Annotated in this window: 46 protein-coding genes and 1 pseudogene; 23 read left to right on the forward strand and 24 right to left on the reverse strand. The window is 65.7% G+C overall.

Annotation, left to right across the window (positions count from 1 at the left end):
- Window positions 1-189: 189 nt before the first annotated feature.
- Window positions 190-720, reverse strand: coding sequence for a DUF5994 family protein (locus tag ON40_RS36840; protein WP_063713163.1), 531 nt, complete (start codon window positions 718-720; stop codon window positions 190-192).
- Window positions 717-875 (reverse strand): hypothetical protein, encoded by a 159-nt coding sequence (locus ON40_RS52670; RefSeq protein ID WP_157186662.1) that lies wholly within the window; start codon window positions 873-875, stop codon window positions 717-719. Before ON40_RS52670 ends, ON40_RS36840 begins: the two co-directional genes overlap by 4 nt.
- A gap of 835 nt (window positions 876-1,710) precedes the next feature.
- Here ON40_RS52670 and ON40_RS36845 point away from each other — a divergent pair.
- On the forward strand, window positions 1,711-2,547 hold the full coding sequence (locus tag ON40_RS36845) for a hypothetical protein (protein WP_157186663.1): 837 nt from the start codon (window positions 1,711-1,713) through the stop codon (window positions 2,545-2,547).
- Between the two features lie 1,123 nt (window positions 2,548-3,670).
- On the opposite strand, the gene argS is transcribed toward ON40_RS36845, so the two are convergent.
- The 9 genes from argS to ON40_RS56335 form a co-directional block, all read right to left on the reverse strand.
- Window positions 3,671-5,446, reverse strand: coding sequence for an arginine--tRNA ligase (gene argS, locus ON40_RS36855; RefSeq protein WP_051194144.1), 1,776 nt, complete (start codon window positions 5,444-5,446; stop codon window positions 3,671-3,673).
- A 151-nt stretch (window positions 5,447-5,597) separates the two neighbouring features.
- Window positions 5,598-6,986, reverse strand: coding sequence for a Gfo/Idh/MocA family oxidoreductase (locus ON40_RS36860; RefSeq protein WP_157186664.1), 1,389 nt, complete (start codon window positions 6,984-6,986; stop codon window positions 5,598-5,600).
- A 5-nt stretch (window positions 6,987-6,991) separates the two neighbouring features.
- The gene (locus ON40_RS36865) at window positions 6,992-8,407 is read right to left on the reverse strand and encodes a hypothetical protein (RefSeq protein WP_040829993.1); all 1,416 of its coding nucleotides are present in this window, start codon (window positions 8,405-8,407) and stop codon (window positions 6,992-6,994) included.
- Window positions 8,408-8,878, reverse strand: a complete 471-nt coding sequence (locus tag ON40_RS48750; protein WP_051194146.1) for a glycine-rich domain-containing protein — start codon at window positions 8,876-8,878, stop codon at window positions 8,408-8,410.
- Window positions 8,879-8,946: 68 nt separating this feature from the next.
- On the reverse strand, window positions 8,947-9,096 hold the full coding sequence (locus ON40_RS52675; protein WP_157186665.1) for a hypothetical protein: 150 nt from the start codon (window positions 9,094-9,096) through the stop codon (window positions 8,947-8,949).
- Between the two features lie 197 nt (window positions 9,097-9,293).
- The gene (locus tag ON40_RS36875) at window positions 9,294-10,082 is read right to left on the reverse strand and encodes a hypothetical protein (protein WP_040829994.1); all 789 of its coding nucleotides are present in this window, start codon (window positions 10,080-10,082) and stop codon (window positions 9,294-9,296) included.
- Window positions 10,083-10,576: 494 nt separating this feature from the next.
- The gene (locus ON40_RS36885; RefSeq protein ID WP_281033097.1) at window positions 10,577-11,986 is read right to left on the reverse strand and encodes an MFS transporter; all 1,410 of its coding nucleotides are present in this window, start codon (window positions 11,984-11,986) and stop codon (window positions 10,577-10,579) included.
- The gene (locus tag ON40_RS36890; RefSeq protein WP_040829997.1) at window positions 11,902-12,531 is read right to left on the reverse strand and encodes a hypothetical protein; all 630 of its coding nucleotides are present in this window, start codon (window positions 12,529-12,531) and stop codon (window positions 11,902-11,904) included. The genes ON40_RS36885 and ON40_RS36890 overlap by 85 nt, the downstream gene beginning before the upstream one ends.
- A gap of 161 nt (window positions 12,532-12,692) precedes the next feature.
- Entirely contained in the window at window positions 12,693-12,851 is a 159-nt protein-coding gene (locus ON40_RS56335) for a hypothetical protein (RefSeq protein WP_157186666.1), read from the reverse strand.
- Between the two features lie 236 nt (window positions 12,852-13,087).
- Between ON40_RS56335 and ON40_RS53530 the strand changes: the two are divergent.
- A pseudogene (locus tag ON40_RS53530) lies at window positions 13,088-13,258 on the forward strand (IS481 family transposase); the annotation flags it as partial.
- Here ON40_RS53530 and ON40_RS36900 read toward each other — a convergent pair.
- Window positions 13,255-13,722, reverse strand: a complete 468-nt coding sequence (locus tag ON40_RS36900; RefSeq protein WP_040830024.1) for a MarR family winged helix-turn-helix transcriptional regulator — start codon at window positions 13,720-13,722, stop codon at window positions 13,255-13,257. The pseudogene ON40_RS53530 and the gene ON40_RS36900 overlap by 4 nt on opposite strands.
- 321 nt (window positions 13,723-14,043) lie before the next feature.
- Between ON40_RS36900 and ON40_RS36905 the strand changes: the two genes are divergently transcribed.
- Both ON40_RS36905 and ON40_RS55580 read left to right on the forward strand, forming a co-directional pair.
- A complete protein-coding gene (locus tag ON40_RS36905) occupies window positions 14,044-14,487 on the forward strand; it encodes an SgcJ/EcaC family oxidoreductase (protein ID WP_040829999.1) in 444 nt (147 codons plus the stop codon).
- Window positions 14,487-14,615, forward strand: a complete 129-nt coding sequence (locus tag ON40_RS55580; protein WP_281033098.1) for a hypothetical protein — start codon at window positions 14,487-14,489, stop codon at window positions 14,613-14,615. The genes ON40_RS36905 and ON40_RS55580 overlap by 1 nt, the downstream gene beginning before the upstream one ends.
- A gap of 228 nt (window positions 14,616-14,843) precedes the next feature.
- Here the strand turns inward: ON40_RS55580 and ON40_RS36910 are convergent, their stop codons facing one another.
- Window positions 14,844-15,254 carry a MarR family winged helix-turn-helix transcriptional regulator gene (locus tag ON40_RS36910; RefSeq protein ID WP_157186667.1) on the reverse strand — a complete coding sequence of 137 codons (411 nt, stop codon included), beginning with the start codon at window positions 15,252-15,254 and terminating at the stop codon, window positions 14,844-14,846.
- Window positions 15,255-15,321: 67 nt separating this feature from the next.
- Between ON40_RS36910 and ON40_RS36915 the strand changes: the two genes are divergently transcribed.
- The 11 genes from ON40_RS36915 to ON40_RS36965 all read left to right on the forward strand — a co-directional run bounded on the left by ON40_RS36915 (window position 15,322) and on the right by ON40_RS36965 (window position 23,059).
- Entirely contained in the window at window positions 15,322-15,975 is a 654-nt protein-coding gene (locus ON40_RS36915) for a non-oxidative hydroxyarylic acid decarboxylases subunit B (RefSeq protein WP_505789674.1), read from the forward strand.
- Window positions 15,962-17,389, forward strand: a complete 1,428-nt coding sequence (locus tag ON40_RS36920) for a non-oxidative hydroxyarylic acid decarboxylases subunit C (protein ID WP_040830000.1) — start codon at window positions 15,962-15,964, stop codon at window positions 17,387-17,389. The genes ON40_RS36915 and ON40_RS36920 overlap by 14 nt, the downstream gene beginning before the upstream one ends.
- The gene (locus tag ON40_RS36925) at window positions 17,386-17,631 is read left to right on the forward strand and encodes a non-oxidative hydroxyarylic acid decarboxylases subunit D (RefSeq protein WP_040830001.1); all 246 of its coding nucleotides are present in this window, start codon (window positions 17,386-17,388) and stop codon (window positions 17,629-17,631) included. The genes ON40_RS36920 and ON40_RS36925 overlap by 4 nt, the downstream gene beginning before the upstream one ends.
- Entirely contained in the window at window positions 17,628-17,882 is a 255-nt protein-coding gene (locus tag ON40_RS36930; protein WP_040830002.1) for a hypothetical protein, read from the forward strand. Before ON40_RS36925 ends, ON40_RS36930 begins: the two co-directional genes overlap by 4 nt.
- 134 nt (window positions 17,883-18,016) lie before the next feature.
- The gene (locus tag ON40_RS36935) at window positions 18,017-18,235 is read left to right on the forward strand and encodes a hypothetical protein (RefSeq protein WP_174435105.1); all 219 of its coding nucleotides are present in this window, start codon (window positions 18,017-18,019) and stop codon (window positions 18,233-18,235) included.
- Window positions 18,232-19,047, forward strand: coding sequence for an SDR family NAD(P)-dependent oxidoreductase (locus ON40_RS36940; RefSeq protein WP_040830004.1), 816 nt, complete (start codon window positions 18,232-18,234; stop codon window positions 19,045-19,047). Before ON40_RS36935 ends, ON40_RS36940 begins: the two co-directional genes overlap by 4 nt.
- Window positions 19,048-19,114: 67 nt before the next feature.
- Window positions 19,115-19,822, forward strand: a complete 708-nt coding sequence (locus ON40_RS36945) for a hypothetical protein (RefSeq protein ID WP_040830005.1) — start codon at window positions 19,115-19,117, stop codon at window positions 19,820-19,822.
- Between the two features lie 29 nt (window positions 19,823-19,851).
- Window positions 19,852-20,553 carry an NAD(P)-dependent oxidoreductase gene (locus ON40_RS36950; protein WP_040830006.1) on the forward strand — a complete coding sequence of 234 codons (702 nt, stop codon included), beginning with the start codon at window positions 19,852-19,854 and terminating at the stop codon, window positions 20,551-20,553.
- 61 nt (window positions 20,554-20,614) lie between these two features.
- Window positions 20,615-21,577 carry a sigma-70 family RNA polymerase sigma factor gene (locus ON40_RS36955; RefSeq protein ID WP_040830007.1) on the forward strand — a complete coding sequence of 321 codons (963 nt, stop codon included), beginning with the start codon at window positions 20,615-20,617 and terminating at the stop codon, window positions 21,575-21,577.
- A 12-nt stretch (window positions 21,578-21,589) separates the two neighbouring features.
- Complete coding sequence (locus ON40_RS36960) at window positions 21,590-21,856, forward strand: hypothetical protein (protein ID WP_051194147.1); 267 nt, start codon at window positions 21,590-21,592, stop codon at window positions 21,854-21,856.
- 411 nt (window positions 21,857-22,267) lie between these two features.
- Window positions 22,268-23,059 (forward strand): SAM-dependent methyltransferase, encoded by a 792-nt coding sequence (locus ON40_RS36965; RefSeq protein WP_085997867.1) that lies wholly within the window; start codon window positions 22,268-22,270, stop codon window positions 23,057-23,059.
- A gap of 14 nt (window positions 23,060-23,073) precedes the next feature.
- Here ON40_RS36965 and ON40_RS36970 read toward each other — a convergent pair whose 3' ends face one another.
- Together ON40_RS36970 and ON40_RS36975 are read right to left on the reverse strand one after the other, a co-directional pair.
- Window positions 23,074-23,325, reverse strand: coding sequence for a Smr/MutS family protein (locus tag ON40_RS36970; RefSeq protein WP_040830008.1), 252 nt, complete (start codon window positions 23,323-23,325; stop codon window positions 23,074-23,076).
- Window positions 23,326-23,425: 100 nt separating this feature from the next.
- Window positions 23,426-27,028: a protein kinase domain-containing protein gene (locus ON40_RS36975; protein WP_051194148.1), complete on the reverse strand. Its 3,603-nt coding sequence runs from the start codon at window positions 27,026-27,028 to the stop codon at window positions 23,426-23,428.
- A gap of 475 nt (window positions 27,029-27,503) precedes the next feature.
- Between ON40_RS36975 and ON40_RS36980 the strand changes: the two genes are divergently transcribed.
- Both ON40_RS36980 and ON40_RS36985 read left to right on the forward strand, forming a co-directional pair.
- The gene (locus tag ON40_RS36980; protein ID WP_040830009.1) at window positions 27,504-27,833 is read left to right on the forward strand and encodes a hypothetical protein; all 330 of its coding nucleotides are present in this window, start codon (window positions 27,504-27,506) and stop codon (window positions 27,831-27,833) included.
- A gap of 191 nt (window positions 27,834-28,024) precedes the next feature.
- Window positions 28,025-28,624 (forward strand): TetR/AcrR family transcriptional regulator, encoded by a 600-nt coding sequence (locus ON40_RS36985; RefSeq protein WP_051194149.1) that lies wholly within the window; start codon window positions 28,025-28,027, stop codon window positions 28,622-28,624.
- 28 nt (window positions 28,625-28,652) lie between these two features.
- Here the strand turns inward: ON40_RS36985 and ON40_RS36990 are convergent, their stop codons facing one another.
- Window positions 28,653-29,309 (reverse strand): TetR/AcrR family transcriptional regulator, encoded by a 657-nt coding sequence (locus ON40_RS36990; RefSeq protein WP_040830010.1) that lies wholly within the window; start codon window positions 29,307-29,309, stop codon window positions 28,653-28,655.
- 97 nt (window positions 29,310-29,406) lie between these two features.
- Between ON40_RS36990 and ON40_RS36995 the strand changes: the two genes are divergently transcribed.
- A complete protein-coding gene (locus ON40_RS36995; RefSeq protein ID WP_040830011.1) occupies window positions 29,407-30,321 on the forward strand; it encodes an SDR family oxidoreductase in 915 nt (304 codons plus the stop codon).
- Between the two features lie 93 nt (window positions 30,322-30,414).
- On the opposite strand, the gene ON40_RS37000 is transcribed toward ON40_RS36995, so the two are convergent.
- From ON40_RS37000 to ON40_RS37030, 7 genes are all read right to left on the reverse strand, one after another.
- Window positions 30,415-30,795 (reverse strand): DUF5313 family protein, encoded by a 381-nt coding sequence (locus ON40_RS37000; protein ID WP_040830012.1) that lies wholly within the window; start codon window positions 30,793-30,795, stop codon window positions 30,415-30,417.
- A gap of 25 nt (window positions 30,796-30,820) precedes the next feature.
- Window positions 30,821-32,647 (reverse strand): phosphoenolpyruvate carboxykinase (GTP), encoded by a 1,827-nt coding sequence (locus ON40_RS37005; RefSeq protein WP_051194150.1) that lies wholly within the window; start codon window positions 32,645-32,647, stop codon window positions 30,821-30,823.
- 93 nt (window positions 32,648-32,740) lie between these two features.
- On the reverse strand, window positions 32,741-33,070 hold the full coding sequence (locus ON40_RS37010) for an ArsR/SmtB family transcription factor (RefSeq protein ID WP_040830013.1): 330 nt from the start codon (window positions 33,068-33,070) through the stop codon (window positions 32,741-32,743).
- Window positions 33,071-33,072: 2 nt separating this feature from the next.
- A complete protein-coding gene (locus ON40_RS56340; protein ID WP_040830014.1) occupies window positions 33,073-33,789 on the reverse strand; it encodes an adenylate/guanylate cyclase domain-containing protein in 717 nt (238 codons plus the stop codon).
- Window positions 33,768-34,175: a hypothetical protein gene (locus ON40_RS37020; protein WP_040830015.1), complete on the reverse strand. Its 408-nt coding sequence runs from the start codon at window positions 34,173-34,175 to the stop codon at window positions 33,768-33,770. Before ON40_RS37020 ends, ON40_RS56340 begins: the two co-directional genes overlap by 22 nt.
- 156 nt (window positions 34,176-34,331) lie before the next feature.
- Window positions 34,332-35,468, reverse strand: a complete 1,137-nt coding sequence (locus ON40_RS37025) for an FAD-dependent oxidoreductase (RefSeq protein ID WP_040830016.1) — start codon at window positions 35,466-35,468, stop codon at window positions 34,332-34,334.
- Window positions 35,469-35,712: 244 nt separating this feature from the next.
- Window positions 35,713-36,918 carry an FAD-dependent monooxygenase gene (locus tag ON40_RS37030; protein WP_051194151.1) on the reverse strand — a complete coding sequence of 402 codons (1,206 nt, stop codon included), beginning with the start codon at window positions 36,916-36,918 and terminating at the stop codon, window positions 35,713-35,715.
- 93 nt (window positions 36,919-37,011) lie between these two features.
- On the opposite strand from ON40_RS37030, the gene ON40_RS37035 reads away from it, so the two are divergent.
- Complete coding sequence (locus ON40_RS37035) at window positions 37,012-37,761, forward strand: TetR family transcriptional regulator (RefSeq protein ID WP_040830017.1); 750 nt, start codon at window positions 37,012-37,014, stop codon at window positions 37,759-37,761.
- A gap of 34 nt (window positions 37,762-37,795) precedes the next feature.
- Here the strand turns inward: ON40_RS37035 and ON40_RS37040 are convergent, their stop codons facing one another.
- On the reverse strand, window positions 37,796-38,254 hold the full coding sequence (locus ON40_RS37040; RefSeq protein WP_040830018.1) for a hypothetical protein: 459 nt from the start codon (window positions 38,252-38,254) through the stop codon (window positions 37,796-37,798).
- Between the two features lie 322 nt (window positions 38,255-38,576).
- Between ON40_RS37040 and ON40_RS37045 the strand changes: the two genes are divergently transcribed.
- The 4 genes from ON40_RS37045 (at window position 38,577) to ON40_RS37060 (ending at window position 43,286) form a co-directional block, all read left to right on the forward strand.
- Window positions 38,577-39,965, forward strand: coding sequence for a hypothetical protein (locus ON40_RS37045; protein ID WP_051194152.1), 1,389 nt, complete (start codon window positions 38,577-38,579; stop codon window positions 39,963-39,965).
- Between the two features lie 145 nt (window positions 39,966-40,110).
- The gene (locus ON40_RS37050; RefSeq protein ID WP_040830019.1) at window positions 40,111-40,854 is read left to right on the forward strand and encodes an SGNH/GDSL hydrolase family protein; all 744 of its coding nucleotides are present in this window, start codon (window positions 40,111-40,113) and stop codon (window positions 40,852-40,854) included.
- Window positions 40,855-40,933: 79 nt separating this feature from the next.
- Window positions 40,934-42,388, forward strand: coding sequence for an amidase (locus tag ON40_RS37055; RefSeq protein ID WP_040830020.1), 1,455 nt, complete (start codon window positions 40,934-40,936; stop codon window positions 42,386-42,388).
- A gap of 556 nt (window positions 42,389-42,944) precedes the next feature.
- A complete protein-coding gene (locus ON40_RS37060) occupies window positions 42,945-43,286 on the forward strand; it encodes an LGFP repeat-containing protein (protein WP_051194153.1) in 342 nt (113 codons plus the stop codon).
- Window positions 43,287-43,373: the final 87 nt, after the last annotated feature.

A 43,373-nucleotide genomic window follows, 5' to 3' on the forward strand; every position in this document is an offset into this window, starting at 1 on the left:
CGGTTAGGACAGACAATCTTGTCCGAGGAGGGGGTGAGGGCGGTCAGAGACCGACGGCTGCCGACGGGAACGGCGACGACGGTGCGGATCGCCCCGAGCAGGCGGGTTATTCGACAGGCCTCGCGGCAGCAGTCTGGCCAGCTGCCGACCCGCGTCCTTGCGATCAATGAACGGCGACACCGTCACCTCTCAGCCATGACGCACGCGGCCCGCCGCGTGCTGGGGTGGTACGGCACGGTCTGTCTGCTCACCGGAGTCCATCGTCGACCAGCGGCCCGCCGCGTGCCGCATGCGCTGAGCGGCGACGAGCGGTTCGGTGTCGGCGGGGATGATCAGCAGGGCCAAGCTGGCGCCCTCGGTTCCGAACGGTGGCATGGTGTCGAGCGGCTGGTCCAGTGCCGGGCCGTGCACGGCCACTCCGTCGTCCTCATCGATCCGGCGTTGCATGAGACTTCTTGCGTTCCAAGCGAATCCCACCCGAGCCAAGCGGCCGAGCCGAGGGGTGAGAACGTTGATCAGGTCATGCAACTCGCTGGTGAGATTAGCGGTTCGGGGCCACCAGGCTCCATCGACCAGTCCGGATCCGGCATCGGGACGGCGTAACAGGACACGTGGTGTGCACGTCGGGGACGGGAACGGCTGCCGATTACAGCGAGTCGACGCTGTTTCGCCCATGGCGATGTGGTTGGTGATCGGAAGTGTCGCGCTGTCGTCGATCATGATCGACCCGCTTCCCGTGCACCCGACGCCGCTGCCGGCGCCGCGTTCGCCACGCTGCCGCCGGTGGTGGAGGGGATGACCTGCAGCACGACGACGATGCCGTGCACACCGCAGACGTACATCGTGTTGAACAGCTCGAAACGATAGGGGTCCAAGCGGATTCGATGACTGCCGAGCTGGAGGTGCCGAGCAGACCGCCACAGGCTGATCCGCCGTCACGGAGATTCCTCGGTACAGGCGATTTTGTGCCAAATGCACCGTGGTGCAAGCCAGTTCGGGCACGCCGATGTTCGAAGTCCCCTTCACTCGCGCCCGGAAGCCGCGTGTCAACTCTGCAGGCGACTTCGATAACCGACAGCCATCGTGCGCTGATCGAAGACGATCCCCGACCGGCGGCGGTCCGCCTTGCGACCGGCAATTCTCCGTGCTGGCCGGACGGCACTTGCGTTGTGCCGCAACAGCAATGACATTCACGGGGACGTGGCATGGGCGTGTCGAAATCGGCCGGCGAGGCGGAGCCGACGCCTGCGGCAGACCCGCGTACATCGGCGGCCGGTCAGGAACTGACCGCTGAACTCCAACGGCTGTAAAGCGCATCGGGAACGAGTTTCCCACACCGGAACGTCCGCGCTCGATGTTCGTGGGAACGGAAACGCCACACTAGACCCGACGAGCGCCGGAGACGCGGCCGGACGCATCGGCCCGGCCGCTGCGAGCAATCGCGCTGTGGCCCCAGGCCGGCATCGCCGCCGCGGCCCTGCGGCAGCCGTGATACCGGTCGAGGCTGTTGGCGAACCGCTTCGAATTCGGAGCTGGACTTCATGCATCCGCCCGATAGAATCCTGACGGGAAATCATGTGGGATCTATTACACGCATGGCGTGAATGGCTCGCGGGCCGTGACGCCAGCCAACTGCGAATTTTCGGAATCACGGTGCTGTGGTGGGGACGGGCGGGCAAGACACTCGAGTTCCTGGGTGGGCTCACCGTCGTGATCGACCTGCTGGGACATGCGAGGATGGAAGTCTTCCACGCTCATCTGCGCACCAGGCGCATCCGCCTCGTCGCAGTCCTGCGGCGTCCGCGGACCTCACGCCGCCGCTCAGGCCGGCCGTCGTACTCGAGTCTCATCCGCCCACCCGGCCTCCGCGTTTTCCACTACGCAGGTGGCCTCGGCGTATTTGCGGGTTTCCTGGCGCGAATGGGATGGCACACAGTTGACGGTTCGATCGCGAAAACGCTGGTGCTGATCCTGTCGTTCGCCGTGTGCGCCCCCGTTTTCGGAATTCCTCTGGGTGAGGGCCTGTATTTCACTTCTTTGCAGCTGCTGACGGGACTGGTGAGGGCCGCGATCCGCCTGCTCGGATCCGGCAGACATCCGGCGACCACGAAACTGGCGGCACTGGTTATGGCGCTGAGAGATTGCCGCAGCCAGTTACGCGCGCGATGGCGAGGCGAACAGACTCCCGGGCCGCAACGTCCCCCGCCGCCCCCAGCGCCGGATCCGCCAGGTCTACGAGTGTTTTTCATAATTGGTGCCAGCGTGTCGGCCCTGGCCCTGTTCGCCGCCAGCCACTACCAGGACGCCAAGCCCGGCGAAGGCACGACACCATTGTTCGTTGTCCTGATCACCTGCGCCGTCGGCGCTGTCCTCGGCGGACTGTTCTTGGGTTTCGGCGGATATCTGGCGGGCGTGCTGTTGCTCGAAGGGCTGGTGGTGACCACGCTTGGGCAGTTGAAAACCCGCGAGGGGCTGGAGTCGCGGTTGAAATGGATCGGTCTGGTTCTGTTCGCCGTCGGATTCTCGGCGGACCTGCTGTCCTCATAAACAGAGGGCAATCGGACAGTCCCCCATTGACCTCTGTTCGTGTTCCTCCACAGAACGATGCGCAGGCTTTGGTGTGCGGTTGTGTGGAGGTTCGGACGTTCGCCGCTATCGGCCCGAGCGTCGGAAAGGATGGTGGGCTCGGAGAGCGCTCAACAGCGGTTGCCCGCCGTGTGCGCATCGACCGGATTGGGACACTGTGGCACCCAACCGACTCAGCCTTCGAACGAGATCAATCCGACTTCGGATGGCCGAATCCTGCTTCGATCGTCAGCGTTCCCCACAAAAACCGCTGGTCGTCGCCGGTCCCATCCTTATTGTGCCCCGCCGGGGGCACCGACCTGCGACAGGCTTTGCGCAGGTCAACGCGATTGGCCACGTCGCAGGCCCAAAACAGCTTCGGCGTTTCCCCAGGTCACATGTCGCAGGTTCGTGCCCTCCCGGGGCTCCACTGACACCTGACTGCACAACGCTCATACGGGCAGTCAGCGGCATTCGGGCGGGGTGAAGATGGGTGGGGGGGTCAGGTTGCATATGCCGTCCACCGGCCGCACGGAAATGGTATGCCCCTCGGCAGGGGCGCCGAGCAGTGCGACGAAGGATACGGCCAGAGCCCCGAGTACCACGGTGGCCCGCCGGGAACTTTTGAAATTATTCACGACATGATATTCCGAGCCCACTCACCGACCGGTCAAGACCGCTTTGTTCAATTCGCAGGTCCGGCAGGTCGATTCGATGTCCGGACCGGAAATGCCACACACGGACGGGCAGACTTCTCGAAATCCAGAGAGTTTCGAATACCATCCATCCACACTCGAATCAATTGCGCCGACCGTCGCACCGAACGTTCGCGCGGTAATCAATCACCGGCCGAAGACCAGGCTGCTACATCCCGAGCAACGGACTGTCCGGAATAGCGCTGGCGTTACCGCATGCCTGAACAACAGCCGCAGTCTCAATCCTGATCATTCCATCGGTTGTCGTATGGCGACGAAAAAAGAAGTAACCGTCCGGCAATCGAGAGTTAGCGGTTGGACCGCGGATTCCAGGAGAGAATCCGTGCTCGAGCAATCCGAGTCGTCCCGGAAACGTGGCATGAATGTCGGAAAATCGCGCGAGGCGACTGTCAAATACGTTCCGGCGCAACGATTCCCAGCAACTCGAGCCCTGCGGCGAGGGTATCTCCGGTCAGTTGGCACAGCGCGATCCGGTTGCCGCGCACGCGGGGATCGTCGGCTTTCAGTACCGGGCATGCCTCGTAGAACGCGGTGAAGGTTTGGGCGAGGGCGAACAGGTAGCCGGCCAGGCGGTGCGGTTCGAGGGAGTCGGCCGCGTCGGTGATCGCCTTGCCGAACTCGTCCAGCAGCAGGCCCAGCGCCCGTTCGGCGGATTCGAGCGTCAGTTCGGTATCCACGACCGGGTCGGTGCCGGGCGGGACGTTACGCAGGATCGACCGGATGCGTGCGTGCGCGTATTGCAGGTAGACGCCGGTGTTGCCGGTGAAGTTGACCATGCGGTCGACATCGAAGACGTAGTCCTTGATCCGCGATCCGGACAGGTCCGCGTATTTCACCGAACCGATACCGGCCGCTTCGGCGACCCGGTCGAAGGTCTGCGCGTCCAGATCGGGCGCCTTCTCGGCGAGGATCTCCCGTGCCCGTGTCACGGCCGAGTCCAGCAGTTCGGTCAGCGGAATGGTGGAGCCGGAGCGGGTCTTGAACGGTTTGCCGTCCGCGCCCTGGACCGTCCCGTACGGTACGTGGATCGCCTGCACGTCCGCGGTGAGCCAGCCCGCGCGACGGGCGGTGGCGAACACCATCTGGAAGTGCTGGGCTTGCCGCGCATCGGTCACGTACAGCAGCCTGGTCGCTGCCAGCTTGCGGATCCGGTACCGGATCGTCGCCAGATCGGTTGCGGCATAACCGTACCCGCCGTCGCTCTTGCGCACGATCAACGGTGTCGGGGTGCCGTCCGGGCCGGTGAACTCGTCGAAGAACACGCACAGCGCGCCGTCGCTCTCCACCGCGATCCCGGCGTCGGCCAGTTCCGCGGTCACCTCGTCCAGATATGCGTTGTAAGTGGACTCACCGGCCGCGTCCTGCGGGGTCAGCAACACCCCGAGCCGGTCGTAGAGGGCCTGGAACGAGTGCTGGGATTCGGTGACCAGATCGGTCCATACCCGCAACGTGGCCTCGTCGCCGCCCTGCAGTGCCACCACCCGCGCCCGCGCCCGGTTCGCGAAGCCGGGATCGGCGTCGAACTTCTCCCGCGCGGCCCGATAGAGCCGGTCCAATGCCTCGATCGGCGCGTCGGCGTTTCCGGTCAGATCGTCGCGGTGCCATTTCGCTTCGGGATGTTCATCGAGGTACTGGATCAGCATCCCGAACTGGGTACCCCAGTCGCCGTAATGGATCTGCCGGATGACCTCGGCGCCGAGGAACCCCAGCAAGCGGGCGAGCGCGTCACCGATGATCGTGGTCCGCAGATGCCCGACATGCATCTGCTTGGCGATATTCGGCGAGGAATAGTCGATCACCACCCGCTCCCCGGCGAGCGGCGTATCCACCCCCAGCCGGTCCGCCGCACGGCGCGCGGCCAGCTGCGACCACACAGACGATCCGGTGACCGAAATATTGATGAACCCCGGCCCCGACAACGCCGTGTCCGCGATCAGCTCATCCCCCAACCGCGCATCGATCGCGGCGCCGACCTCGCGGGGGGCACGCCCGACCTTCTTGGCCGACGACAACGCCACATTGGACTGGAAATCGGCATGATCAGAGCGACGCACCAGCGGGTCGGCGTCCGCCACCTCGGCCGGCAGCGCAGCGGCCATCGCCCGCGATACCGCACCGGCAACCGCAACCATCAAGGGGCGCACCGAATCCCGCACTCGCCTCATCCTCTCCTGCGAACCCACCCAAGGCACACGACCATTCGCAAGCCTACGCAACCCCCCGGACCGAGAGTCGATGCCCCTGGCGCACGCCCCGGACATCCCGCATCGACCTACACGACGTATTACACACGGCGCGTTCGCATTCGGCAGAGATTCATGCGGTTTCCCGCACCACCCGCTCGGCCAGGCTTCGGTAGATCGCCACGAAGGCTTCCATGGTCGGGATATGCTCACGCAAATTCGAGCACGTTGCGGCGCCGCCGCGACCGGATACCGCATCGATGAATTCCTCGAATACCCGCGTCTTTCCCGGCCCCAAGGAGCCCTCGGAGCCACTGCAGCTCTCCAGTTCCTGGAGAGTCAGCTTCTCGTAGGGTTCTCCCGGGAGGAAGTGGGTGTTGCGAAAGATGTGCAATTCGCAATGACGTGGTCCGCCCGGCTCGTACGCGTCCACATCATCGAAGAGACTGCCGCCCTGCCATGACAGCACCTTCAATGCTTGGAACGGCCCCTGCTGCAGAAGAAAGGTCTCCTGGCCGTTGCGCCCGTTTCCCCAGTACAGGTTGCGACCCGCGGTATCCGGCCAACCACGACTCGAAAAGCTGGAGTGCAACAAGTGCAGCCCGATGGTTGCCTTGATCGAACCTGCCTCTTCGCGCCGAAGAAAGGCATGCAGGTCGTATTCCCCCCAGGCTTCGGTGGGGATGGTCGGAACCGCAACCAGCCGTTCTTCGATATCGGGGCCGAACAGCCGTACCAGAACATCCGGGGGCACTTGGGCGGCGAAGTCCGGTGGCCGGATCGCGGTCGCCTCCGACCGGAACTCCGGATCCCAGCCGTTGACGGACAGCCACCAGCAGATGACATCGAGGACGTGGTACCCGGATTGAGCGAGAACGCCGTAGCCGCGAAACATCGGATGGTATGTCTGGCTTGCCATCTCGTCCGGCAACCGCCATTCCCCATCCGAGTGCTCGGCCACGATCGACGTAATATCGCAACCGGTTGCGAGGAACGCATCCCTGACCAGGGAACGAACCTTCGAGAAGAGGGCATTGGCCCGCCGGTGCGCCATCACGGCGGCTACCGCATGCGGGTGGTCCCGCTGGTACTCGGTCAGTGCCGTGTCGAGCCGCCGAACGTCTCGCGCCAGCGCGTCGACCGCCGGAATCGAGGTCGAGACCCCCGGCCTGACCATGACCGGCTTGTCCACCAGGACCGACAATCCCTCGGCGAGAGCCCACATCAGATATTCGGCGTGCGCCTCGGGTTCGGTGGAGATGATCACCGCATCGATGGCGAGTTCACGGGCGAGTGAACTCAGTAGCCGTGTGCCTTCGTCACCGGGGAACGGTCCGCGACCACGAAGGAAGAAGTGGCGCAGGTCGCCGCTCCACCCATGGCGTGCCGTGCGCTTGCTAACGGCTTCCACCGCAGTCTCCAGGTCCACAACGGCGATCAGGTCGGCCTTTCCCTCGTCCGCCATCCTGCGTAGCGCTGGTAGATAAAATCTCTCCGAATGCTCACCGGCGCCGATGAGCATGATCCTTACCGACACCGCGCGTGACATCCTTTCCCAGCGAAAGCCTCGATCGAGGTGGCGGCGGCGTCGATATCGCTGACCTCGGGCCGCGGGCCCGCCGTCAGGTCCGCGAGCATCGCCGCCCGAATCCACGACAGTGCGCCCTCCACACGCCACCAATCCGCTCCGAGCGCACGTTCACATCGCGCCTCGAGCTCGACAGCATCCAGGAGGGCGCGGACCCGCTCGTAGTTCCGTTCGCCGTGCTGTATGTCGAGAGCGAAATCGATCGGTGGCGGCCGCACATCGAGGTGTTCTCGGAATACCGCCGCACAGCTGTCACTCAGTACCGTCGCCGAATCGTTTGCCGCGTCGACGCTCAATGCGTAGAGCGCGCGAGTCGCGTAGGTCCTGGTCTCGACGAGTGAACGCAGATCCCGGCCGCCATCGATATCGAAACCTGCGTCCCCGCAGGCCGCTGCCCGGTCCGGAATCACTTCCAGCAGATGCGACCAGGACTCCGCGATGACCGAGTCGGGAAAATAGTCGGCCACGGACGGGTTTTTCCGTTCACCGAGGACGAAGGTTTGAAGCGCGTGCCCGGTCTCGTGAAAAAGGTCTCGGCAAAGGGTCGACCGGGATTGTGAGCCCAGCAGGATGATTACCGGTCCGGGCAGATCGAGCACAATGGAACTGGATCCGAATCCCGGCCGGAAGACGATGACCGCTCCGATCGCGGACAGTACTCGGCCGACCGGCACGCCACAGATCGGCAGATCGGTCGCTCGCGCGACGTCCCCGGCATCGATTCGTCCGGCCCCGCCGAAACGCACACAGTCGAGCAGATCACCGAGCCTTTCGACGCGTCGCTCGCCCCGCCATGCAGCCAGTGCCGCGAGGTACTTCGTTCGCGTCTGCTCCAGGTAGGCGCCGAGGAAGCGGCGGGCGGCGGCCCGATCGCGGGATTGCCCAGACCACCGTGCTCGTCCGGCATCCATGAGCCGAACCCATTCTCGCGTGTAACCGAGCAGGCCAGCTTCGCCACCGCGGTTCGAGAAGCAATCGAACAGGCAGTCGTCGTATTCGGTTCCGCGCACACAGTCCCTGGCCTTGATCGCCGAGGTACGAGCCTCGCCGGGTGAGATACCGAGAACTTCGTCCTTCGTCTGCATCCAGGCATCCGCGGTCGCCGCGCGCTGGGTGAGTGCCCTCGACACAGCGACTTCGCGGGCGTATCTGTGCACCCGCTCGCTTCCGAATCCGGAATAGTTCCGGATTATCTCGTGCGGATCGAATTCGGGTTCGGTCACACCGATTCCATCGGGCTTCAGTCGTGCCGGCACTCCTGCTGCCACCGCATCATTCCAGGCCAGGAAGTCGCGGTGCCTCTTCAGCCGTGCGCCGATCGCACCGCCGGATATTCCGTACGGAATGTCGGCCATTTATACGTCACCATCGTAATCGTATATATAGTCGCCCGTTTCCTTGTAGAAGCGGCGCTGCGTATTTTCCCAGGCATCCAGCAGATTCTGCCGATCTCCCTCGCCCCTGATACCGAAGTACGGGAAGTGATGGAAATAGTAACCGAATATGTGATTACAGTCCTCGATGTATCGCTGAGTATCGAGAATATGACCGTGCCAGAACTCGTCCATATCCATATGGGGTGGCATGAGCTCGTCTTCGTACTTGCGGCGGAGAAACAGCCACGTCCGATACATGGGCTCGAAATAATCCGCCATCCCATGCGACCAGCCACGCCCTCCCTCGTGCGACGGCTGGGTCAGACCTGCTTTGATGCCGGACAGATCGATTGCGTCGATGTAAGCTCTGACCTCGCGGAGCCCCTCGATTCGCGCTTCGTGTAGTTCGTGCTTCGGCGCCAGACGCCGGGGAACCGCCGAGTTGATCATCGATATTCCTCATCTGATTCGCATGCGAATGCCGGAGGCGCCGAGACGGCGCCTCCGGCATTGATCGACTACACCGGAGTGGTTCCGACGCAGTCACAGCGCATGACACGCGTCGACGGGCGACGGGTGACGGCCTCGGCCGTCTTCGTGTTCGCGACTTCCACGATCTGGACGACGGCCGCATCCTCACTGGCGACGTCGGACTTGGAAAGCTTCATGATTTCCCTCCCTTCGTAATTCGATGAACTTGCCTACGAATCAAACGTAGCACCGAATTACGTTGTCCCACAACATAATTAGACCCGATCCGGCAGCTGTGATCGCCGTGCGATCGGCGTGTGATCGCTCATTTCGAACCGCACTCGAACCTTCGACCACAGCGGCGTTCGGCAAGGCTCGGCCGTGCACTCGCGCACTACTTCCCCCTGACTGTGCGACGTATCGCATACAGTGTGGGTAGGTGCGTGAAGGCCAAGTGCCAGAAGGAGACTCGCAACGTCGCATAATTCGCGACATGAAGGAGCAGTCCCGAGACGGACACCACTCGGAGCCCGGTCGGCCCCGACACGCTGATCGGTAACGCCACCAGTTCGAAGGCCAGAACCAGCCGTGCGAGCACCACCGGATCGGCCAGTGCTGCCCACTCCGATACGCGATTCCACCGATACAGCGACAGCGCGTTGTCGATCACGTCGCCGGTCCGGAGCCAGGATTGCCTGCCGTGTCGCAGTTTCGCTATCGCGGATGCGAGATAGATCGTCGACGCCAGATACGCGAGTACGGGGACCCGACCCACACCATCGGCGCGCTCACCGGGCCCGGCGGTTTTCGAGGCACGCAGGCAGAGTGCGAACAGATACAAGTGCTCGGTGTAGGGGGCAAAGCCCTCGAGACGGCTCGCGGTGAGCCACTCCGCGACGAGAGTCAGCGCGATCGACCGTGCGCTGACGCGGCGAGTGCGCACGCAATCCCACGCCGCCGAGGCCACACCCAACCTCTTGAACAGCCGATAGGCGGTCGCATCGCGGGTGCCGGCCATCGGGCGACACAGGGCGGGTTCGTCGAATACCCAGGGCGCTGGCAGGCTCGACGCGCGCGTGAACAAGGCTGCTGCGGCCGCTAGATTCGCCGCCTTCTCGTAGCGTTCGCGATCGAAGCTCGGCCCGACCCGCATCAGCGCCTCCGCGCCAGAGTCACTGTGCACCGCTCGTGCCGGATTGCCGCCACCGTATCGAAGTCGGCCTGGTCGAGAATGTGAACACATACTTCGTTCGCCGTCCGCAATGGGATGTCCGTCGGACCCCAGACCTGGTCGAACCCTCGCCATCCCCGTTGCTGCGCCCGTATCGCGGCCAGCGCGAGCTCCCGCACGGCGACCTCTCCCATGGCCGCGGCTGTCCGGACGATGGATGTCGAACGGGCAGCTTCGAAAGGCAACAGATTGGCGGGAGAAACGGCGACCGGCGCGTCACCGATTCCGTGGAACACCATCACGGTTCGCGGCCGAGACCTGCCGACCTCGTATGCGAACATGTCGTAGTGCCGTGCCGGGATTCTGGACTGTGGGTATATCGCCTTCGCAACCGTCAGCAGCAGAAATAATCCGGTTCCGAACTCCACCCACTCGCTACGAGACGTGCGGGGGCCAGGAAATCCGTAACGAAAACGCCGCACTCTTCACCCCTCCCTGATCCGGTTTCAACCATTGGTCTCGACGCTCTCCAGCCCACGCTCGACACCGGTACGGTCCGCTCGTGCCATCCGGCGGTATTCGACAACTATATAGATCACGACCCCGGCACCGATGGCAGTCGTGATCTTCACCGCATCGAGTCGAATGAACGAGCTGTCCACCCAGACAAAGGAGTTCGCGGCCGCCACGAGTAACCCGCCGAGTGCGATATTGATCTGCATTGCGCTCGACGAGACGATGTCGACCAATGTGAAAGTCCTGACCCGATGCTCCGGGAGCACGGTATCCAACTCGATGGTCTTCGTTGCTATGGCGAATGCAGATTTGGATATCTGGAAGACGACGACGAGCAACGAGAACAGCACTATTGCCGGAATTGTGGTACCGATCCTCGGGAGAAATGTCCAGAGGATCATTTCGGCACACAGTCCACCGCCGACTGCGACCAGAGCACGGTTCGCCCCGACAGTCGAGATGAGCCGACCTGCTATCGGCAGGCACAACAGCGAAGCGCCGACACGCAAGGTCAGCACCGCGCCGACCACGGTGCTGGGCACCCGCAGGACGGTCGTCGCGTATATCGCCAACAGCGGTACACCGATCTGGAACTGCACAGCCTGAGCCAGCAGGATGACCCGATAGTCACGTTCGGCCGCGATGTCGCGCCAGCCGACTCGGGGACCGGATTCCCTGGTCCGCGGCCCGACGCGGGGATCGGGCAGTCGGCGAAAAACCAGTATCGACGCGATGGCGTACAGCACACAGTAGATGAGGACAATTCGATAGAAGGTCTCGGTGACCTTGCCGCCGAACATGGTGGTCTGCACAATGAACGCAATCATCGCGGTGCCCTGTGAGGCGAACCCGGATATCGAAATGTACAAAGGTCGAGTCCTGGTCTCGGTGAACTCCGCGGCCCAGGCGCCCCACGCCGCCCCGAAGGAAATCGATATCGCAATCTCGGCCAGCGTCGCACCGGTAACCACACAGACCGCGCCGCCGGTCCGGGATATAGATACCACCTGACCGGCGACGAACATCAGCAGCAATGCGGGCAGGAACAGCGCGGCGCCGACGATCATCATCCACCGATGCCCGATCCTGTCGATGATCCGCGGGGCGAGGAACTGCAGCGGAATACTGGCGATCATCGCCAGCGCGACGACGGTTATCAGGCCGGAGCTGTACCCGAGCGTCTGTGTGACGTACAGCTGAAATATATCGGCCGACATTCCGCCCGTTGCGTAACTGAATACAATCAGGCCGGAAGCCGGTACAAGCGATTGTTTGGATGCCGTTCCCAACTCGGACAGACCGGCAGATGGCGAACTCAGGAAGACCAACTCCTCGTTCTCGCCGGCACGCGTTCGGAGAGGCCGTGCACCAGCCCCCGCTCGGAGTTGCCCGCCTTCCACGCAACCTGCCGAGCGAGCGCATCGTCTCCCGACGCAATCGCCGCTTCGGTGAGTTCCCGATCGATTCTGGCACGGGTTTCGATAATCGCCCGGGTGTGGCTGTTCACGAGCAGTGGTCCGCCGTACAACCGCAGCGCTGTGTGCACATCACCGATATGTAGTGCTTCGAGAAGTTCGACGGCGTCGACGGTCACCTCCGTGACGAGGTGGTAGCTCGTTCGGAACGAAATGAACTCGGTATCGATGCCCAGCTGCCTGGCGCGATACGCGAGAGTCGGGATCGCGGATTTGGACGCCTGGCCGGAACAGAGATTTCCGACCAGCGACGAGGCCCGGCATTCCCCTCCGTTGAATACGAGTGCCAGCACGAACTCCAACGTTCTGGTGGACGTGACCCTCCTGCCGTTCACCAGCTGATCGCCGAGAACAACGAGGCGGCAACCGGATCGGGCAACCGGCTCACCGGCCTCCCGGTCCACGCGCATGCCGTCGCGACGGAGGCCGAACTCGTTCAGTGCAACACCGGACGGCAAAACACCTTGCATCAGAGCACTCCCCGCCTACCGAATCGGCCCATTCCGGAACCGATCGAATCCATGCCCCGAACAGTAGGTAGACGGTCGATTCACGGCAACTGACAGTGCGACATCGATGGTGTTTGCCGAGATCAGCCCAACTGGCGGAGTGTCCGGTCCGAACATGGGGGTCACTCGGCCATCGCCGGCTCGACTGCCGCGAGGGCGTCGGTCCGTTCACCGCGGCCGGCAGCTTCCGCCCGCCGCAGCGCAGATTTCAACGCGGGCGCACGCGCGGCCCGCAACTCGGCAACCTCCTCCACATACCGCCAGGCAGTGGTCGCCGACACCGCGAATCCGGCGCGGCAACGGCAGCGCGGCACGGTAGAAAAGCATTCGAAGCCCTTGCGTTACAGCGGTTTCGGTCGACAGCTGTACCACTGGGGGCTTCACCCATCTCTACAGCGACGTGCTAAGTTCACGACATCTGAAATATGAGATGGGGTATGAGGTGACACAGGCGGGGGAATCGCAGCACGACCCACAACTGCCCATCCTTATCTCCAGGCTCTGGCGATCGGAACTGGCCACAGGCGGGATCATCCACGAACGAACCCGCCCCTACCGATCCGAAACCGAACGCCGCGCCGCCTGCACCGACCGGCTCCACACCTACAATCACCACCGCGGCCACACTGCCCTCGGCGGACACCCACCAGCCAGCCGCGCCCCCAACCTCTCAGGTCAGTGCCCTTAGCCGTGGGACGTACCCGCGGAGCTGATTTCCCCTGCCGCCTGTTGGAGGGCGTCGGCCGCGCGGGCGAAGTAGTCGAACAGGAACTCGCGCTGTTCGGGTGAATACCCGCCGATGATCTCGCCGATCTTCCGACGGGCCGGCGCGAGCACTGTGTCGAGGTCCGCGGGCTGGGCGATCGGTTCGACGATGACCTTGCGGCGGTCGCCGGGATCGGTGGCGCGGCGCACATAACCGGCCTGTTCGAGGCGGTCGATGAGTCTGGTGGTGGGTCCGGTGGTGAGGCCCGTGCGGGTGCCGAGTTCGCCGGGTGTCATAGCTCCGCTCAGTTCCAGGATGTTGAGGGCGTACAGGTCGGTGGCGCCCAGTCCGACAGCCTTGGCGCCCGCTTGAGCATGCAGCACAACGGAACTCAGATACCGCCGAAAGACCTGGCCTTCGTTGTCTTCTCGACCTTCTGTTGACACGGTGCACACCGGGGCGACCGGTACGACGGCGAGCGCCCGAGCGAGCTCCGAGACGTTGTGGCACGAACGGAAACCGCGCGGGGTGCATGTCCCGGCCTTGTGCCCGGGTGTCAGGCGCACCGCCTCGCAAACCGCTCACGATGTACCGTCCCGGCTGGTCCAGACACCTCGCGAAGTAGTTGATCGCGCCCGGAAAGCGCTGTCCGACAGGTCCGGTCCGGTCGTGCTCACCAGCCGCGCCAATCAATTGTTCACTGCCGCACTGCGGCTCATTCCACGCGATGCCGCCCTGGCCCTGCTCGCTCACTGAAAGGAAACACCATGAACGCCACCACCGACACCGCCGACATTCGCTCCCTCATCGAGCGCAGCGCCGACGCCTGGAACCGCGGCGACGGCAACGCCTACGGTGAATGCTTCACCGCCGATGCCACCGACGTCACCTATACGGGCACCGTCTACCACGGCGGCGCGGAGATCGGCCGCGGCCACCAGGCACTGTTCGACAGCTTCCTGAAAGACACCCGGCTCACCGTCGAGATCATTGAAATCCGCAGGTACGGAGACGATACCGCGATTGTGGTGACGCGCGGCGAGTCCTCGAAGAAGGCGCCCAAGCTGCTGGGCAAGCTCGCCACCTACACAGTGGTCCGCGATACCGACCGCCAGTGGCGGATCGCGGCGGTGCAGAAGACCCAGCGCAAGCGGCTCATGGAGGCGCTCACCTTCACATTCCAACCCGCCTCCCGACCGGCCGCCCGCTGATGAGCACCATCGCAGTCATCGGGGCCACCGGCCGCGGACCCACCACGCTCTACTCCGACACCACCGCCGCGATCATCACGGTCCTGCCGCCGAGAGCCGTCTGCTCGTCATCTCCTCAGCCGGACTGAGCATTCCCCTCGACGCAGGCTTCATCGCCAGGCTCCTCATCCGACTGCTCCACCGGTGTATACCGATATGCAACGGATGGAACAGCAACTCCTACACTCGGGCAGACCCCGTCGATTCGGCCGAACGCCGCATCAAGTGACGCCACAGCCGCATGTTCGATCACCACTGGATGCACTCACCGGCACTCGGTCCTTCCGGTTGGTCGCCGAGCCGCCGACGACTTCGCCTCACGCCGAGGCGTGGCGCAGCGTCGCCAGCAGGGACGACAGCTGTCGCAGTTGACTGGCGGACAGTGCGCCCAGGATTTCTTTTTCGAGGTCGCGCGCGACGATTCGGGCGTCGGCCAGCGTTCGCCTCCCGGCTTCGGCCAGATGCACCGACCGTTTGCGGCCATCGACGGCATCGGACCGGCGCTCGATGAGGCCGCGCTCCTGCATCCGCGCGAGCATCTCGGTCAGCGTGGCCTTCGTCGTCGCGCTCGCCTCACCGAGCGCCTTCTGGTCGAGTCCATCGTGCGCGTCGAGCGCCTCGAGCACCGCGTACTGCGGCTTGGTCAGTTGTGGCATCCGTTCGTGCCACCGGGCACCGTGGTCTTGCAGGATCACTCGCATCAGGTGAAACGGTGTGTCGTCGAACACGTGACCTCCCCGTTGTAGTTCGTACACGAACAGACTAGCCTGAAGTCGAATAGTTCGTATACGAACAATGGAGGATCTGATGCGGCTCATCGTCGGAATGTCCGGAGCAACGGGTGCACCACTGGGCGTGGCGCTACTGAAGACGCTGCGGGACATGCCGGACGTGGAGACCCATCTGGTGCTCTCCCGCTGGGCGCGCACCACCATCGAACTCGAGACCCCCTACTCCGTGGCCGAGGTGCGGGCACTGGCCGACGTGGTCCACGGCCCCGGTGACCAGGCCGCCTCGATCAGTTCCGGCTCGTTCCGCACCGACGGAATGATCATCATCCCGTGCAGCATGAAGACCCTGGCGGGCATTCGCGCCGGTTACTCCGACAGCCTCGTCGGCCGCGCCGCGGACGTCGTGCTCAAGGAACACCGCCGGCTCGTGCTGGTACCGCGAGAAACCCCCCTCAGCGCCATTCACCTGCAGAACATGACCGCACTGGCCGAACTGGGCGTGCGCATCGTTCCGCCCATGCCGGCGTTCTACAACCACCCGGGCACCGTCGAGGACATCGTCGATCACATCGTCGCGCGAGTCCTCGACCAGTTCGATCTACCCCATCCGCGCGCCCGCCGCTGGGCGGGGATCCATGCTCCCGGCACCGAATTCCCCTCTGCCGCAGTCCATCAGCCCGAATCCGCAACCGATTGGAAAGCCGATGCAATTCGATGATCTCAGGTCGTTCCTCGACGCACTGGACGCAGGCGGTCAACTGCTCCGGATCTCCGACGAAGTGCAAGCAGAGCCGGACCTGGCCGCCGCCGCGAATGCCGCGGGCCGGATCGGCGACACCGCACCCGGCCTCTACTTCGACAACATCGCCGGATTCACCAACGCCAAGGTCGCGCTGAACACGCTCGGCTCCTGGCCCAACCACGCGATCGCACTCGGCATGGACCCGGCGACATCCACCAGGGCCCAGGTTGCCGAATTCATCCGCCGCTGGGACGCGTTCCCGGTCCAGCCGGAACGCCGCGAGGACGCACCGTGGCGAACCAACACCGTCCAGGGCGATGACATCAACATCTTCGACCTCCTGCCGCTGTTCCGGCTCAACGACGGTGACGGAGGCTTCTACCTCGACAAGGCCGCGGTGGTATCCCGCGACCCGGACGAGCGCGACAGCTTCGACAAGCAGAACGTCGGCATCTACCGCATGCAGGTCAAAGGTCCCCGGTACCTCGCGATCCAGCCGGTTCCGGTGCACGACATCGCAATCCATCTCCACGCGGCAGAAGAACGCGGCGAGGACCTTCCGGTCGCCATCACCCTCGGCAACGACCCCATCATCACGTTGATGGCCTCGACACCACTGCGATACGACCAATCCGAATACGAGATGGCCGGTGCAATACGGCAGGCTCCGTACCCCATCGCCACCGCACCCTTGACAGGATTCGATGTCCCCTGGGGATCCGAGGTCGTCATCGAGGGAGTCATCGAGAGCCGGCGCCGGGAACTCGAAGGTCCCTTCGGCGAATTCACCGGACACTACTCCGGCGGGCACAGCATGCCCGTGATCCGGATCGACCGAATCTCCTACCGCACCGATCCGATCTTCGAATCGCTGTACCTCGGCATGCCCTGGACCGAAGTCGACTACCTGATCGGACCCGCCACCTGCGTCCCGCTCCACAAGCAGCTCACTGCGGATTTCCCCGAGGTGCAGGCGGTCAACGCCATGTACACGCACGGGCTCCTCGCCATCATCTCCACCCGCAAGCGCTACGGCGGCTTCGCCAAGGCCGTCGGCATGCGGGCGATGACGACACCACACGGGCTCGGCTACGTCAAGATGGTCATCCTCGTCGACGAGGATGTCGACCCGTTCAACCTGCCGCAGGTCATGTGGGCACTGTCGACCAAGGTCAACGCCGCAGGCGATGTCGTCCGGTTACCCAACCTGTCCGTCGTCGCACTCGACCCCAGCTCCTCACCATCGGGCATCACCGACAAGCTCATCATCGATGCCACCACTCCGGTCACCCCCGACGACCGCGGCCACTTCAGCCAACCTGTCCGCGACCTACCCGAAACAGCAGCATGGATCGACCGCCTCACCACCATGATCGGAGCACAACGGTGAGCACCCCCGCACAATCGCTCTGCCCACGCTGCGCCTCGAATACGATCCGCACCCTCGCCACCAGCCCCGTCCCGGGGATCTGGGAAGTCCGCCAGTGCCAGCCCTGCGGCTTCACCTGGCGCACCACCGAACCCGCGCGACGCACCGACCGCGAGCACTACCCGCGGGCGTTCGTACTGACCGAAGCCGACCTACACGCCGCCCCCGCGGTGCCGCCTGTCCCACCGCTGGTCTCGCGATGAGCACCCCGAAGCCGACACTCATGTGGGAAGCCGCCGCGAACCCGGGCCGGTACGCACAGTTGCTCGCCTGGGTTCGCGCAACCGCTGCCGCCGAACTCGGCGACAGCACCGACATTCGCCTCTACAGCTCCCCCGACGATCGCGTCGTCCTCATCGCCACCTCGAAAAACCATGTGCGACCGCGAATCCGGTCCGAACCGACCGGGCTGACCCGCCGCCCGCCGCACCAGTGGATGTTCCACCGCCACTGAATCGTCACCGCCCAACACAGATGCGGCACCTCCTCCCGCGAACCAGGTCGCGTCCTCACGTCCTCATACGACCGGACGAAACACCGATGACTTTCGCGCTCCGATCACCTCTGTATTGGTAGGAGGTGGTCACCATGACCGAACCGGTCGTTGTCCGAGACCAGGCACGCGGCGAAGCGGCAGGCGGTGTCGCCGCCTACGCCCGGCGCGCGGGAATCGACACCGCCACATTCACCGCGGCACTCGAACCGCTGCTCACCCCGGCCACCGTCGGCGCCGAGATCGCACGGCTGTGCCGGGACACCGGCAACCAGTACCAGCTCACCTGCCACGGACTTCACGCTCCGGCGTGATCAACGAGAAGGAGAAGGACATGCTGCTGGAGAACAAGAACGTGGTTGTCTACGGCGCTGGCGGGGCGGTGGGCGGCGCGGTCGCTCGCGGGTTCGCCCACGAAGGTGCCAGGGTCTTTCTGACCGGGCGCAATCCCGACAACGTCGATACGGTGGCGAAGGAGATCGCCGCCGCGGGAGGATCCGTCGAGACCGCCGTGGTCGACGCCCTGGACGAGAAGTCCGTCGCCGAACATCTCGACGCCGTCGTGGCCGACGCCGGTGGGATCGACGTGTCGTTCAACGCGATCGGTATCTCGCCGCGGGGACTGCAGGGAATCCCGTTCGCCGACCTTCCGGTCGAAAATTTCATGCGACCGGTCACGACGTACGCCCAGGCTCACTTCGTGACCGCGAAATCCGCTGCACGGCACATGATCCCGCGTGAATCGGGAGTGATCATGATGCACACGCCCGAACCGGCCCGGGTGAGTCTGCCGCTGGTCGGCGGTATGAGTGTCGGCTGGGCGGCGATGGAAGCCCTCAATCGGGCGCTGTCCGCCGAATGGGCCCAGCACGGCGTCCGCTCGATCTGCCTGCGCACTACGGGCATGGTCGAGACGCCGGTGATCGACGTCGTGTACGGGCTGCACGCCGACGCGCTGGGCATCGGCAAAGACCAGTTCACCGCCGCCGCCACCGCGATGACCCACCGCAAACGCCCCACCACACTGGCCGAACTCACATCGGTCGCAGTATTTCTCGCCTCCGACCGGGCCTCCGCGATGACCGGAACCGTCGCCAACCTCACTGGCGGGCTCATCGTCGACTGACAACACGCACGCCCCAGCCGCCACACCACACCGGCGACCGGGGCACACCCACTGGAGGAGCACAGCAATGAACGATCTACTCGCGACCGCGGTCGCCGCACACGGCGGCCTGGACCGGTGGAACCGGATCCGGGCGATCACCGTCGAGGCAGCCATCACCGGCGCCTTCTGGCAGATCAAGGGAAAAGCAGACGCGATGCGCAGCGTCCGCTTCGAGGTGAACACCACACAGCAACAGCTGACCATGGACTACGTCGGTCGAAACCGACGCTCGCTCTTCCGGCCCGACCGGGTCGTCCTGCAGCACCTCGACGGCACGGTTGTCGACACACGTGACGACCCGGAGCGGTCGTTCGACGGCCACCAGTTCCAAACACCTTGGGACGACCTGCATCTCGCGTACTTCACCGGGGAAGCACTATGGACGTATCTGAGTACGCCGTTCCTGTTCACGTGGCCGGGGTTCGTCTGCGAAGAGATCGCGCCCATCGAGGCCGACGGTGAAACATGGCGGCGGCTGAACGTCACCTTCCCCGACCACATCAAGAGCCACACCCGCAAGCAGGTGTTCTGCTTCGGTCCGGACGGGCTGCTGCGCCGCCACGACTTCACCATCGACATCGTCGACCCCGGCACCGAGTCACAGCTCTACGCCGCCGACTACCGCGACATCGACGGCATCATCATCCCCGCCACTCGCCGGGCCTACACCACCATGGGCGACGACCGGATCGACCTGGTCGCCATCGACATGGCCGACATCACCGTCTGCTGATCCGAAAACCTTTCCGCAACAGGAGAATCATGCACATCGGAGTCATCGGCGCCACCGGCACCATCGGCAGCCGAATCGTCACGGAAGCGCTCGACCGCGGGCACCAGGTCACGGCATTCAGTCGCGACGTCTCCGTCGTTCGAGACAGTCGTGAGAACATCCGATGGGAGAACCTCGACGTCACCGATGCCGGCGGTATCGCCGCGGCCCTGCCTGGCCTCGACGTCCTGATCAGCGGATTCGGCGCAGGCAACGCCGCCCGCGACCCCGTTGACGCCGTGGCGCGCGCCATCGCCGATCCCGGCATCTACGCCCGCGCAGCCACAGCATTGCTGACCGCACTGGAAAGCCACTCCAGGGTCCGGCTCATCGTCGTCGGCGGCGCCGCGAGTCTCGAGGTCCGGCCCGGACAGGTGTTCGCCGATTCCGACGAGCTTCTCGATGCCGCGATCGACGGCTTCGGCCTGCCCAGGGAATATGCCGCGGCGATGCACGGCCACGGCGACGCGCTGAACCTGTTTCGCGCCTCCAATCGGCTCTGGACCTACCTGAGTCCAGCCGTGGAGATCGCCCCCGGCGAACGCACCGGCCGTTTCCGGATCGGCGGCGACCAACCCGTCACCGACGCCGAGGGGCGCAGTCGCATATCCGCCGAAGACGCCGCCGTCGCCGTTCTCGACGAAGTGGAGCTTCCGCGCTTCGTGCAGCGCCGCTTCACGATCGGTTACTAGAACGACGCCGACGTGACCTCGACAGCCGAATCAACCACCCCCACAACAGGATCGACGGATCATGCACACAGCGACCGAAACCGGTACCGGCAACGAGGATTTCGGACGGCTGAGCGAACCGTTCCGGCGAGAGTTGCTCGCCTACTGCTACCGCATGCTCGGCTCGGTCGACGAAGCCGAAGAAGTGCTGCAGGACGTCCTTCTCGATGCGTGGCGGGCATACGACGGCTTCGAGGGCCGATCGTCGTTGCGCACCTGGCTCTACCGCATCGCGACCAGGGCATGTTTCAAAGCGCTGGAAAAAAGCAGACGCAGGCCACTGCCCGCCGATCTCGGCGCCCCCGAGACGCACCCGGACGCCGGGCTGGTCCGACGATCCCCCGAGATACCGTGGCTGCAGCCGATACCCGACTTCCTGTTCACCACCGCACCGACCGACCCGGCAACTGTCGTGGTGCAACGACAGACCATGCGCCTGGCCCTGATGGGGGCCTTGCAACAGCTACCACCGCGACAACGAGCCGTGCTGATCCTGCGCGACGTGCTGCAATGGCGAACCAGCGAGGTCGCGGAACTGCTGGAGATGACAACAGCGGCCGTCAACAGCGCGCTGCAGCGAGCACGCGCCCAGGTTCCGCTCAGCCAGGACGATCTGACCGAACCCGCCGAGCCACGCCAGCGAGCCCTGCTCGACCGATACGTCACCGCATTCGAAACCGCGGACATCGATCAACTCGTCGCGATATTGACCGAGGACGCACGATGGGAAATGCCGCCGATCGCGACCTGGTTCGAAGGACGCGACACCATCCTGGCCTTCCTGACCAGGCAGATGCGGGCAATCGGGCCGACCGAACTGCTCGCCACCTCCGCCAATGGACAGCCCGCCTTCGCCGTATACGCCCGCAGCCATGACGGTGCGCGCCGACCACATGCGGTGCACGTCCTGACACTTAGCGCCGACGGCGTCAGCGGGGTCGTCGCGTTCCACGGCTCCGGGCTGTTTCCACTGTTCGGGCTCTGACCGGGCAACGGCATGCCCGAACAGGAAAACATCGCTCGACACGACGCCGCGCTGCGCGCACAGCTGCGCCTGTTCTGCCAACTCATGCTCGGATCCGACGCCGCCGCCGAAGACATGATTCAGCAAATTGATCGTCGCGCACTCGATTACCACGACGAGCAGGACAACTGCCCAACGGAACGCGTTCGCCTGTTCCGTATCGCAGCCGAACTCTGCGGGGCTCCCGAAAAGGCCGCACCAGATACCGTTCCACCCCTGCGTGACGACGGCGTCGACTAGCCCCGTCTCAAATCGACTCGTCCACCCCCGCACACAACCACTATCCGACGCCGGGGAGCCGGAACCAGCCTGCGCCCCAACACATGACCGGCTGCACCACGCAGAACCGAGGAGTAGTCCGGCTGGGCCTGGGTACCCGTAGACGGACCGGATTCGTTCGAGCCGAAGATGAACATTGTCTCGACTGCTGTGCGGTGGGCGATGCGGATCGGCGAGCCGGTGAAGAACGGCCCGGGGCAGACGAAGCCGTAGGAGCGATCCATCCTGGCACGTCTTGGAGGATGTCACCCAATTGATATACGCCCCAATGGGTTTGGGTGTGCGGACCGAATCGTGTAGGCCCTAGGATCAATTCGGGGAGGGCCGGAAGCACGACGGTTGGAGGCGGAGTCGGTGGGCGAGGAGGAAGCTGTGGATCTGGATGTCGGGCGGGCTCACGGGGCTCGGATCTACGACTACATCCTGGGTGGCAAGGACAATTACGGGCCCGACCGCGCTGCTGGTGAGGAATCCCTCGAGGTGTGGCCTGCTCTGCGAATTCATATGCAGGCCAACCGGACTTTCATGCATCGGGCGGCTCGGTTCCTGGCCGCCGAATGTGGCATCCGGCAATTTCTCGACATCGGGACCGGTATTCCCACCGCACCCAATCTGCACGAGGTCGTGCAGGCGGTCGCACCCGACTCGCGGGTGGTCTACGTGGACAACGATCCGGTCGTGCTCGCTCACGCCAGAGCGTTGATGAGCAGCACCCGCGAGGGGCGTACCGACTACATCCACGGCGATATGCGCGACCCGGAAGCGATCCTCGCGGCTCCCCAACTTCGGCAGACGCTCGATTTGAACCGGCCGATCGGGCTGATGCTGATCGCGATGCTGCACTTCATCGAGGATGACGACGAGGCGCTGCGCGTTGCCCGCCATGTCATCGACATCCTGCCCCCGGGAAGCTATTTCGCCGCGACGATCGCCACCGACGACTTCGCCCCCGAACCACTGGCCAAGGTCCGCGACCTCTACCACTCGCACGGGGAAACCCTCAGGTGGCGCACCAAAGCCCAAGCGGAGCAGTTCTTCGAAGGACTCGAGCTCGAGGAGCCCGGCCTGGTGCAGATGCACAAGTGGCGACCGGATCCGATACACATCGGAAAGATCGATGACGCCGACATCGCGATGTACGGGGCCGTCGGACGCAAACCCTGACCGCGACTACCGGTTCACAGATGCACCAGGATGCGCCCGGCGTTCTGCGGATCCTCCTCGACCTTCCGGTAGAGCTTGCGCATATGCGGCTGCCGAAGTAGCGCCAGAACGCGCTTCTTCAAGGTGCCCGCGCCCTTCCCCGGAATGATCTCGACCAACGTCGCGTGCTGCCCGGCAGCGCGAAAGATGGCCGAGCGCACCACATTGTCGATATCGCGATCGTTACGGAAGACCGGATGCAGATCGACGGTCACTACGTTGGACATCTTCACTACTTTCGTTGTACGACAATCATTCTGGCAATAGCCGGCGCGAGAACCGGTTGTGACTCGACAGGTTCGCCGATCGAGCCGTCGGCCGATCTGCTCACGGTGAGTCCTGCGGGAGCTCGAAATCCCATGACAATTCCCAGACCCGTAGGCACGAGTCGAGATCCACAGTGGCCAGCACGCTGCCGTCCCGCGCCGGCGCCACCTGGCTGAGCGCTGCCTGATGACCCTCCAGTGTCTGTAGGCAACGCCCGGAGTCGACGTCCCACACTCGCACCAGGCGATCCCAGCCTCCGGTGACCACGAACGAACCGTCGGCGCTGAGCGCAAAAACCATTCCGCTGCTCGGCATCGGCAGCGTGTGCAGTACCTCTCCCGTCGCGACAGCCCATACCTCCAAACCCTCCGCGCACGCGGTGACGGCTCGAATACCGTTGGCGCTGAACGCGATGGCGGTCGTGGCGGTCCCGTCACCGCGGCGACTGTAACGGAGCTCACCGGTATTCACATCCCACGCGCCGACCGCCATCTGCTGGTAGACGAACAGAGTGCGGCCGTCCGCGCTGAAGGCCAGACTTTCGTCGCGCCAACGTGACGGCAGCGTCCACGCGGGCCGGTCCGAATCCGACGACCACACATGGATGACGTTGTCCCCCGGGCCGTCGAAGCGGTTCGCATCCGGACGCGTGCCGCCGAAAGCGGCCAGGCTGCGGCCGTCGGGGCTGACTGCGACCGCGTGGATCTTGCCGTCATCCGCCCGCAGTGTGCGCAGTACCGCACCGCTGGGCAGATCCCGTAGGCGCAGAGTGCCGGTCTCGTCCCCGATGAGAATCCGGTCCCCCGCCGGCGTCGCCGCGAATGCGGTGATAGCACCGTTCTCATCGTCGAAGATGCGCTTGGACCAATCCCCCAGGCTCAGTTGCCGGATCGTGCCCGCCGACGTCAGTACCGCGAGCGACATGCCATCGACGACGAACCGGATATCCCATGGTGCGCCGCCCTCACCCGGGTCGAAGGTGTGCACGACCTTTCCCGCCAGGCAATCCCAGACATCCACCTCGCCGGTCCAGCATCCGGTCGCCGCGACGAGACCGTCCTCGCGCAGCGCGAGCGTCGGCGGTTGTGTGAGCAGTCCGCGCCCGTCGAAGGAATACAGAGCCGCCACGCTGCGCAGCGCGGACCTGCGTCCGTGCACACCCACCTGCGCCCAGATTTCCCGTAGGGCCGGGTGCCGGGCGAAGCCCGGAACCTGCTGCGCAGAATGCAATATCGCGGCGGCAGATGCGAATTGTTCTTGTTCCGCGAGATACCGCGCACGGTCCACCAACTCCGCGAACGTCGCCGCGGTCCGGGTGAGTTCACCGGCCGACCGGGGGCGTGCGTAACACCACGGCGCAAGGTAGCCGGTCGTCGGCAACCCACGAACTGCGACGATGCCGCTACCGCCGAGCACCGCGATCCGGCCGTGCCCGGCGACGGTCGCGGCACGCACCCACCGGACGGCCCACGACACCTCCGCGTCCAGCGTGCGCAGGCAACGGCCGGTGCGTGCCTCCCACACGCGAATCGGCACACTGGCATCACCCGCGCTGAGCACAGTGGGCCCGGCGGAATGAACCTCCAGCCGCGTCAGGTCTCGCAACCGGTGTGGCACCTCGCTCACAACGGTGCCGCGCGAGGCGTCCCACAGCATCAGCGGCCCATGCCACCAGGCGACGACGGCCCACCCGGCGTCCTGCGAAACGGCCGCGACATCCATCGGGCTGGTGTGCACCGCTTTGCCGTTCAGCGTTCCCCGGGCCGGTCCGGTCACCGTGGCGAGGCAACGGCCACCGGCCACATCCCAGGACCGGACCGTGCAGTCGCCGTCCGCCCGGTCGAGCCCGCGGAACGATGCGGACAAGACCGTCTGACCGTCTCCGCTCAGCGCCAGTGACGTGACAGGTCCGAGGTGCCCCGGCAGGGTTGCGACACACCGTGGTGGATCGAGTGTCCAGACCCGGATGGTCCCGCTCGCGGATCCGGTGGCGACGTAGCGGCCGTCACCGCTCACCGCGACGGCGACATTGTCGTTCTCCTGATTCATGGCAGGGTGCCCCGGCCGGACGCGGCCGTGTTCCAGATCCCACAGCTCGATCCGCCGGTCCGCCCGGATGGCCGCGCCGACGGCGCCCACGTCATCGATCGCGAGTGCTGCGATCGGTGATCCCTTGGGCGTCAAGATGTTTCGGGGCCGGTGCTGTCCCGGTGACCACAGCAGCAGCCTGCCCGCTCGGTCGCCGGATATGACAAGGGCGCCCTCGGCGTCGGCCGCCACCGCCGACACGTCGTCGGCGTGGCCGTCGAAGTCGGCGACAACTCGCGGTGGGCGACGCTCCCACTCGGCCAGTGCGGCTGCGCAATCCGGCGAGTTCGGGTCTGCGGCTGCTGCCGCCCGCAGCAGATCCCCGGCCCGCTCGTCGTCACGCTCGAGCTGCACCGTTCCCAAGAGCAGTGCGCCGAGCCCCACCGGAGCGCCGACATCCGTGTCTCGCGCAGCCTGGAGATCCGAGACGACCTCCTCTCCGGTGCACAGTCCCGACCTCCACCGATACAGACCGAAGTTGTGCACCGTCGGCAGGTGGTGTGGATCGATCGCGACCGCTTGCCGCCACGCCTCTACGGCCTCCTCCGGTCGGCCCAGATCCAGCAGCGACAACGCCTTGTTCGACAACCCGTCGGCGAGCAACTCGGCCGCGACCGGCCGTGATCGCGGAAAGGGCTCGCCGAGCAGGTCGGCGTAGACCTCGGCCAGCGCGTCCGCCAACGCTCCGATTCTCGGCCGAGCTGCGGGATCCGGCGCGAAGCATTTCCGCAGTAGATCCGCCAATCGTGTTGGCATCGAAGGGATCCCGGGGATCTGCGGGCCGCTGTCGGCGACGAACGATTCGAACGCCTCGCCCGCGGTCTGCCCGAATCGGCATGGCGGTCGACCGGCGAACAACTCCCACACGCTGATCGCCCAGGACCACACGTCCGTCGCCCGCGACAGTGACACAGATGCGTCGCGGACCGCCAGCGCCTGCTCCGGCGAGCAGTAGGCCGGTGTCATACCGCCGAACCCGACCAGCACACTCGCATCCGGGCCCATACCGGCCACCTCGCCTGCGGAGTTCCGGGCCTTGGCCAGCCCGAAATCGGTAACCTTCACCGTTCCATCGACGGTGAGCATCACGTTGGCCGGCTTCACGTCCTGATGAATCAGGTCCTGCCCATGGGCGTGCTCGAGCCCCCAGGCGAACTGGATCGCCACATCCAGCAACCGACCGAACGTCCGCTCCTGATCGCCGCTGTAGAGAGTCCGGTTGCGGACGGCATCGGCGAGGCTGCCCCCGTCCACCCATTCGGCGAATACCCGCGGCACGCCACTGTCGAACCGACGCACATATGCGCACGACACCGTGTTCGGATGTACCCCGAGTCCCACCCACGCCTCGGCCTCGGCTTCGAAGTCCCGCAGGCGCATCGGCGAATTCAGCAACTCCGGGCGCGGCGTCTTCACCGCCAGTTCCACCCGCCAACCGTGATGCCACACCCGATATACCAGCCCCATCCCCCCGGACGTGACCACCTCACGGACCTGGTACAGGTCTGCGACGACTTCTCCGACCCGCCACGACCCGAACTCGGTTGCGTCCGAGCCGAAATCCTCGCTCACCATGACAGTTCGCCTCGCTTCGTTCTCGTCGACCGGCCACCCCCGCGCAATCCGCTCACCGGCACGGGTGCGCAATCACCGGGTTCATCGTCGCCCGCGCCATCGGCGCGGCGCTACCTGACGATCGACAGGGCGTTTCCCGGCCGATGGGTTACGCCGAGTTCAACCGGCCATGAACCCCTTGCAGCACAGCGCTTTTCAGTGCGCCGTCGATCGACGCCGCACGCGCATCCGGTAACCGAACCGAGACCTGGGCGGTACACGAGGACCGTTGTTATATGCCACCAGTCAGCGTTATATTACATAAAACAGCGGCATGGTCCACAGGATAGGAGGACCGCCATGGCCGGCGCGACACCCCGCCAATGCGCCCGATCCTGTTGTGAATCGCCCTGGAGTGGCTCGGATCCGGTGGGCGCCTGCGCGATCCGGACCAGAGAACCCGAGTGCTGGTCGAGAGTTCGGAAGGAATTCGGTCATGGACGTGTGGAGTACAGCGTCGGTGGTACTGATCGCGCTGGCCGGTTGTGGTTTCGTGCTGGCCGGTCTGATTCCGTTGCTGCCGGTGTGTTGGCCGGCGATCTCCGGACATCACGGAACATCCGCGCGGCGCGGCCGGGACACCGCGATCCTGCTGCCGAGCCGGTCGTGTTCGACGCCTGAGCGGCCATTGACGGTCGCCGAGGCGCACCGGACGATGCAGACGCATCGTGAACATTCCTGCGGCCGCAAGCGCGCCGCATTCGAAACCCTCATCGCCGCAGGACATATCGCACCGGATTCGTCGCGTCCCAACGAGCGTCGGTAGCACTGCACAAACCGGACACGATCACAGCCGCAGTTCCGACGCACCGGGTCCCGCGGTAGGAGCTGACGCTCCGTCTCAGCCTGTAGGTTGCGTGAAATAACCGTGTCAGCGCGCTCGTGTCCACTAGTTTGGTCGTGCACCGAGACAGATACCCACCGACCGATCGTGAAAATCGTGCAGGGAAGGGCGGCATGTCGACGTCGATCCAGCAGGGCCGCAAGACCCGCGAGCGGCTGATGGACGCGGCCGTGGTGTTGATCGCCGAACATGGTTGGGGCGCGGTGACCACCGAGATGGTGGCCGAGCGCGCCGGACTGTGCACTGCGCTGCTGCACTACCACTTCCCGTCGGTGACGGATCTGCTGATCGACGCCTCGCTGCGGCTGGCGCAATACTTCGGAACCGGCGTGCTGGAGGGTGCACTCGCACAGCCCGGGCCGACGGGGGTGAAGCAGTTGCTCGGAGCCCTCGCGCCCTACAGCGCAGCCCTGCCCGACAGCCGGGTATTCAGCGAAATACTCTTGGCCGCAACACGATACGAGCGATTGCGGGAGGGACTGAGTCCGATGCTGCGGGGCTTCCGGGCCGCGGTCGCCACCTGGTTGCACAGCGAGGGTGTGACCGATCCGGAGGCGACGGCGACGGTACTGCTGGCCACTCTGGACGGGCTGATCCTGGACCAGGTGATCGATCCGACGCTGAGCACGCAGGGCTTCGACGAACCGCTGCGCCGACTGACCGGAATTCCCCAGATCGGCGCACGCGCAAGACAAACCGCGAAATCGCCTTGAACCAGCGGACCTCCGCAGCCGCCGCGGATCAGCGAGCCAGCAGACCGGAGATGGTCACAGCCAGCGTCCGGCCCACTATCGCGGCGAAATCCATCCGCAACGCGGCCACCACGGGATCGGCGGCGTAGGCGGCTTCGACCGCGGCCGTCGGCTGACTGTGCGGCCAGGCCGCGCTGGCGATCAGCACGGCCACAGCGGTCAATTCCTGCGCGTCGGCCGGGTCCAGCTCCGGTAGGTGCCGCCGCACGAGCGTGACCAGCGTCTCGGCGGATCGCATGGTCGCGTGCTTGTGCGCGATGACGACGTCGGCGGACACGTTCTGTTCCAGCACCGCGGCCTGGGCGCTGAGCAGATCGCACAGCATCGGTCGCTGCGCCAGCGAGTCGGCCAGGAGCGCGGCGAGCCGGTCCCCGCGCTCGCGCGGTGTGCCCGCGATCGGCTCCGCCGCATCTTCCAGTGCGACGATCCAGTCCCGCACCTGCGCGTCCAGCAGTTCGAGCAGGATTGCCTCACGAGATTCGAAGTAGCGCAACACATTCGACTTGGCCAGGCATACCCGGCGACTCAGCTCATTGAGGCTCAGTTTCGCAGCGGGCATCTCGGTCAGCATCTCTGCCGCGGTGTCGAGGATCTTCCGCCGACGCTCGGCGCGCTGCTCATCGCTGCGGGCGCGCTTGAAATTCACGAGTCACATCCTAGTCGACCACCGGTCTCTTGTTAAAAGACCATCGGTCCGTTACGGTCGTAGATATTACAGACCGCCAGTCTTTTAGGAGTCCACGATGTACCACGTTCCCGACCAACACGGAAAACTCGCCGTCGTGACCGGCGCGAACAGCGGAACCGGCAAGGAAACCGCCACCCGCCTGGCAGCGGCGGGGGCGCGCGTGATCCTCGCGGTGCGCACACCGGCCAAGGGCGAGCAGGCCCGCGCCGAGATCCTGGCCCAGCACCCGGCCGCCGAGGTGCAGGTCCGTCGCGTCGACCTGGCCGACCTCGCCTCGGTCCGCGACTTCGCCGAGAGCCTGCTCGCCGACGGCGCCCCGCTGGATCTGCTGGTGAACAATGCCGGCGTGATGACCCCGCCCGCTCGCCACGAAACCGCCGACGGTTTCGAATTGCAGATGGGCAGCAACTATCTCGGCCCGTTCGCGCTCACCGTCCGTCTCCTGCCACTGCTGTCGGTCGCGCCCGCGCCCCGGGTCGCCACGATGAGCAGCGGCGCCGCCAACTTCGGCCGCATCGACTTCGACGACCTGCAATGGCAGCGCCGCTACCGTCCGACCCGGGCCTACTCGCAGTCCAAACTGGCCGATCTGATGCTGACGCTGGAGCTGGCCGACCTCGCCGCCGAACGCGGCTGGCCGCTGCTGTCGACCGCGGCGCACCCCGGCTATACCCGAACGAATCTGGCCGCCACCGGCCCGCACCTCGGCGGCGGCCGTCCGAGCCTGGCGGCCCGAGCGGCGCTGAAGGTGGCGCCGTCACAGGGAGTCGAGCAGGGCAGCGAACCGCTGCTATACGCCGCCACCAGCCCGGATGTCGTGCCCGGCGGCTACTACGGCCCGCGCTGGGAAATGGTCGGCCCGACCGTCGTCGCCCGGCCGCCCCGCCGCGCCCTGGACAAGACCGTCCGCGCACGCCTGTGGACCGAATCCGAACGACTCACCGGCGTATCCGTTCCCGCACAGGTCTGAGCCCGACTCGGCCGTGCTCTCGGTGGCCTGCCCTGGCCACGGCACAGGCTGGAGTCGTCCTGCCACGGGCAGATCGGATACAGCCGGGACGTATCAGCCTCGACCGTGGCGGCGTTCGTACGCTTCGCGTTCAGCGGCGACGCGTTGACGTTGTCCACTGTCGGCGAGGGCGGGGTCGAGGCCGTGACTGGTGAGACGTGCACGGCGGTAGACATACATGAGCGCGGCGGTGAAGTAGATCAGCGGCAGATACAACAGCGCCATCATGGCCAGCCGCATCCACAGTGGACCGGGGATCAGCAGGAACAGGCACAGCAGGGCGAGGATCGGGACGAGGATGCGCAGCAGGTAGCGGCGCGCGGCCCCGGGGCCGGTGAGGTCATCGATCACCCAGGCCGACATCCGCGGCGGTAACGTGCCGCCGCAGATGTAGCGGATGCGTTGCGCGAGTGTCGGTGTCGTGCGGTCGTTCATCGGCGGGCAGGTCGTCTCGGGGCCGTCACAGGGTTCTGGCCAGGCGGAGTTTCAGCGCGGCGAGTTCGTCGCGAAGCGCTGCGGGGAGCCGATCGCCGCCGATCGAGGCATACCAGTCGTCGATGGACGCGGTTTCGGCGATCCACTCGTCGGTGTCGACGGCCAGCGCCTGCCGGACCAGGTCGCGTTCGGCGTCGTCGAGGCCGGTCAGGTCCAGGGCGTCGGCGGTCGGCACATATCCGATCGGAGTGTGCACGGCCTCGGCCTCACCGTCGAGGCGTTCGAGGGCCCATTTCAGCACGCGTACGTTGTCACCGAAGCCGGGCCACAGGAACTGCCCGTCCGCGCCGCGACGGAACCAGTTGACCTGGAAGACCTTCGGCAACTGCGCACCCTCGCGTTCGCCCATCGACAGCCAGTGCGCGAAGTAGTCCCCGACGTGGTAGCCCAGGAACGGCAGCATCGCCATCGGATCCCGGCGCACGACCCCGACCTGCCCGGCCGCCGCGGCGGTGGTTTCCGAGGACAACACCGACGCGGTGAACACTCCGTGCGCCCAGTCGAAGGTCTCGGCGATCAGCGGGATGGTGGACTTGCGACGTCCGCCGAAGAAGATCGCCGAAATCGGCACGCCGGCCGGATCGTTCCATTCCGAGGCCACCGACGGGCACTGCTCGATGGGGGTGCAGTAACGCGAATTCGGGTGTGCGGCAGGGGTTTTCGAATCCGGCGTCCAGTCCTTGCCGTGCCAGTCGATCAGCCGGGCGGGCGGGGTGCTCAGACCCTCCCACCACACGTCCCCGTCGAGGGTGCGGGCGGTGTTGGTGAAGATCGAGTTGCCCTGCTCGATGGTGGCGATCGCGTTCGGGTTGGTGTGCGCCCCGGTACCCGGTGCGACGCCGAAGAATCCCGACTCGGGATTCACCGCGTAGAGCCGACCGTCCGCGCCGAACCGCAGCCAGGCGATGTCGTCGCCGACGGTTTCGGCGGTCCAGCCGTCCAGGGCCGGTTCGAGCATGGCCAGATTGGTCTTACCGCACGAGGACGGGAACGCCGCCGCGATGTAGTGCGTCCTGCCCTGCGGGGAGGTGAGTTTCAGGATGAGCATGTGCTCGGCCAGCCAGCCCTCGTCCCGGCCGATCACCGACGCGATCCGCAGCGCGAAGCATTTCTTGCCCAGCAGCGCGTTGCCGCCGTAACCCGAACCGTAACTCCAGATCTCCCGATGCTCGGGAAAGTGCGAGATGTATTTGGTGGTATCGCACGGCCACGGCACATCGGCCTGCCCGTCGCCCAGCGGCGCACCCACCGAATGCAGGCATTTCACGAATTCGGTTCCCGGCGTGAGCTTTTCCCAGACAGGCGCGCCGGAGCGGGTCATCACCTGCATCGACACCGCGACGTATTCCGAATCGGTGATCTGCACACCGAATTTCGGATCCGACGCGTCGAGCGGGCCCATGCAGTAGGCGATCACGTACATCGTGCGCCCGGCCATCGCGCCGCGGTAGTGCTCGGTCATCACCGTGCGCATGTCCGCCGGGTCCACCCAGTTGTTCGTCGGGCCGGCGTCGGCGCGATCGCGCGAGCAGATGAATGTGCGGTCCTCCACCCGCGCCACATCGTCCGGGTCCGAGACGCACCAGAAGGAGTTCGGTTTCGCGTCCAGCGGGACGAAAGTGCCCTTGTCCACGAGCATCTCGGTGAGCCGGTCCCACTCGGGCCGGGACCCGTCGCAGAACACGATGCGATCGGGAGCGGTCAGCTCGGCGGTCTCGGCGACCCAGGACAGGATTCCGTCGTGCTCGGTCGGTGACTGCACGGTGGCCACGGCGTCGGGGTGATCGGTCACGGCGGAACTCTCTTTCGTAACTGCCAGGGTATTCAGTTTAGAAAAACAGCAAACAGACTTGTCACGCGGGGTCGCACCCGAGTCGAACCCGGCTCAGGCGGTGTGTTCCAGAGCCTCCGCCTGACCCGCGACGACGCCGGTGAGGATGGCGCGGGCCGCGGCCAGCAGCTCGGCCACCTGAGGTGTGGTGATCTCGTAGGTGACCGACAGCCCCTCGCGCCGACCGGTGACCAGCCCGGCGCGACGCAGAATCGCCAGCTGCTGAGACAGATTCGCCGCCTCGACCCCGATCTCGGACAGCATCTCCGCGACCGTGTGCTCACGCCGGGACAACAGCTCCAGGACGCGGATCCGCACCGGATGCCCGAGGGTTTTGAAGAACTCGGCCTTCATCTGATAGAGCGGCCTGCTCGCTCCGGGCATGGTCAGCCACTCCCTTCCAACGGCGGCCGGTGTCGATGACGACCACCGGCCTGTTGTTTGCAGAGTTTAGCAAACAGGGCAAATATGGTCCGCCGCGCCGACCGGGTCGTCGCCCGCTCGGCCGACGCCGGAGCCCGCGTCACACCTCGGGCTGGTACAGCAGAGTCGGGGTCGACCGCCCGCGCAGGACCACGGCGTCGGCCGCGTTCCAGGAATGTTCGGCAGCGGATATTGCCCGCGACGACCTCACCGTAGGAGACACCCACCCCGGCTTCGATACCGAGATCGGCCGCCGCGAGCTCGCGCGCGATCTCCGCGGCGGCTTCCAGCGCCGCGCCCGCCGGATCCGGATGCGGGGCAGGCGCGCCGAAGACGGCCAGCGCGGCATCACCCTCGAACTTGTTGATCAGCCCGCCGCGGCGGTTCACCGCGGAGACGACCACGCCGAAGAACCGGTTGAGCGTCTCGACCACCTCGTGCGGCGGGAGCCGGGTGGCCATCGTCGTCGAACCGACCACGTCCACGAAAAGCACTCCGACATCCCGGATTTCGCCACCCAGTCGAACACCCCGGTCCAGGGCCGCGCACACGACCACCGCGCTGAACAGCGACACCGGCACCGCCTTGGGGATCAGCTGCGGATCGCGCATCCCGTACAGCGTGGCCACCAACGCCGTGCCGACGATCGACAGACCGCCTACATCGCCGCGAGCACCCACGGCGCCCGAAACGCCGAACGGGCTTCCTGCCGGGTCGGGGCCGGATCGGTGTCCGAGGCCCAGCGAAGCATCCGCATCACCACCGCGGTGCCCAGCGCCGCACCGACGACGAAGGCGACCACCACGTAGATCGGCAGATATCCGAAGACGATGTCGTGCACCTCGGGCGCGAACACGTCGGGGTTGGGGATTCCGACCGTGCCGAGCAGAATCACCACGCCCACACCGACCGCGTTGGCCGTGAGCACCCACAGGGTGAGCAACAGTTGCACTCGGCCCCGGCGCCGCTCCGAGGAGTCCCGGCGCGAACCGAGCAGGATCGACCCGTATTCGGTCGTGCTGTGCGACAGATTCATCGCGGGTTCGTCATCCTGGACGCTCGACACTCGCTCAGCGTATCGAGGGCGACGACCGTATCCGGCGGATCCGCCGCAACGCGCGCTCATACGGTCGTGCCGTGCGCCTCGCGCACCGAAAGCGCCCGGCCACAGTCGGTCTCGGCCGGAAGGCCGCTTCGTTGCGATCGCCGACCACCCCTCAGCTCAGTGGGTTTGCTCGTGTTGGGCGAACAGGCCGAGCAGCGCGTCGGGGATTTCGCCGCCGAACAAGCTCTCCAGGATGACCGGCTCGTCCGCGGTGGCTTCGCTGCGCGGGAACATCGCCTGCTCGTATTCGGTGAGTGCGGCCTCGACGTCGTCGGGGTGCGCGGCCAGGGACCTCGCGAGTTCGGCACCGTCGAGCATCGCCAGGTTGGCGCCCTTGCCGTTCGGGGCGGTCAGGTGGGCGGCGTCGCCGATCAGGGTGACGCCCGGCACTCGGTCCCACCGGTGCCCGATCGGCAGTGTGTAGAGGCCGCGGAAGTTCGGCGGGGTGTCGCTGTCGGTGATCAGTGCGGTGATTTCCGTTGCCCAGCCGTCGAATTCGCGTGCGATGCGGGCGGTGGCCGCCGCGCGGTCGGTGAAATCGATGGTGTCGAACCACTCGAGCGGCTCGGTGAACATCACGTAGGCGTGCAGGGTCGCGTCCTTTTCCCGGTGCGCCATGATCTGCCTGTCGGGCGAGGTGCCGTGCGCGCTCATCATCCCGCCGCCAACGGCTTTCGCGACGATCGGATGTCGTACGTCGGCGTCGAACAGGTAGGTCTCGATGAACGAGTCGCCGGTGTACTCGGGTGTGGCGTCCGACAGCAACGGCCGCACCTTGGACCAGGCGCCGTCCGCGCCGACCAGCAGACTCGTGACGACGGTGCTGCCATCGGCGAAACTCACCTCGTGGGGGCCGCCGCCCAGCGCGCGAACGCCCTTGACCTTGCGACCCCACTGCACGGTGCCCTCCGGGAGCGAATCCAGCAGCATCTGCCGCAGCTCGCCGCGCTGCACCTCGGGCCGTCCGCCCGAGCCGTCGTCGTCCTTCTCGAACAGGACGTTCCCGTCCTGTTCGACGAACCGCATCGCCTGGCGGCCCTCGAGGATCAGCCCCTCGAACTCGTCCATCAGGCCCGCGGCCCGTACGGCGATCTGGCCGTTGTAGTCGTGGATGTCGAGCATTCCGCCCTGTGCTCGCGCCGTCGGCGAGGCCTCGGCCTCGTACACCGTCGCGGCGATACCGTGCACGTGCAGCACCCGGGCCAGCATGAGTCCGCCGAGACCGGCGCCGATGATCGTTACCGAAGTAGTCATGGCAACGACGATGCCCAGCGGTAATTGCACCGTCCTTGCACTCACCTTGCATCCTCATGCATGCGGCCGAAATACCGTCCATGACAGGCGATAACGCTTACACGTTCGATCTCGGGAGTGAGATCCGCTGCGGCTCAGCGCATCACATCGATCGCCGACGAACCACGACATCGCGGCCACCCACCGGCGACGGCAGCGGTGTAGCGGTCTTCGACATCAGCCGCTCCTCCCGAGCCCGAACCGATCACAGCCCCGGAAGTACCGCCCGATAGTCCGGCAGCGGAGTCGGCGTGCGGGGTGCCATGATGCGTTCCATTCCGGCCAGCGATTCCATGACCGGCAGCCGGGCGATCGTATTGCGGGTGGCGATGCCCAGGCGCGTCCGGGGGATCATCAGTCGCACATTCGGTCCGATCCTGTGCTTCTCGGCGACCACCGGGCGGTGCGCTCGCTCGTAATCGTCGAAGGCCGGGCGATGCTCTCCGTTCGCGGCGGCCAGTTCTCCGGCCAACCGGTAGCCGCCGGTGAGGGCCAGTTCCGCACCGGCGCCGGAGACGGGTGAGGCACAGTAGGCGGCGTCGCCGACCAGAACGACACGACCGGCCGACCACGATGACATGCGGACCTGGGCGAGCGAGTCGAAGAACAGATCACCGTCGGCGAGGGCGTTGTCGAGCAGTTGCGGGACATGCCATGCCTGATTGCGGCCGAAACGGTCGATCAACACCCCGCGGACGGCGGACGGATCGCGCAGGTCGATATTCAACCGGGGGCTGCGGAATCCGAGGTACACCTTCGCCCCGGAATGGTTGCCCGAGCGATAGATTCCGGCCACGGTTCCGGGGGTGTTGTAGAAGGTGACCCAGCGGTCCGGCCCGAGCGCGGCGTCGGCATCGCCGAATGCGAAGTAGTGATCCATGTGACGCACGAAGTCCTCTTCCGGCCCGAACGCCAGCCGCCGGGTCGCCGAGTGCAACCCGTCCGCGCCCACCACCAGATCGAACCGTTCCGGCCGAGCGTGCTCGAAGGTGACGGTGACCCCGTCGGCATCCTGATCGAGTGCCCGGATCGCATCGCCGAACCGGTATTCCACACTGTCGCTGGATATCTCGTGCAGCATCCGAACCAGATCACCGCGCATGATCTCGACCTCGGTGCTGCCGATCTTCTCCTTGATCCGCTGGATGTCGATCCGGGCGACGGATTCGCCTGCGGTGTCGACGAATTGCATGCCCCGCACATCGGCCGCCACCGCCCGCACTCGGGAGGTCAGCCCCATCCGCTCGATCACCTCGATCGCATGCTCTCGTACGTCGACTCCCTGACCGCCGAGGCGCAGGCCCGGCGCTCGCTCCACGACCGTCGGCCGAAATCCGAACCGCGAGAGCCAGTATGCGGTCGCCTGCCCGGCGATACCCGCACCGGAGATGAGGATTCGTTCGTTGTACATATGCGACTCCCGTCTCAAAAATGCAGACCAATGGTCAGATTTCTGAAGGTACATCGCTGACCGAAGGTCAGTCAACGGGTAGGGTCGACGACCATGGCCGACAACTCACGCGCTCGCATCCTCGAGACATCGCTGGAAATGTTCGCGCTGCGCGGCTACTCCAGGGTGTCCGTCCGCGAAATCGCCGAACAGATCGGCCTGACGAAAACCGCTGTGCTGTACCACTTTCCGAGCAAAGGAGATATCGTCGCCGCGCTCGTGGATCCACTGCTGACCGAAAGTGAGGCCGTGGTGGAATCGGCGGCCACCCTGGCCGATCCGGCGGGCAGATGCTGGGCGGCGGTCGAAGGACTGCTCGACGTCGCGTTGTCACACAGCATGCTGTTGCGGATCCAGATGCAGGATCAGGCGCTCGCCGCCGATCCGGCGGCTTTCGCGCGAATGCGCGACCTCGCTCTGGCAGCGCAGGAACTGATCGCCGGACCCGATGCCGATCTCACCGACCGCGTCCGGGCCGCGCAGGTCTACGCCGCGCTGAGCGACCCGGTGACGATTTTCGCCGATCAGCCCGCCGCACAGCTTCGCGTCGCGATCCTCGACGGTATCGCCCGCCTGCTGGGCCATCGACGACCGGTGCGGCGGCCACGCCCCGCACCGCCGCGATCCACACCCCCCGAACCTCGCACCCCCGGCCGCGGCCGTCCCGGCGTCATGACCGCGGAGATGGTGGACGCCGCGCGCCGCATGCGGGATGCGGGCGAGGGCACCGTCGACGAGATCGCTGCCCGACTGGGCGTCTCACGCGCCACCCTCTACCGACATCTCACACCGCGGTCTCAATAAATTTTTTGAGACCGACCATCCCTCACACCGCGAGTCAGTGATCGTCGTGGTGATGCTGATCTGCTCGGTCCTGCTGGTCCTGCCGCATCTGGTCCAGCTGGTCCTGGACCTTTTCCCAATCGCTCTCACCGTTGACCAACCAGAAGATCGGGTTCGCACCGGGGCCGCAATCGCGGGTGAAGTGCATCCTGCTGCGCGGGCCCATCCTGGTCGGCGGCATGCTGATATTGGCGAAGTTCGTGCAGAATGCGTTGATGGTCACCGTCGCCGGGGTGTAGTCGTTGTCGGTGCAGTCCACCTCCAGACGCGAACCGATCGGCCCGTAGGTGCACGGCACCAGCGTCGAGGCGGCCGCGGTGCCGGATCCGAGCAGCATCGGAGCACTCGCGCCGACACCGATCACCGCGGCCACCGCCGCGAGCCGCCGGGACGCACGCAACAGGACACCCGCGCGCCGCGGCGAACCGGACGCGCTCATCTGCTTTTCAGCCATTTATTCACCATTCTCAAAAGTCGAATACGCACGTCGAATCATGCGATAGTTCCATTACTTCTTCCGAAATCCCCGCACCCGCTATTCCCTACGCCAAAAGGTTATTCCACAACGACTTTCGCACAAACGCACGAATCCGATCGTAGCAATCGCCACGACCGTTCGCAGCGTCGGCGGCACAGATCGTCACGCGGCGATGCCCAGCATGCTTCCGGCAAATATCATCGGTCTCTAACTGAAACGTATCCCGGTGTTAACAGAAACAGCGCGGTCCACGATTATGGTCCCCTTCGCACCAAACGACTTTCGGAAAGGGCTCGGCATGACACTCGACACGGATCGGACCGGCGAATCACGGCTGGACATCGGGGCCAAATTATCCGGATATTCGCTGATGGACGCCCTGCTGTGGCGACGTTCCCGCAGATTCGCGCCGGGGATGCAGATCAGCGGCGGCCCGCTGGCCTATCGCAGCACCGCCGCGCCGCGACCGCTGACCCGCGACGAGGAAGCCGCACTGGCCTTCGCTGCCTGCGGAATCACCGGGCACACCCTGGCCGAGATGCCGTATCGCGACGGTGACCGGCCGGGTGCGGGTGGCGGCAATATCATCGCTCAGCTGGTGGGTCGTACCATCGCCAGCGGCGACGGGATCCACAGCGTCTCCCTGTTCGTCATCAACGACGAGGGCGTCTCGCTGGTGCGGCGGCCGCAGGATCTGGATCGGACCGAGATCCCGGACCTGATCCGGCTCGCGCACGACCGCGAATTGTCGGCACTCTACGAACGCGTGCGGGTACAGGTCCGCGACCGCCGGTCGGACGTGCCCCGGGAAGTACCGTTCGTCCCGCCGTTCAACCAGTTCTCGGCGAATGTCCCGGGAACCACCTATTTCCTTCCGGTCGCCGAACTCACGGCATTGATGATAAACCTGCTGCTATCGGCTTTCGAGGACGATTTCGCCTTTTACGTCCTCGACGAACGCAACCGATTCCAGCCCGCCGGTCTGGCGAAATTCGCGCGCTCGCGCGGCGGTCACCTGAACGACGATCTGTCCTCCGGCCGCGTGGTCACCGCCGGATTCCTGGACACCTGGCTGTGCGAGTTCGCCGCCATCGAGCAGGGTGCCATGCTGCAGAATCTCGGGCTCATGACCCAGGCGTTGGGCCTCGGTGGATTCCCGCATTTCGCGGCGCATCCGTTCGCCTGGTATCAGGAGCTCGGCTTCCGGATGAACGATCTGCGGTTCTCCCGGACCATCGGGGCCGGTCCGCTGATGGCGTCGGTGATGTCGCTGACCGGTCGCAACATGCCGATGCCGACGGCCGTCGGATTCGAGCACGACGGCGAGCCGCTGCTGCGCCCGTACTGCCCGCCCTACTACCGGAACATGGAAGAGGCTGTCCTGGCGTTCGTCGACTTCAAGTACGCACCCGGCCGCGGCACCCTGCGCGACGGCGGTGCGAGCAGCAGCTGGAACGACGGCGCGGCAGTACAGAGCGATATTCCGAAGGCTTCGGATCGCGCCATCGCCGCCACGATCGCCTACCTGGACTACCTGCACACCCGGTACGGCCGCGTGCCCGCCGACAACGGACCGTTCCGGAGCGTGCTGGCCTATCAGGCCGCCGATCTGGACGAGGACTTCTACAACCGTTTCTACGTGCCCGATGCGCTGAGCCCGACCCAGCGCGACCGGGCAGCGCAGTGACGGCGTGTGGCCGGGCCCGCAGCGCCCGGAACTGCCCGAGGTAGCGTGTCGATCCGACAGCCGATCGCTGCCACACCACCCTCTTCACGTCCGGAGGTCTGCCTTGCCGACATCACCCGCACCCCGTTTCGAGCGGTTCGTCGCCATGGGAGACAGTCAGACCGAAGGTCTGTGGGACGGTGACGACGAGACCGGTGTGCGCGGCTGGGCGGATCGTTTCGCCGAGCGGCTGGCCCGGGACAATCCGGATATCGAGTACGCCAACCTCGCGGTCCGTGGCCGCCGCGTCGCCGAGGTCCGGGACGAGCAGCTCGATGCGGCACTGGCCATGCAACCCGATGTGGTCGGCATCTGTGCGGGCATGAACGATGTGACCGCGCCCGGCAGCGACTTCGGCGCGGCGCTGGATGTGATGGAGGAGCTGTACGCGAAGCTCAGCGCCAGCGGTGCGACGGTCGTCACCACGACCTTCCCGGACGCCCGTCGCATCGTCCCGCTCGCCGCGCGCCTCATCGGCCCGCGCATGGATCTGATCAACGAGCGAATCCGCTTGTGCGCCAACAGATACGACCTGCGTCTGGTCGACCTCTACGCCGCCGAATCGATGGCCGACCTACGCATGTGGAGTCCGGACCGATTACACGGCTCGCCCGAGGGCCACAACCGGTTCGCCCTGGCCGCAGCCCAAGCCCTCGGCCTCGACGGCGCGGACGACAGCTGGACCGTACCCCCGCCGAATACCGAAAAGTACCGCGCCGGTGGCACTTTCGGCGAACTCGCCTGGGTGGCGGCCACCGTCCGCCCCTGGCTGTGGCGTCGCCTGCGCGGCGCGTCCACCGGTGCCGGCCGCGCGGCCAAACGCCCGGAACTGCGGCCGCTCGAACACTGACCCGCCGACGCCGCTCACCGGGCCCGCGGCAGCGCGTTATCCGGTTGTGCGGTCACCGCCGACAGGTACGCTCGATCCGGTGGAATGGAGCTTCCGTACGGCTGAAGAACTCACCGCAGCGCTGCGCGCCGGTGAGGTGACCTCGGTGGAACTGACCGACGAGGCGATCGCTCGAATCGAGCGGGACGACAAGGACATCAACGCGATCTGCGTGCCGGATTTCGATCGGGCACGGGACGCGGCGCGCGAGGCCGATCGGGCGCGCGCCCGTGGTGAGGATCGGCCGTTGCTCGGAATTCCGGTGACGGTCAAGGAGTCCTACAACATCGCCGGACTGCCCACGACCTGGGGTATGCCGCAGTTCGCGGATTTCCGGCCCACCGAGGACGCGGTGCAGGTGGCGCGGGTCAAGGCCGCGGGCGGGGTGGTCCTCGGCAAGACCAATGTGCCGCTCATGCTGGCGGATCTGCAGAGCTTCAACGAGGTGTACGGCGCCACCAACAATCCGTGGGATCTCGGGCGCACACCGGGCGGCTCCTCCGGCGGGTCCGCCGCGGCGCTGGCCGCCGGATTCGGCGCGTTGTCCATCGGCTCGGATATCGCCGGATCGCTGCGCGTTCCGGCGCACTTCTGCGGAATCTATTCGCACAAGCCAACTTTCGGTCTGGTCGCCAACCGTGGTCACATCCCGCCGCCCGCACCAGCGCTGCCGTCGGATCGCGATCTCGGCGTCGTCGGACCGCTGGCGCGCACCGCCCGCGATCTGTCCCTGCTACTGGATGTGATGGCCGGGCCGGATCCGCTGACACTCGGTGTCGCCTACGAACTCGCGCTACCGCCCGCGCGACACGAACGGCTGGGCGAGTTCCGCGTCCTGATCCTCGAGGACCATCCGACCATCACGACCGGTTCGGCGGTGCGCGCTGCGGTCGATCGCGTCGCGGATGCGCTCGTCGCCGCCGGAGCCCGGGTGGAACGGCACAGCCCGCTGCTGCCCGACCTGGTCGAGGCCGGGACGCTCTACACCCAGCTGCTGCTGGCGAATCTCGCCTCCGGCTATCCGGACCAGGCATATGCCTTCATGCGCGAGCACGCCGCAAAGCTGGATCCGGACGATCGGAGTTTGGACGCGGAACGCCTGCGCGGCGCGGTATTCAGCCATCGCGACTGGGTCGCCGCCAACAACCGCCGTGAGCTGCATCGTCAGGGTTGGCGCGAGTTGTTCGGCGAATTCGACGTCGTGGTCTGCCCGATCACCCCGACACCCGCCTTCCCGCACGAGCGCGACATCGACCTGAGCACCCGCCGGATCGACATCGACGGTGTCGCATACCCGTTCGCCGATCAACTCGTCTGGCCGGGCCTGGCCACCATGCCCGGCCTGCCCGCCACCGCCATCCCCGCGGGCCGCTCCCCCGAGGGGCTCCCGGTGGGCGTACAGCTCATCGGCCCGATGTTCGAGGACCGCACGCCGCTGCGCCTGGCCGAACTGCTCGAACAGGAGATCGGCGGCTTCGAGGAGCCGTACCGGTAGAGCCTTTCCCGCCGTGGCACGGCTCGACAGCGCGTGGCCACGGCGGGATGGGGGCAGGGCCGTCTCTCGCACCACCACGTGACGGCCTGCCCTGGAGATCAGTTGGGGGATTCTGTCGCGGAACGGTTTTCGGTGAGCCCGAATCCGTGGCCGCGCAAGCACATTCATGTATCACGCAGGTGGCACTCCCGGCATGTCGCGAGCGCGCCATGGTTGGTTGCCCGTCAGCGGTACACAGCCGCTCGGCGCCGATGCTGAGCATCGGCTTGCGGAACACCGTGCCGAACAACGGGATTGGTAACAAGTCCATCACGGAGCAGTCCTGCGGGACGGATGGAATCGAATAGCTCGCAGCGAAGCACTGCTCACTACTTCGCTGGTAGATAGCTCGAGGGGTGTAACAGACGGGGTTTCGGGGGTAGACCGGTTCGAGCGAACTCCACGTGTACGGACGCTGATCGATATGTGACTCGATACCCGGAATCGACGAACGTGCGCTACCGTGATGCCCGGCGTTTGCCAACACGTATGGATCTGCACGGAAGGAACCTGTCGAATGGGATTCGAAGTCAAGGGAACGATCGGCGACCACTACAACGAAGCCGGCGGCGCGTCGAGCCCCTTGGGTGAGCCGACCTCGGAGGAGCTGGACGCCCCCAACGGCGGCAAGTACCAGGAATTCACTGGCGGCGTAATCTATTTCAGCCTCCCGACGGGCACCTACACCGTGTACGGCGAGATCCGCAAGGCGTGGGAGGCCGACGGCGGCGCGGGCGGCCCGCTCGGCTACCCGACCTCCGACGAGCAGGACATCGAGGGCGGCAAGATCAGCAACTTCGAGCACGGCTCGATCAGCTACTCGATTGCTGACAACGCCACGACGATCAACCGGGCCTGAGGTTCCGCGCGATCGACAGGTGGGCACCGACCGATCGGTCGGTGCCCACCGTTTTGTCCGATTCTCCTGGCAAATCATTGCGAATAG

The organism is Nocardia jiangxiensis NBRC 101359, from assembly GCF_000308615.1.
Classification (GTDB): Bacteria; Actinomycetota; Actinomycetes; order Mycobacteriales; family Mycobacteriaceae; genus Nocardia; species Nocardia jiangxiensis.

What these genes read in the sequence shown, in the direction of transcription:
- ON40_RS36840 (WP_063713163.1), bottom strand. Translation starts at nt 720, where the DNA reads ATGATCGACGACAGCGCGACACTTCCGATCACCAACCACATCGCCATG.
- ON40_RS36905 (WP_040829999.1), top strand. Translation starts at nt 14,044, where the DNA reads ATGAACGCCACCACCGACACCGCCGACATTCGCTCCCTCATCGAGCGC.
- ON40_RS36945 (WP_040830005.1), top strand. Translation starts at nt 19,115, where the DNA reads ATGAACGATCTACTCGCGACCGCGGTCGCCGCACACGGCGGCCTGGAC.
- ON40_RS52675 (WP_157186665.1), bottom strand. Translation starts at nt 9,096, where the DNA reads ATGAAGCTTTCCAAGTCCGACGTCGCCAGTGAGGATGCGGCCGTCGTC.
- ON40_RS37040 (WP_040830018.1), bottom strand. Translation starts at nt 38,254, where the DNA reads ATGGCTGAAAAGCAGATGAGCGCGTCCGGTTCGCCGCGGCGCGCGGGT.
- ON40_RS36930 (WP_040830002.1), top strand. Translation starts at nt 17,628, where the DNA reads ATGAGCACCCCGAAGCCGACACTCATGTGGGAAGCCGCCGCGAACCCG.
- ON40_RS36970 (WP_040830008.1), bottom strand. Translation starts at nt 23,325, where the DNA reads ATGTCCAACGTAGTGACCGTCGATCTGCATCCGGTCTTCCGTAACGAT.
- ON40_RS37030 (WP_051194151.1), bottom strand. Translation starts at nt 36,918, where the DNA reads ATGTACAACGAACGAATCCTCATCTCCGGTGCGGGTATCGCCGGGCAG.
- ON40_RS55580 (WP_281033098.1), top strand. Translation starts at nt 14,487, where the DNA reads ATGAGCACCATCGCAGTCATCGGGGCCACCGGCCGCGGACCCACCACG.
- ON40_RS37025 (WP_040830016.1), bottom strand. Translation starts at nt 35,468, where the DNA reads ATGACTACTTCGGTAACGATCATCGGCGCCGGTCTCGGCGGACTCATG.
- ON40_RS37035 (WP_040830017.1), top strand. Translation starts at nt 37,012, where the DNA reads ATGGCCGACAACTCACGCGCTCGCATCCTCGAGACATCGCTGGAAATG.
- ON40_RS36935 (WP_174435105.1), top strand. Translation starts at nt 18,017, where the DNA reads ATGACCGAACCGGTCGTTGTCCGAGACCAGGCACGCGGCGAAGCGGCA.
- ON40_RS36975 (WP_051194148.1), bottom strand. Translation starts at nt 27,028, where the DNA reads ATGGTGAGCGAGGATTTCGGCTCGGACGCAACCGAGTTCGGGTCGTGG.
- ON40_RS37045 (WP_051194152.1), top strand. Translation starts at nt 38,577, where the DNA reads ATGACACTCGACACGGATCGGACCGGCGAATCACGGCTGGACATCGGG.
- ON40_RS36920 (WP_040830000.1), top strand. Translation starts at nt 15,962, where the DNA reads ATGCAATTCGATGATCTCAGGTCGTTCCTCGACGCACTGGACGCAGGC.
- ON40_RS36915 (WP_505789674.1), top strand. Translation starts at nt 15,322, where the DNA reads ATGGAGGATCTGATGCGGCTCATCGTCGGAATGTCCGGAGCAACGGGT.
- ON40_RS37010 (WP_040830013.1), bottom strand. Translation starts at nt 33,070, where the DNA reads ATGCCCGGAGCGAGCAGGCCGCTCTATCAGATGAAGGCCGAGTTCTTC.
- ON40_RS36980 (WP_040830009.1), top strand. Translation starts at nt 27,504, where the DNA reads ATGGACGTGTGGAGTACAGCGTCGGTGGTACTGATCGCGCTGGCCGGT.
- ON40_RS37000 (WP_040830012.1), bottom strand. Translation starts at nt 30,795, where the DNA reads ATGAACGACCGCACGACACCGACACTCGCGCAACGCATCCGCTACATC.
- ON40_RS36955 (WP_040830007.1), top strand. Translation starts at nt 20,615, where the DNA reads ATGCACACAGCGACCGAAACCGGTACCGGCAACGAGGATTTCGGACGG.
- ON40_RS36890 (WP_040829997.1), bottom strand. Translation starts at nt 12,531, where the DNA reads ATGCAAGGTGTTTTGCCGTCCGGTGTTGCACTGAACGAGTTCGGCCTC.
- ON40_RS36995 (WP_040830011.1), top strand. Translation starts at nt 29,407, where the DNA reads ATGTACCACGTTCCCGACCAACACGGAAAACTCGCCGTCGTGACCGGC.
- ON40_RS37050 (WP_040830019.1), top strand. Translation starts at nt 40,111, where the DNA reads ATGGGAGACAGTCAGACCGAAGGTCTGTGGGACGGTGACGACGAGACC.
- ON40_RS36865 (WP_040829993.1), bottom strand. Translation starts at nt 8,407, where the DNA reads ATGGCCGACATTCCGTACGGAATATCCGGCGGTGCGATCGGCGCACGG.
- ON40_RS36950 (WP_040830006.1), top strand. Translation starts at nt 19,852, where the DNA reads ATGCACATCGGAGTCATCGGCGCCACCGGCACCATCGGCAGCCGAATC.
- ON40_RS37060 (WP_051194153.1), top strand. Translation starts at nt 42,945, where the DNA reads ATGGGATTCGAAGTCAAGGGAACGATCGGCGACCACTACAACGAAGCC.
- argS (WP_051194144.1), bottom strand. Translation starts at nt 5,446, where the DNA reads ATGAGGCGAGTGCGGGATTCGGTGCGCCCCTTGATGGTTGCGGTTGCC.
- ON40_RS36985 (WP_051194149.1), top strand. Translation starts at nt 28,025, where the DNA reads ATGTCGACGTCGATCCAGCAGGGCCGCAAGACCCGCGAGCGGCTGATG.
- ON40_RS36860 (WP_157186664.1), bottom strand. Translation starts at nt 6,986, where the DNA reads ATGCTCATCGGCGCCGGTGAGCATTCGGAGAGATTTTATCTACCAGCG.
- ON40_RS48750 (WP_051194146.1), bottom strand. Translation starts at nt 8,878, where the DNA reads ATGATCAACTCGGCGGTTCCCCGGCGTCTGGCGCCGAAGCACGAACTA.
- ON40_RS36960 (WP_051194147.1), top strand. Translation starts at nt 21,590, where the DNA reads ATGCCCGAACAGGAAAACATCGCTCGACACGACGCCGCGCTGCGCGCA.